Here is a 56,244-nt window from a genome sequence, read left to right on the forward strand (position 1 = left end):
CCACCGCGATTTCGTCGAACGGGTTCATCGACATCTTCACGTTCGCAAGATCGACACCGCTTCCGTCCGCTTTGACGCGAACCTTCACGTTGTAATCGATCACGCGCTTGACAGGTACCAGCACCTTCATATGCGTGTGTCTCCTTGGTTGGTTTGCCCCGTTGGCCGGGGCGGCTCAGTGTTGCCGCCATGTGTTAGCCTCTGTGTCACGCGGAAAACAGAGGAAAACCGACGCGTTTTCATTCAGGGACGCCGCGTTTGAATGCGGAATTGCGGAAAATTGCCACGGTTTCCCTGCCGCGGCCCACAGCGCGGGGCCGCCTTCGGGGGCCGGGTCAGCGGTTCGCGCCCGGCACCCAGAGTACATCGCCGGCACCGCCGTCGTTGGCGGCGCGGGAGGCGACGAAGAACCAGTCGCTCAGCCGGTTGAGATAGCGCACCGCCTCGGGGTTGACCGGCTCCAGCGTGGCGAGCTCGACCGCGCCGCGTTCCGCCCTCCGCGCCACGGTGCGGCAGACATGCAGCTGGGCCGCCAGCGGCGCGCCGCCGGGCAGCACGAAGCTGCGCAGCGGTTGCAGGCTGGCGTTCATCGCATCGATTTCGGCTTCCAGCCGGTCGACCTGCGCCGCGATCATCCGCAGTGGCGGGTATTCGGCCTCGGCATCCTTGTCCATGTCGGGGCGGCACAGATCGGCGCCGAGATCGAACAGATCGTTCTGGATCCGGGCCAGCGCCGCGTTCATTTCGGGGTCCCCCGCCGACAACCGCGCCACGCCGAGACAGGCGTTCAGCTCGTCCACAGTGCCATAGGCATCGACGCGGGGGGCGTATTTCGGCACCCGGGTGCCGTTGCCGAGCGCGGTATCGCCCTTGTCGCCGGTGCGGGTGTAGATCTTGTTCAGCACCACCATGGGTTAGGCGCCCCCCTGACGTTTGAGGTAGATGTAGAGCAGGATCAGGATCACCGCGATCGCCTGCAGCAGGATCCGGAGCCGCATCAGCTTGTTGGAATATTTGGCGTTGAAGGCACCGCCCTTGGCGAAACCGCCGATGCCCAGCATCAATACGGCGACGACGGCCAGCACCGCCAGCACCACGATCACGAAAAGCGGATCTCCCATCGTCCCCTCGCTTGGCTCTCCCGTTGCGGTGATACTTAAGGCCCCGCGGCCGAAAAGCGAACCGTTTTTCAGACCCGCTTGACGATCCAGTCGGTCGCCCGGGTCGACAGCACCCTCCGGAGATAGCCCGACAGATAGGTCGGCACCGTCACGTAATAGCGCGGCCGCGGCCGTTTCGCCTCAAGAGCGCGAATCAGCTTCGCGGTCACCGCCGAGGCCGGCAGTTCGAAGGGATCGGGGCCGGTGTCCTCATACATGCGCGGGATCAGCCGGGTCTCGTAGTCCTTGCGGCGGGGCGAGGCCTTCCAGTCGACATAGCGTTCGAAATAGACGCGGCCGTTGTCGCGGAACCTGGTCTTGATCGGGCCGGGTTCGATCAGCACGACATCGATGCCGGTGCCGCTCAGCTCGATCCGCATGGTGTCGGAGAGGGCCTCGAGCGCGTGTTTGGTCGCCGCATAGGCGCCGCGCCAGTGCATATAGATCAGCCCGAGCGAGGAGGAGCATTGCACGATGCGGCCATGCCCCTGCGCCCGCATCACCGGAATCACCCGCCGGGTCAGCTCGTGCCAGCCGAAGAAATTCGCCTCGAAGATCTCGCGCAGCCCCTCGGTGGGCAGATCCTCGACCGCCGCGTTCAGCCCGTGGGCGCCGTTGTTGAACAGCGCATCCAGCCGCCCGCCGGTGGTCTCCAGCACATGGGCGAGACCGCTGGCGATGCTGTCGGGGTCGGTATAGTCGATCCGCGGGCTGTCGAAGCCCTGGGCGCGCAGCCGGTCGCAGTCACGCTGTTGCCGGCAGGCGGCGAAGACACGCCATCCCCTTTCGCGCAGCCCCATCGCCGCATCTTGGCCGATACCGGAGGAACATCCGGTGATCAGGATGGTTTTCTGCATGTCTGTCTCTGCTCGTGATCTGCCGGAGCCGGCATGTGTCTCAGCTATGGGCGGAAACCGGCGCACAGGCAATGCGCGATTTCGCCGGGGGCCGTGCTGCGCATGCGTGTAGGGCCGGGGCGCCTGCGCGACCGGCATCCGGGGGCAAGTGTCATGGCGCGGGCTTGCTGATCAGGGAGGCCGCGATCCAGCCGAGCTGGCCGCTGGCGGTGACCCGGAGCCGCAGCCAGCCGGTGCCGGATTCGCTCAGCACGGTGACCTCGTCGCCCAGCTGCAGCCGGGCTGTCACCGGATAGATGGTGCCGGGACCCTCGCGCATGTTGACGCGCAGCCCGGTCACCCGGCGCAGATCCGGCGGCGGGGTTTCGATCTGCGGCGTGGCGACCGCCGGGGCGGGGGCGGCCGCGTGCAGCCCGGCGGCACCCTGCGCCAGGGAGGTGAGCTCCAGCCCGCCGGTCAATCCGTCGCTCAGATCACTGCCCAGACTGGTGCCCAGCGTGCTGAGGCGCGCCTTTGCCGCATCGGGGCTGGTGGCGAAGGTCAGGGTCGGCGCCCGTTCGCTACGGATTCGGTCGGGACGGGGTGGCTGTTGCGCCGGGGTGCTCATCGTCGCGCCGGCCTCCGCCCGGCGCGGGGCGATGACGGGGGGCGGGGTGTCGGTGGTGGGGACTGTGCTGGCCTGTCTCGCCTCGGGGGCCGGCCGCAGGCCGCGCGGCACGAAATCCGACCCGCCGCTCAGTTCATAGAAAACCCAGGCGAGGATCAGGAAGGAGAACAGGACAAACCGCGGCATGGAGCTCAGGACATTCTTGGTAACGGGTATAACAGCAGGGTCCGCGCAGGGCGGGACCAGACCGGGCCGGGCCCGGACAGGGAAGAGCTTAGCCGATCGAATGATTCGTGCCAGCGGGAAGCCGGAAGCGGATTTCCCATGTGGCCCCGGTGCCGCGCCGCCTGCGGGCCGGGGGCCGGGTTTCCCCGCGGTCGCATTCCCGTGGGTCGCATTCCTGTGGATAGAGCGGCCGCAGCGGTTCGGGGCCGCTTTACGCCCGCCGCGTGCGCGCGTATCACCTGATCTATGAGCGACGTTATCGACGACCCCAACATGCAGCCCCCCGAGGGCGATCCCGCCTCCGGTCAGGAAAGCGCCGAGCCGCTGCGCCGTGCCATTGGCGAACGCTATCTGACCTATGCGCTGAGCACGATCATGCACCGGGCGCTGCCCGATGCGCGCGACGGGCTGAAGCCGGTGCACCGGCGCATTCTTTATGCGATGCGGCAGCTGCGGCTGTCCTCGAACGGCGGGTTCCGCAAATCGGCGAAGATCTCCGGCGACGTGATGGGCAACTATCACCCGCACGGCGATGCCGCGATCTATGACGCGATGGCGCGGCTGGCGCAGGATTTCAACGTCCGCTACCCGCTGGTCGACGGCCAGGGCAACTTCGGCAACATCGACGGCGATAACCCGGCGGCCTCGCGCTATACCGAGGCGCGGATGACCGTGGTGGCCGAGGCGCTGCTGGAGGGGCTGGACGAGGACGCGGTCGATTTCCGCGACAACTACGACGGCACCCTGACCGAACCGGTGGTGATGCCGGCGACCTTTCCCAACCTTCTGGCCAATGGCGCCAGCGGCATCGCGGTGGGGATGGCGACCAATATTCCGCCCCATAACATCGCCGAGCTCTGCGATGCCTGCCTGCATCTGATCAAGGCGCCGGGAGCGGATGACGATACGCTGCTGAAATACGTGCCGGGCCCGGATTTCCCCACCGGCGGCATTATCGTCGAACCGCGCGACAGCATCGCCAAGGCCTATCGCACCGGTCGCGGCTCGTTCCGGCTGCGCGCGAAATGGGAGACCGAGGACCTGGGCCGGGGCACCTGGCAGATCGTCGTCACCGAGATCCCCTATCAGGTGCAGAAATCCAAGCTGATCGAAAAGATCGCGGAGCTGATCCAGACCAAGAAGATCCCCATCCTCGCGGATGTCCGCGACGAGAGCGCCGATGATATCCGGCTGGTGCTGGAGCCGAAATCGAAGAACGTCGATCCGGACGTTCTGATGAACATGATGTTCCGCAACTCCGATCTGGAGGTGCGCTTCAGCCTCAACATGAACGTGCTGATCGACGGGGTGACGCCGAAGGTCTGTTCGATGAAGGAGGTGCTGCGCGCCTTCCTCGATCACCGGCAGGAGGTGCTGCTGCGCCGCTCCCGCCACCGGCTGGCCAAGATCGACCACCGGCTGGAGGTGCTGGAAGGCTTCATCATCGCCTTCCTCAACCTCGACCGGGTGATCGATATCATCCGCTACGACGACGACCCCAAGGCGGCGCTGATGCGCGAGGACTGGTCGCTGGATCATGTCCGCGCCATCTCCGAGGCCGATTACCGCTCGCCCCTGCCGGGCGAGGGGGAGCTGAGCGAGCTGCAGGTCGACGCCATTCTCAACATGCGGCTGCGCTCTCTGCGGCGGCTGGAGGAGATGGAGCTGGTCCGCGAGCGCGACGCGCTGATGGAAGAGCGCGCCGGGCTGGAGGATCTGCTGGCCGACGAGGGCCTGCAATGGGGCCGCATCGCCGAACAGCTGAGAGAAACCAGGAAGACCTTCGGCAAGGACTATGAAGGCGGGGCGCGGCGCAGCGTCTTTGCCGAGGCGGGCGAAGCCGAGGACGTGCCGATCGAGGCGATGATCGACCGTGAGCCGATTACCGTGGTCTGCTCCAAAATGGGCTGGATCCGCGCCATGACCGGCCATATCGACCTGACCCGCGAACTGAAGTTCCGCGACGGCGACGGCCCGCGCTTCATCTTCCATGCCGAGACCACCGACAAGCTGCTGGTCTTCGCCACGAACGGCCGCTTCTACACCCTGTCGGCGGCGAATCTGCCTGGCGGCCGGGGGCTGGGCGAACCGTTGCGGCTGATGGTCGATCTGCCGAACGAGGCGGAGATCGTCGATATCTTCGTCCACACCCCGGGGCAGAAGCGCATCGTCGCCTCCAATGCCGGCAACGGGTTTGTCCTGCTCGAGGACGAGATCATCGCCCAGACCCGCGGTGGCAAGCAGGTGCTGAACGTCAAGGACGACGAACGCGCGACCATCTGCGTGCCGGCGGCCGGCGATCACGTCGCCGTGGTCAGCGAGAACGGCAAGTTTCTGGTCTTCCCGCTGGAGGAGCTGCCGGAGATGACCCGCGGCAAGGGCGTGCGGCTGCAGAAATACAATCAGGCGCGTGGCAAGCAGGGGGCGCTGGAGCTCGACGGCGGGCTCAGCGATGTGGCCACCTTCGACTGGGCCGAGGGGTTGCGCTGGCAGATGGGCGGCGGCAAGACCCGGCACGAACCCGACCTGACCGAATGGCTGGGCAAACGCGCCGGCGTCGGCAAACGTCCGCCGCACGGCTTCCCGCGCAACAACCGTTTCACCTGATCGTGACGGCCGGCGCCGCTTGGGGTTTGCACCGGGCGGCGCCGTGGTCTATCCCGAAGCGCGACGATCCAGCCCCGGAGGGACCATGTTCCGCATCTTCGCCCTGCTCGCCGCTGCCGCCCTGCTGGCGGCCTGTACTGCCGCCTCTCCCGATGAACCGCTTGCCGAACTGGGCGAATTCCGCCTCGGTCACAATATCGTGGTGGCATCGAAGATGCAGAAGGGGCCGGTGTCCCGCGATGCGACGCCGGAGGAATGGGTGGATGCGCTGACCAGCGCGGTCGCCGATCGCTTCGGCCGCTATCAGGGCAGCCAGCTCTATCACCTGGGGATCTCGGTCGAGGGATATATGCTGGCGCCCAAGGGCGTGCCGGTGATCTACAACCCGAAATCGGCGCTGATCATCAATGTCACGGTTTGGGACGATGCCGCCGGCCGCAAGCTCAATGACAAGGTGAAGCAGTTCACCGTGTTCGAAACCACCACCGGCGGTACCATGCTGATGGGCTCGGGCCGCGAACGGACCCGGGAAGAGCAGATGCAGATGCTGGCCCGCAACGCGGTGCGCCAGATCGAGGGCTGGATGGTCGAGATGCACGGCGAGGAAGGCTGGTTCGATCTGCGCGAGGGGGCCGCCAGCGAGGCCACCGGCGTCGCCTCGGTCCGGGAGCTGAGCCCGGTTCCCGGGGATGAGACGCAGCCGGCCGCCGCCCCCGCATCCGGCGGGTGACGCAGCAGGGTCGCAGGCAGGGTCACAGACGGGTCGGCAGGCGCAGGAGGTGCTTGATTTTCCCTGTCGAACCCAATATGTGCCGCGCGCAGAGGAAACTGGGTCATTGGGACCCCACCAGTGCAAAAGGGCGCCTAAGACATGGCAAAGGAAAAGTTTGACCGTTCGAAACCGCACGTGAACATCGGTACGATCGGCCACGTTGACCACGGCAAGACGACGCTGACGGCTGCGATCACGAAGTATTTCGGCGACTTCAAAGCCTACGACCAGATCGACGGCGCCCCGGAAGAGAAAGCGCGCGGGATCACCATCTCGACGGCGCACGTTGAATACGAGACCGAGAGCCGTCACTACGCGCACGTCGACTGCCCCGGCCACGCGGACTACGTGAAGAACATGATCACCGGTGCGGCGCAGATGGACGGCGCGATCCTGGTGGTGAACGCGGCTGACGGCCCGATGCCGCAGACCCGTGAGCACATCCTGCTGGCCCGTCAGGTCGGCGTGCCGGCCCTGGTCGTGTTCATGAACAAGGTTGACCAGGTCGACGACGAAGAGCTGCTCGAGCTCGTCGAAATGGAAATCCGCGAACTGCTGTCGTCCTACGACTTCCCCGGCGACGATATCCCTATCGTTGCAGGCTCGGCGCTGGCCGCGATGGAAGGCCGTGATCCGGAGATCGGCGAAAACAAGATCCGCGAACTGATGGCGGCCGTGGATGAATACATCCCGACCCCGGAACGCGCCGTGGACATGCCGTTCCTGATGCCGATCGAAGACGTGTTCTCGATCTCGGGCCGCGGCACCGTTGTGACCGGTCGTGTGGAACGTGGCGTGATCAACGTCGGCGACACCATCGAGATCGTCGGCATCAAGGACACCCAGACCACCACCTGCACCGGTGTGGAAATGTTCCGCAAGCTGCTGGATCGCGGGGAAGCCGGCGACAACATCGGCGCGCTGCTGCGCGGCATCGACCGTGACGCGGTGGAACGTGGCCAGGTTCTGTGTAAGCCGGGCTCGGTGACTCCGCACACCAAGTTCGAAGCCGAAGCCTACATCCTGACCAAGGAAGAAGGCGGCCGCCACACCCCGTTCTTCGCGAACTACCGTCCGCAGTTCTACTTCCGGACCACCGACGTGACCGGGACCGTGACGCTGCCGGAAGGCACCGAGATGGTGATGCCGGGCGACAACCTGAAGTTCGAAGTCGAACTGATCGCGCCGATCGCGATGGAAGACGGCCTGCGCTTCGCCATCCGTGAAGGCGGCCGCACCGTCGGCGCCGGCGTTGTGTCGAAGATCATCGAATAATCAGCGAAGCTGATGTTCCTACGGAAAGGGCCTCCTTCGGGAGGCCCTTTTTGTTTGGATGCGGTGATCTCGGGACAGGCACATGAGGGTGGTGTCGAAGATCGTCGCATAATCGCGGCGGGTTTCCCCACCCACAGAGACGACCTCAGAAAGGGCCGCGCCACTGCCCCCGGTACCTTCGGCGAGAGTATTTGGGCAGAGAAGAAGCGCCGGGTGTACTCTGCTCGAACCGGGGCCCTCCCTCGGGCTCTTTTTCCGGCTGAAAATATCCTCGGGGGTGAATTGGCCCTTCAGGGCCAAGAGGCGGAAGACTGCCCCCTGCTGCTCCGGCGCCGGGGTTTCCCTTCCGGTGTCATCCCTCCTGTCCCGCGTCCGTCTCTGTGATGGAGGCTCAGATGGACCAAGACCTCTGGTCCCGTCGTTTCTTTTCCGCCCCGGGAAGCAGAGACTTGTCATGCCGCATGATTTCCCCGCCCCCGGCGCGGGCCATCCCGTTCGCATGGCCGATGGCACCTTGCACGACGGCTCCGTTTTCCTCCGATCCCTTCGCCATCTTCGGTGGTGCCGGGCTTTCGCCCGGGGCGCGGCTGGGTCACGGGGCGATCGTCAATGCCGGCGCCGTGGCCGGTGGCCGGGTGCCGCCCTAGCCCTGTGCGGAGGAGATCGTCGCCTGGTCCGGGCGGCCCGCCTCCCGGTCGGTCGCCTCGGTCACCGCGTCGAGCTGGGCCTGGAACGCCAGCCGCAGGGCCTCCAGCTCGGCGTCATCGGCCTTGCGCGGCACGCTGCCGGTCCATTCCTCGCAGCGCATCACCCCGCGTGAAAATGGCGCCGGCAGCCACATCCGGTCCCAGGTGGGAAATTCCACCACCCGGTTGGCGGAAAAGCTGACCGCGAAGACCCGTTTGCCGGAGCTGCGGGCCCAGACCAGCGGCACGGTGGAGCTGACCCGTGCCGGGCCGCGCGGCCCGTCGGCGGCAATGCCGACCGAGATGCCCTGTTTCATCCGCCGCAGCACTTCGCGCGACAGCGCCACATGGCGGCGGTTCGACGACATCGCCACATTCTCCCAGCCGAAGCGGCCCAGCAGCACCCCGACCATGCGCCCGGCGCGGGCCGCCGAGGTCAGCGAACAGATGGGGCCCAGCCTGTTGTCGAACATGAAAGGCGCCATCATCAGCCGCTGGTGCCAGACCACGAAGATCACCGGCTCACCGGCCCGCAGCGCCGCATCCATCGGCTCGAATCCCTCCCGCCGCCAGCGCGAGGTCGCATGGGCGAAGCGGATATAGCCGGAGAACAGCCCGGTCACGATCCGCGAGAAGGTCTCGCTGTCGGCGATCTTTTTCCGCAGGCTCACGGGCTGGGGGTCCTTTCGTCTTGCTGTGCGCCCACTCATAGTGGAATGGCCCGGCGGGGCAATGGCCGGGCCGGGGAAAAGACGGCAGATTCTGCTTGTGTCCGCGCCCGCGCTGTCATAGATGAGGGCCCGGCCTTAGGGGTATAGCTCAGCTGGTAGAGCGACGGTCTCCAAAACCGTAGGTCGCGGGTTCGAACCCTGCTGCCCCTGCCATTTTCTCCGCACCTTCATGCTGTTTTTCGCCCCAGCCGCCACATCGGTTGGACGGTCGGTCGGGGCCCCGGCGAGCCCGTCCCGTGTCAACGCGGCACACTGGTCCCGGTGGAGGAAGGTGCCACGGGGGAGGGGCCTGGCAACGCCGGGCCACGCTGGCCTCTGCCGGGCCCTCTGTCGCAATGCCGGGAGGAATGCCACGGGACGCTGCGTTGGGGTGCGGTGTCGGGCTTGGTCAAACCGGCTTGGATACGATAGGCTGGAGCCGGGCGGGCCGCTGAGACCGGGTGCCATCGCGATCGAAATGCACGCAAAGCGGGAATATGGGAAACAAATATCGCCTCTACGCTCTTTGATAATTGAATAATATCAACCCTCTGGGGCCGAGAGGTTCCCCCGCACACGCGGGGATAGACCCTCACGACCGCGTATCCGTCGCTTCCCCAGATCGGTTCCCCCGCACACGCGGGGATAGACCCTGCCGGCTCCCTGCGCGGCGGCAAGATGGTCTGGTTCCCCCGCACACGCGGGGATAGACCTTTCGGCGGCATGTCGAAACGGCGCGTGGTCGAGGTTCCCCCGCACACGCGGGGATAGACCCCGACGAGATCGCAGCCCTGCGCGCAGAAATTGGGTTCCCCCGCACACGCGGGGATAGACCCTTGGCGATGCTCATGCCCGCCAGACCGGCCAGGGTTCCCCCGCACACGCGGGGATAGACCTCAGGCGGCGCGGGTGGCAAAGCGTCTCGCCGAGGTTCCCCCGCACACGCGGGGATAACGTGGTGAGGCGTCATGTGTGGGGCGAGGCCGGGCAGGGGCCGGACCGGATCGGGGAGATGGGTCGCCGAAGCGGTCCGGGCGCTTCGCCGTTACATCATCTGCACGGTCGGGCGCATCAGGATCTCGCTGATATCGACATCTTCGGGCTGGCTCACCGCATAGATCACGCCGCGGGCGAAGCTGTCTGCCGGGATCGCCGACTGGTCGTAGAACTCCGCCATGCCCTTCTGGATGTCCTCCGAACGGATCGATTGGACCAGTTCGGTGGCGATGGCGCCGGGCGACAGGACGGTGACGCGGCCGCCCCAGTCCTTCACCTCCTGGCGCAGCGATTCCGCGATCGCGCGCACCCCGAATTTCGTCGCGCTGTAGACGGCGCCGATCGGCGTGCAGACATGCCCGGCGACCGAGGAGACGAAGATGTTCTGGCCCGAGCCCTGTGCCTTCATGATCGGCAGAACCGCCCCGAGGCCGTAAAGCACGCCTTTCAGGTTCACGTCGATGCACTGGTCCCATTCATCATGGCGGTTTTCCACCAGCGGGGCAAAAGGGCATCACGCCGGCATTGTGCAGCATCACGTCGATCCGGCCATAGGTGTCGCGGGTGGCGGTCACGAAGGCTGCCAGCGCCTCCCGGTCGGTGACGTCGACCTGCGCGGCAAAGGCGTTGTCGGCGCCGAGCTCTTCCACCAGCGCGTCCAGCTTGTCCTTGCGGCGGGCGCCCAGGGCGACCTTGGCGCCGGCCCGAACCAGATAGCGGGCGGTCTCCGCCCCCAGACCGGAACTGGCACCGGTGACTACGACGATCTTGCCCTCTACGTTTTCCATCTGCAAATCCTTCTGTTTCTGGCGTCGATCCGCGCGCGGTGGGCCTGTGGCGCGCGGGCCGCGATCGGATCGCTGGGACAAAGGTAAGGACGATACATCGTCGGACTATGGCGCGCGGGCTCATGACCGGCATGACCGCAGGGACATAAACGGGGCCGATGTGCTATGCTGTCAGAACGCACCGCGGGTGTGCGCGGTTGTCCGGCGCCCCCTGGGGAAACGCGCGGGCGAAACTGCTTCCGCCCGCCCCTTGACCTTCCGGCGGCTGGAAACCCTACATGTCTGGTCCAACCTCCCAGGGGAAGAAAAGGACAGATCATGGCCGACACAGACGCCCATCCTCACCAGCATCCGGCAGGGACGATCACCCGCGACCCTGTCTGCGGCATGATCGTCGACCCGGCGGAGGGGACACCTGCGGCAGAGCACGAGGGTCAGGCCTATCACTTCTGTTCGGACCGCTGCCGGGAGAAATTCGTATCGGATCCCGAGGCGTATCGCAGCGCAACGGATCCGGTCTGCGGCATGTCGGTGGAACGGGCCACTGCAGAGCATGTGACCGATCACGAGGGGCAGCGGCTCTATTTCTGTTCCGCCGGCTGCCAGGCGCGGTTCGAGGCGGAACCGGAGGCCTATGTGGGCGCGCGGCCGGCGCTGAAGCCGGGCGGGACCAGATATACCTGCCCGATGCATCCGGAGATCATCCGCGATCGTCCCGGCGCCTGCCCGAAATGCGGCATGGCACTGGAGCCGATGACACCCTCGGCCGACAGTGGACCCAATCCGGAGTTCGTCGATTTCAAGCGCCGGCTGTGGATCACCGCGCCGCTGGCGCTGGCTGTTTTCGTCCTCGAGATGGGCGCGCATCTGGGCATACCCTTCGCGGATTGGATCGGTCATCCGGCCTTTGGCTGGCTGCAGTTCGCGCTGGCGACGCCGGTGGTCTGGATCTGCCGGCCGTTCTTTCGGCGGGGCTGGACCTCGATCGTGACCCGGTCGCCCAACATGTGGACGCTGATCGCGCTCGGCACCGGGGCGGCCTATCTGTTTTCCCTCGTCTCGCTGATGGCACCGGGACTGCTGCCGGCGCAGATGGCCGACGGGATGGGGATGACGCCGGTCTATTTCGAAGCGACCGCGGTGATCCTGGTGCTGGTCCTGATCGGCCAGGTCATGGAACTGGCGGCGCGGGAACGCACCGGGGACGCGATCCGCGCACTGATGGACCTCGCCCCCAAGACGGCGCGCCGGGTCCGCGACGGTGTGGAGGAGGACGTGGAACTGGACCGGCTGCAATCCGGTGACATCCTGCGGGTCCGCCCGGGCGAGGCCGTTCCGGTGGAGGGGCGGTGACCGATGGGCGGTCTGCGGCCGACGAGAGCATGATCACCGGCGAGCCGGTGCCGGTCGAGAAGGTCGCCGGCGACGAGGTGACCGGCGGTACGCTGAACAAGTCGGGCAGCTTCCTGATGGAGGCGCAGAACGTGGGGGAGGACACCACGCTGAGCCGGATCGTGCGGATGGTGGCCTCGGCCCAGCGGTCGCGCGCGCCGGTCCAGGCGATGGCCGACCGGGTGGCCGAATATTTCGTGCCGGCGGTGGTGGCCTGCGCCCTGCTGGCATTCATCGGCTGGTGGGCGTTCGGGCCCTCCCCGGCGCTGAGCTATGCTTTCGTCGCGGCGGTTTCGGTGCTGATCATCGCCTGCCCCTGCGCGCTGGGGCTTGCCACGCCGATGTCGATCATGGTGGCCACCGGGCGGGGTGCCAATGCCGGGGTTCTGATCCGCGATGCGGAGGCGCTGGAACGCTTTGCCGGGGTGCAGGCGCTGATCGTCGACAAGACCGGCACGCTGACGGAGGGGCGGCCGACGCTGACCGATGCCGACCCGTCGGAGGGGGGCGACGCGGTGACGCTGCTGTCCCTTGCCGCGTCGCTGGAACGGGGATCGGAACACCCGCTGGCCGAGGCGATCGTCGCCGGGGCGCAGGAACGGGGGGCCCCGGCGGTCCCGGCCACTGATTTCGAGGCGGTGACCGGCAAGGGCGTGACCGGTGTGGTCGACGGGCGCAGGGTGGCGTTGGGCAACCTCGCGCTGATGGCGGACCTCGGGGTCGACGCGGAGCATATGGCGGCGCGGGCACATCTGCTTCAGACGGAGGGCAAGACCGTGATGTTCGTCGCCGTGGACGGCCGGCCGGCGGGGCTCGTCGCCGTGGCCGACCGGATCAAGGACACGACGCCGGCGGCGATCCGGGCGCTGCACCGCTCGGGTCTGCGGATCATCATGGCCACGGGCGATGCCCGGCCGACGGCGCAGGCCGTCGCGAAGGCGCTGGAGATCGACGAGATTCATGCCGAGGTGAGTCCCGAGGACAAGAACGCGCTGGTCCGGACGCTGAAGCAACAGGGGCTGTCGGTGGCGATGGCGGGGGACGGGGTGAATGACGCCCCGGCACTGGCAGCGGCGGATGTCGGGATCGCCATGGGCACCGGCGCCGACGTCGCGGTGGAAAGTGCAGGCATCACGCTGGTCAAGGGCGATCTGGGCGGCATTGTCCGGGCGCGCCGGCTGGCAGAGGCGACGATGCGCAACATTCGCCAGAACCTGTTCTTCGCCTTCGTCTACAACACGGCGGGTGTGCCGATCGCGGCAGGCGTTCTCTATCCGGTTCTGGGCGTGCTCCTGTCGCCGGTGGTGGCGGCGGCGGCGATGAGCCTTTCCTCGGTCTCCGTCATCGGCAACGCGCTGCGGCTGCGCGCCCAGAGACTGTGACCCCGGAGGTTGTGAGCTCAGCCGTGCGCCGGCTCAGAAACGCGTTGCCCATTTCGGGTGGGCGTCGTCGATGATCAGCGGATGCCGATGGCGCCGCTGACCCTTCAGGTGTGGGTGGTCCGGTGGCAGGTTGTCATGCGTGTGCTCGACCTCCCGCGTGTCACCGGCGGGCCAGAGCCGTAGCGTGGCGACAAGGCCCGCTGCCGCGACGGCGGCCAGCAGGACGAGCGCCCAGGTGGGGCCGAACCGCGTCATCAGCCAGCCGGACAGCGGGTAACAGATCAGCCAACAGGCATGGGAGAGCGCGAACTGGGCGGCGAAGACGGCGGGCCGGTCCTGGGGATGAGCCGACCGGCGCAGCAGCCGGCCGGAAGGGGTGAGCACGGCGGAATAGCCCAGGCCGATCACCGCCCAGCCTGCCAGCAGCCCGGCCCAGGACAGACCAGGGCCCGCGGACACCCCGGCGAGGGCGAGCAGCGCCACGATCATCAGCCCGGCACCGCTGAGCATCACCGGGCGGTCCGGCAGCTTGTCCAGCAGGCGCGGGAGCAGCAGCGCCGCAGCCATGGACCCGGCCCCGAAGGCGAACATCGTCCAGGCCAGGGCGCTGTCCGACAGGCCGAGCTGGCTGCGCACCAGAACCACGGAGTTCACCAGCACCATCGCGCCGGCGGCTGCGGCCGCGAGGTTCAGGGCGAGCAGCCCGCGCAGCCGCGGCGTGGCTAGGTAGATGCGGCTTCCCCGCGTGGTGCGATCATAGACGCCGCGCGCCGGGGCCGGTGCCGGTCCCGGCAGCAGGACCGAGACCACCAGTAGCGCGGAGCCGAGGAAGCCGGCGACCGTCCCGAAAAAGAGCGCATTGTAGCTCATCACCGCGAGGAGCAGCGCCGCGAGTGTCGGGCTGGCGATGTTTTCGAGGTCATAGGCCAGCCGCGAGAGCGACAGGGCGCGGGTGTATCGCGCCTCTTCCGGCAGGACATCGGGGATGGTCGCCTGAAATGTCGGGGTGAAGGCGGCGGAGGCCGATTGTAGAAGGAAGATCAGAAGATAGATCTGCCAGACCTCCGTCACGAAAGGCAGCGCCAGGGCGCAGGCCGCGCGCAGCAGGTCGAGCGATACCAGAAAGGCGCGCCGGTTGACCCGGCCGGCAAAGGCGCCGGCCACCGGGGCGATCCCCACATAGGCCAGCATCTTGATGGTGAAGACGGTGCCCAGCACCATCGCCGCGCCTTCGCCGGCGAGGTCGTAGGCCAGCAGCCCCAGCGCGACGGTGGCCAGCCCGGTTCCCAGAAGCGCGACGATCTGCGCGAGGAAGAGGTGTCGGTATGTTCGATCGGCGAGAATGCTCAGCATCTGGGGCGGGATCCGGGGGCAGGGCGTTGTTGTGCGTTCCGATAACCTTGGCAGTCGCGTGGCCGGATTGCGAGAGGCCAATCCGCCTGTACCTTTTGTCGGTCGGGCCGGCGGCGCCCCCCGCGGGGTCACGATGTTGCGAGGGGGGCGGGTGAACGCTCCGGGTCCGTGGGGCGGCCCCGGGGTATCTGCCTGTGTGGCAAGGAGAATGGGCGCCATTCAGGGAGCTGGCCAGGAGGTGCGGGGACTGCGGGATCGTGTGACTGGGCGGATTGACCCCGGGGGCCGAGCGGCGGCATAGTTGTGGCCAGAACTGGAGGTTTCGTGCAGCGCATTCTTGCCGTCCTGATGCTGGTCCTTGCGGCCTGGGTGTCGCTTCCCGGGAGCGTTCGGGCGCATGAGCCGTCGCATGGGACGATGCCCCATGCCTCTGCCTGCCCGGAGTGCCCGGAGATGGCGGCGGCCCCGCAGCAGGACATGCACCGGGGCGGTGGCCATGATTGCCAGCATGGTGCTGCCTGCATCGGGTTTCTGCTGCCTGCCCCGGACATGACCGTTGCGCCCGCCCGTCGGGTGGCGCGCCTTGTTCAGGCCGATCAGCCGCGGTCGCTGTCATCGGCTTCGGTCCGGCAGGACCTGCCGCCTCCCCGCACCTGACGTCATCGCAGACTGGCCGCGCGGAGCGTTTCGCGCCGATGACACCTGCCCGACCGAGATGTCGCGCATCAGGACAAGACCCATGAACAAATTGATCCCGGCTGCCGTGGCAGCCCTCGCCCTTGCGGGTGGCGCCTACTATCTGACCCGCCCGTCCCACGCCACTTCCGGCCCTGTCGACCGGGCCGCGCCCGCGGAGGGCGACGCCATCGTCTCGATCATCCTGCCGGGGGCGCTCAGTTCCGGGGCCAGCCTCGGCCAGCGCGCCTTCGATGCGAAATGCGCCGCCTGTCACGGTCAGAACGCGACCGGAAAGATGGGTTTCGGCCCGCCGCTGGTGCATCGGATCTACGAGCCGTCGCATCATGCGGACATGTCGTTCCAGATGGCGGTGCAGAACGGTGTGCGGTCGCATCACTGGAAATTCGGCGACATGCCGCCGCAGAGCGGGCTGACCCGGGCGGATGTCATCGGCATCGTCGCCTATGTGCGCGAACTGCAACGCGCCAACGGGATCGAGTGACATGACGGTCAGGGTGACAAGACGCGCCTTCGGCACCGGGGCGATGGCCGCGGCGGCCCTGGGGGCGACGCAGCTGCGCGCGGCGGCGCCCACCGCGCTCACCGCCCGGGTGTCGACCGCGCAGATCGCGCCCCGGGGATATCCCGCGACCGAAGTCTGGAGCTATGACGGCGGGCTGCCCGGTCCGGTTCTGCGTGTGCCGCAGGGCGGGCGTCTCCGCCGGCGGCTGGTGAACGATCTGCCGGTGCCGACATCTGTCCATTGGCATGGTATCCGCATCGACAACGCGATGGACGGGGTCGCCGGACTGACGCAACAGCCGGTGCCCCCAGGGGCGACCTTCGACTATGACTTCGCGGTGCCCGATGCGGGGACCTTCTGGTATCACGCGCACACCAATTCGATGGAGCAGGTCGCGCGCGGCCTTGCCGGGGCGCTGATCGTGGAGGAGGCGGAACCGCCGGAGGTCGACCGCGACGAGGTGGTCCTGCTCGACGACTGGCTGCTCGATCCCGCGGATGCGCAACTGATGACCCCGTTCGGACATCCGATGAGCCTGAGCCATGCCGGGCGCACCGGCAATCTGCTCGGGGCGAACGGCAGCTATGACTGCGTCCTGCCGGTGCGTCGGCACGAACGGCTGCGCCTGCGGCTGATCAACGGGGCCAATGCGCGGATATTCGTTCTGCGGCTGCGCGGGATGAACGGCTGGACCGCGGCGCTGGACGGGATGCCGCTGCCAGGGCCTGAGCCGGTCACGGGGGAGATGATCCTCGCGCCGGCGCAGCGCCTCGATCTGATCGTCGATGTCACGGCTGAGACGGGGGAGGCGGCGGCGCTGCTGCATCTGGAGAGGGATGGCAGCACCCAGCCGCTGATGCGATTGCCGGTCGCCGGCACTGCCGCCGTCCGCGCGCGTGAGGCGCCTGCCGCGTTGCCGCCGAACCCGCGGATGGCGGTGAGCGGGCTCGACACGGCGCGCCGGCTGGAGATGGCGATGGAAGGCGGCGCGATGGCGGGGCTGGTCTCGGCCCGTTTCGAGGGGCGGGACATGGGCTTTCGCGACCTGGCCCGGCGGGGGCAGTTCTGGGCCCTGGCCGGGCAGGTGGGGATGACCGACGCGCCCTTTGCCCGCCTGGATCGCGGCGAGACGGTGCGCCTGAAGCTGACCAATTCGACCGTCTTTGCCCATGCGATGCACCTGCACGGGATGCATTTCCGCGAGGTGCGGGGCGATGGCAGCCTCGGGCCCCTGCGTGACACGATCGTCAGCGTGCCGGATGAGCCGCTGGAAATCGCCTTCGTCGCCGACAATCCCGGCCGGTGGCTGTTTCACTGCCATATGCTGGCCCACGCCGCCGCGGGCATGACCACATGGATCGAGGTCGCGTGACGCGCGGCCTTTCCCTGCACCCTCAACAGAAAGGACCCCGAGAATGACGAAACGCATCGCCATGGCCCTGATCCTTGCCGGCACGGCCGCTTTTGCCCACGGCGGCGTGCAGAACCCCGATGTGAAGACCCGGATGATGGGCATGGGGGACCTCGCCCGGCAGATGAAACTGATCGGGGGCATGGCCAAGGGAGAGGCCGCCTTCGATGCGGAGGCAGTCAATACCGCGCTCGCCCGGATGTCAGAGGCGGCCTCGGAGATCCCGTCATTGTTCGAGACGCCGGCCGAGGATCCGCAATCTGAGGCGCTGCCGGTCATCTGGGAGGAATTCGCGGGCTTCACCACCCGCGCATCGGAGCTTGAGGCGCTGACGGCGGAGCTTGCGGGATCGGTCACCTCGGAGGCGGAGCTTCGCCCGGTGATGCAGCAGCTGGGGAAGGCATGCAGAGCCTGTCATGCCACCTTCCGGGAATGAGGGCCGCTCTGATCACGGTGCTCTGCGCCGCGACGGCGGCACAGGCAGAGCATATGTTCCAGGGCCGCGATCCGGCGTCCGGTGCCGCGCTTTACGCAGAGCATTGTGCCAGCTGTCATGGCGCGGAACTGGAGGGGCAGCCGGGCTGGAGGTCGCCTGGGCCCGACGGGGTGCCGCCGGCACCGCCGCATGACGAAAGCGGGCACACCTGGCACCACGCGACGCCGCTGCTGCTGGACTACACCCTCAAAGGCGGGCAGGCGGCGCTGGAGGCGCGTGGGGTGACCGGCTTTGTCAGCGGGATGCCGGGGTTCGAAGGCGTTCTCACCGAAGCTCAGGCGCTCGATATCCTGGCGTTTATCCGGTCAACATGGTCCCGGCGCGCCCGGGAAGTTCAGCGCCTGCGCACACATGGGGAGCCGTGAGCCCGGCGAGGCCTTGATCCCCGGCGGCGCCGGCGCCGCGGTTCAGGAGGTCAGCAGCTTTTTCCGGGCGGCGTAATCCTCGGCATCGATCTCGCCGCGGGCCAGGCGCATATCGAGCTCGGCGAGCGCGCTGTTGTCCGAACTGGCGGCGGGCGATTGCGTCTCCAGCCGCCGTACCAGCCAGATCACACCGGCGACGATCAGGCCAAGGACGATCAGCCAGAGCACCGGGCCGAATATCATGCCGAGCCCGCCGCCATAGCCCCAGCCCATCATGTGATCGTATCCGTGATATCCGTCCGCATCGGCCAGGGCGGGCTGGGCCAGGGCGGCCAGGAGCAGCGTAAGGCGTTTCATGGGGGTGTTCCTTTCAGGTTGCGTACCGCCAGTCTCGCCTGCAATGACGTAGGGTCATTGATCTGTCTCAAGTACACCGAACCGTGATCGGAGCGGTCAGGAGCTGGCCCAGGCGCGGTCTTCGACCTGGTCCAGCGCATGGCGCCAGGCGTCGGTCCGGGTGACCGGACGCGCCGCCATCTCCAGCGCTGCGCCGGCCATCGCGTCCAGATAGCCCTGTCGGGTCTCCTCATCCACCCGGGAGACCGCATAGGCGACGCTGAGCGGTGCCACTTCGAACCCCATGTATTCCAGCGCCAGCCGTCGCACCGGCATGAGCAGCGGTTCGATCGGCCCGTAGACGCCGCTGTCCGAGAACCGCTCCGGCGTGCCGCCGGTGGTCACGCTGATCATCGCGCGGCGGCCCTTGAACACGCCGGTGTCGAACCGGCGGCCATCGACATAGGCGAAACCATAGCTCAGCACCCGGTCGATCCATCCCTTCAGCAGGGCCGGCGGCCCGCCCCACCACACCGGGAATTGCAGGATCACATTGTCGGCCGCCGCCACCCGGGCCTGTTCCCGCGCGATATCGGCGGCATAGCAGCCGGCGCGGGCGGCCTGCGCCTGCTCGGCCTGTACGTGGAACAGCCCCGGATCGGCACGCTGGCCGGTGTCATGAGGGCCGACATCTGCACGAAACCCCTCGGCCGCGAGATCGGAGATCGTCACGCTGTGGCCGGCTGCGCGCAGCCGGTCGGCTGCATGACGGGCCAGGGCATGATTGAAGGACTGCGGCTCCGGATGGGCGACCACGATCAGGATGTTGCGGGCTTCGGACATTTTCGACGGCTCTCAGAACAGGGCGCGGGGGATGAACAGGGTAAGTTGCGGGATCAGCGCGATCGAGGCCAGCACCAGCAGGCAGATACCGATCAGCGGCATCGCTTCGCGGATCACCCGGGTCACCGGCTCGCCCGAGATCGCCGAGGCGATGAACAGCAGGATCCCAACCGGCGGCGTTGCCATCCCGACCACCACGTTCAGAACCACGACGGTGCCGAACTGGACCGGGTCCATGCCGATCAGCGCCTGGAACTTCAGCAGGATCGGCATCGTCAGGATCAGGATCGAGATCGGTTCGAGGAACATGCCCAGGATCAGCAGGAAGATGTTCAGCAGCAGCAGGATCAGCCAGGGATTATCGGTCAGCGACAGCATCAGGTCGGCGATCAGCTGCGGCACGTGTTCCAGCGTGAAGACGAAGGACACGATGCTGGCCATCGAGGTGATGAAGAGGATCGAGGCCGAGACCAGTGCGGTGGCGACCAGGGCCTCCCAGACCCGCTGGAGCGTCAGGTCGCGGTAGACGAAACCGATGACCAGCGCATAGGCAACCGCCACTGCCGCGGCCTCGGTCGGGGTGAAGATGCCGGCCTTGATCCCGACCAGGATGATCAGCGGCAGGATCAGCGCCGGCAGGGTCCGTTTGGTCGCGGCGAACCGCTCCCGGCCGTTCACCCGCGGCGTCACCGGAAAGCCGTCGCGCTTGGCGCGGTAGCTGGCATAGATCAGGAGCCCGGCAGCGATGCCGATACCGGGGATGACGCCGGCCAGGAACAGCTGTCCGATCGAGGCGCCGGAGAGCACGCCGTAGATGATCATGGTGATCGACGGCGGGATGATCGGCCCCATCACCGAGCTGACGGCAATCAGCGCGGCGGCATAGGCTGGCGGCATTCCCTGTTTCGACATCGAGGGGATCAGGATGGCGCCGAGGGCGGAGGCCTCGGCGGTGGCGCTGCCGGAGATCCCGGCGAAGAACCCCGAGGACAGGATCGAGACCGAGGACATGCCGCCGCGCCGGTGCCCGACCATGGCACGGGCGAAGGTCACGATCCGCTCAGTGACGCCGCCGACATTCATCAGTGCGCCGGCCAGCAGGAACAGCGGGATGGTCAGCAGGACGAACTGGTCGACGCCGGCGATCATCCGTTGCGGCAGCATCAGCATCATCATGCCGTTGCCGGAGAAATAGAGATAGGCGGTGCCGGCGATGCCAAGGGCCAGCGCGATCGGGATGCCCGAGACCAGAAACCCGGCGAAAAGGATGAAGAAGCTTCCCATCAGGCTTGCACCTCATTGTCATCAGGGAGCGACCGGTCGTCGTTGTCGATCAGCTCGCGGCGGAAGGTGACGGCCAGATCGGCCAGCACGTGCAGCGACATCAGCGCCAGCCCGACGGTGACCGAGAAATAGACCCATTTGATCGACACGCCGAGCGCGTCGCCGGTGAGCGCGGTCCAGATGAAATCGAGCGCCGGAATGGTCTGGCGGTCGAAGCGCGAGGCGAAATCGTATCCGTACCAGGCCATCGCCACCAAGAAGGTCACGATCGGCACCGCCATGATGGCGCGCAGGATCCATTTGCCCCGAGGCGGCAGCATGGCGGGAAGGAACTCCAGCGCGACGAAGCCGTTTCGGGAATAGACCAGCCCCAGCACCAGGAAGGTCTGCCAGATCAGCAGATAGCGGCACAGCTCCTCCGCCCAGATCAGGCTGGAGCCGAGCACGTATCGGTAAAAGACCTGCGCGATCATGATGCCGACGATCAGCGCCATGCTGACGCCGGCCAGGAATTGGATCAGACGCACGTAATGCGCGACCGCTTTTGACAGTGTTGTGGTAAATCTGGTCATCGGTTCAGGCCGTTTGGCGACCGGACCCTGGGCGGGGTTGCCCGGGTCCGGTGCCGGGATCAGGAAGCTTGCGACGCGGCGGCGACAAGGCCGGCGATCAGCGGGTCCTTGGCGGCCCATTCCTGGGTCATGCCGGCGACGCGGGCGCGCATCTCGGGCAGATCGGTCAGTTCGCGGATCTCGACGCCCTTGGCCTTCAGCTCGTCGCGGCCGGCAAGATCTTGTTCCTTGGCGTAGGTCAGCGTCTTGCTGATCGAGCGGCGTCCGGCTTCGGTCACGGCGGCCTTTTCCTCGTCGTTCAGGCCGTCCCAATAGTATTGCGACATCAGCGTGGCCATGTGCCAGGGGTAGTGGCCGGTCAGGGTGAAGTGCTTGCCGACTTCCCAGAGGTTTTCGCCCAGCATCGACGACACATTGATTTCCACCGCGTCGATGACGCCGGTTTCCAGCGCGCCGTAGACCTCGCCATAGGGCAGGCCGACGGGTTCGGTGCCGACGGTTTCCCAGATCTCCTTGTGCAGAGGGACCGGCACGATGCGGGTTTTCAGCCCGGCGAAGTCGGGCAGGCTGGACACCGGTTTCTTGACCGACAGGAAATGCCGCTGCCCGGTGTCCGCCGTGGCCAGGCCGATCAGCCCGGCCTCGGCCAGATCGGCCTGAATCTTCTGGCCGGCCTCGCCCAGGGCGAGTTCGCCGAAGTGATCGTAATCGCGGACCAGGAAGGGAAGTTGCCAGGCATTCATGCCCTGACGCCCGGTCACCAGCGGGATCAGGACGCCGGAGACGCTGACCACATCCATGGTGCCGGCGACGGCGCCTTCGAGAAGCTGCTTGTCACCGCCGAGCTGCCGGTTCGGGAAGATCTGGGTCCGGAAGGCACCCGGCATCAGCTCCTCGAGCCCCTCGGCAAAGCTGGTGGCGAGGATATGGCCCGGGTGGACCTCGTTCGCGGCATGCGCGATGCGCAGGGTCTTGCCCGCGGCGCGGGCGACATGCGGCATGGCCAGGGTCGCGCTCAGGGCGACGCCGGACTGCAAAAGGGTTCTTCTGGTGATCATTGGGGTCCTCCTCCCATAAAAAGGTGATGTAGGGGCCTGGGGGATGCGCCCCTTTCGGGGCGCAGGCGCCGGTCAGCCCGGCATCGGGTAGTCTTCGGCATTCAGCACCCAGCCCGGCTTGTTCGAGAAATCGTGGCGCGGCGGGCTGAAGATATCGATCAGCTGGTTGCTGCCTTCGCCGGTGGCGCGGGTGGTGTGAATCACGGGCGGCGGGATCACCAGCATCGAGGGCGAGCCCATTTCCAGGGCCTTGTCCTCCTGCCAGTCCGCCATGTCGCTGGTCCAGGGCCAGCGCAGATAGTGGGTGAACTCGCCGGCGATGGCGAGCGACCCCTGCTCGAAATCGTCGTGATGGTGGGGCGACATCTTGGACGGGTCGCGCGGGCCCTCGAAGGGATCGAGGACGTTCACCATCAGGGTGGTGCAGCGGAAGATGCGCCCGAACCGGCCCTCTTCGGGTGCGACGTCGAGCGAGTAGAACCGCACCTTCCAGCCGCCGGCGGGTTCAGGCCAGGGTTCGAAGGCCGGAATATGGCTGCGCGGGGTATCATAGCCGCGGGCGTTGCCGCAGAGCTCGGCCAGATCGGTATTCTGGGTCGAGAACAGGCGGATGACCTCGCCGCCCTCGGGCACGCGCAGGCTGCTGTCGCCCGGCGGCACGAAGGCGATGGAATAGCCGGGCACCGACACGGTGGTGCCGTTCCAGGTGATTTCCGCCCCGGTCTTCGGCAGCAGCACGCAGTATTCGTCGGCCTGGGCTGTCCGGGAGAAGGTCGCGCCCGGGGTGGCCTCGCTATAGGCGACCAGGAAGTTGTGGCCGCGGTGCAGCCAGCTCTTGCCGGTCTCGTCGTCGATCTGCGGCGGCTGGTCGTAGAAGGTCGCGGCCTGGTCAGGCGCCACCAGCCCGGTCTGCGACAGCATGCTGCCCGTCTTGGCCGGCGCCAGAGAGGCGCGGGGGTCCGACTTGTCGTACATGTTCATCCTTTCCGGGGTGTGTAGGCTGCACCCCAATTCAGTGAAAAGAGGAACGGAGGCGGGCCGGGGCGAAGTGCCGGGGCAGCCGGCGCGCACCGGTCAGCGGTGTGGCCGGTGGGGCTCACATCTTGCGTTTGCACCGCCAAAGTCTCCTCCGAAGTTTTTTGGCTATTTGTAACGCTGTGCGATACATCGTTCTTTTTTACGGAACATAAGTGCGCTAGGATCGGACTGTCAAGCATTGTGTGTTTCGCCCCGTTCGCACAGCTTGTAGGGCAGAAACATCAGGAGGGATCAGGCGATGGCAGTAGAGAAGACGGACAAATCCGACACCATACAGAGTGTCGCGATGGCGCTTCAGGTTCTCGAAACGCTTGCCAACGGCAACGGCGACATGGGGGTGACGGCGCTGGCCTCGGCGCTGAACACGACCAAGAGCCGCATCCACCGTCATCTGCGCACGCTCGTCTCTCTGGGCTATATTTCCCAATCGGATCAAACCGAACGCTACCGGATCGGCGCCCGGCTGGTGGCACTGGGGCAGGCGGCCTCCGGCTCGGCCGAGTTCACCTCGATCGCGTTGCCGCATATGAAGACCCTGCGCGACCGAACGGGTCAGGCCGTCAGCCTCGGCCAGGTCGAGGCGAACGGGATCCGTATCCTGAACACCCAGCATGGCAACATGCAGATCGAGGTCGGCGTCAAGCCGGGGTCGCTGCTGGATTTCTGCAGTTCGGCGCAGGGCAAGGTGGCGCTGGCGGCGATGTCGGCCGAGCGGCGCGACAAGCTGATTCCCCCGACCATCGACACTTTCACCGAATACACCATCACCGACCGGGCCGAACTGCTGGCCCATATCGATGAAGTGGCGCGACAGGGTTGGGCCACCGCGCCGAACGAAACCATGCTGGGGCTGAACGCGCTGGCCTGCCCGATTCTGAACATCGACGGGGAGCCAGTGGCGACCATCGCCATCGTCAGCCTGACCCAATATATCAAATCCCCGCCCGACGACGATCAGGTTGCCGCGGTCAAGGAAGCCGCGAATCAGATCTCGGTCGAGCTGGGCTATACCCCCTGATCTGACCCCGCCTCATCCTCCGGGACCTCAGCGACGGCCGCGCATCCCGCGCGGCCGTTTGCGTTCGCTTGACTTCCGCGTGGCGAAAAAATATCAACAGGCATGTTCTGCTTAACAGAACAGTGATCTGCCAAACGGAACAAATGATGCAGCGAGCCTGCGGGAGGACCGGCAATGACGACTGTTGAAGAGATTGCGCGCGAAGAGGCGCCACGTATCGGCGAGATTCTGCGCGGGGCGGTCGATCCGCATGTGCACAGCGGCCCGTCCATGGCGCCGCGGGCGATCGATCATATCGAGCTGGCCCGGCTGTATTCCGACGCCGGCTTTGCCGCGGCGGTGACGAAGGACCACGATTATTCCGGCGTGATGTGCGCCAAGCTGATCGAAACCCATTTCCCGGAGCTGACGACGAAGATCTATTCCGGGCTGGTGCTGAACAACGTGGTGGGCGGGATCAATCCCTATGCGGTGGAGCATACCGCGGCCTGCGGCGGCAAGATCGTCTGGCTGCCGACGCTGGCGGCGGAAAACCATCTGGAGTGGGAAAAGAGCTCTGGCTGGGTGCATCCGGCCTCGACCCAGAGCATGCGGCCGGCCAGCGGGGTGCCGCTGTTCGACGGCGATAAGCTGCGGCCCGAGGTTCTCGACGTGCTCGACGTGATGGCGGCGACCGGCATGGCGCTGGCCAGCGGCCATATCCATGTGTCCGAGACCAAGATCATCTTCGCCGAGGCCCGCAAGCGTGGGGTCGAGCGGCTGATCTTCACCCACCCGGAGGACATCGTCGGCGCAACGCTGGACGACACCCGCGAGATCGCCGACATGGGCGCCTATGTCGAACATTCGCTGGCCTTCTTCCTCGAAGGGTCGAAATTCCGCACCCGGACCAACGAAGATCTCAAGGCCTTCGTGGATTGTGTCGGCGCGGAGCGGACCATCCTATGTTCCGATCTGGGGCAGGTGGGCACGCTGAACCCGCTGGAAGGCTTCCAGCTGGGTGTCGCGACATGCCTGGCGCTGGGCTTCTCCGACGATGAGATTCACCAGATGGTGGCGACCAATGCCGCCCAGGTCATCGGGCTGGACAGCTGATCATGGCCGGGGATCTGAGAACGCGCATCCGCGCCGGCGAGTTGCTGATCGGCACCTTCGTCAAGACACCGTCGCCGCATGTGGTCGAAATCCTCGGTCATGCCGGACTGGATTTCGCGGTGATCGATCAGGAGCACGGGCCGATCGACCTGTCGCAGATGGACATGATGGCACTGGCGTCGCGGGCCGTGGGCCTGCCGCTGTTGTCGCGTCGCTGGGGCGCCGAAAAGGACTGGATCGCACCTCTGCTGGATCTGGGGCTGACCGGGGTGATGGTGCCGCACGTCATGGACAAGGACGATGCCGAGGCGATCTGCGACGCGGTGCGGTTCTCCCGCCGCAAACGCGGGCTGTCCCCGTCGCCCCGCGCCGGCAATTACGGCGGCATGTCGATCCCCGATTACCGCGATCACAGCGACGCCCAGAGCGTGGTCGTGGTGCAGATCGAGGATGAAAGCGCGCTCGATCATCTCGACGCGATCGCCGCGGTGCGCGACGTCGACATGTTCTTCATCGGGCCGGCGGATCTGTCGCAGTCGATGAACGTGAGATTTCCCTCGCCCGAGCTGGACCAGGCCATCGCGAAGATCATCGAGGCCGGAAAGCGCAACGGGGTCAGCGTCGGGTTGTTCGTCGGCGACGCCAGCCAGATCGCGGCATGGCACGAGAAGGGCGTCAGCCTCTTCGTCTGTGGCTCCGATCAGGCGTTGCTGCGGAAATCGGCGACCCAGATGATGGCGGCGAAGGACGCCTGAACGTAAAGACACCTCGTGAGGGGCGGGCCGGTGTCGCCCCTCCATCGCCCTCCGGCCTCCCCGCGCGGGCGGCTGGCGGGCGATCATGGATCTGCACCCCTGGGCCTCGTGTGCCCGGGTCAGCTCCGGCGCTTCAGCGCTACCCGCAGGACGCGTTGGAAGCGCGGGCATTCCAGGTGGCTGGGCGCGGAGCAGGTCATGATATGGCGGATGCCGTCGCGTAGTGCGGTGAGCTCCCGGATCTGACGGTCGATCGCATCCGCCCGTACGCCAAGCGCCTGGCGGTCCAGCTCTGGCCGGTCCCCGGTTCCGATCAGCGCGCCGATCTCTGTCAGAGAGAACCCGGCGGTCTGCCCCAGTGCGATCAGCGTCAGACGGGGGATCACCGATTCCTCGAACAGCCGTTTCAGCCCCTTGCGTCCGGCGGAGCGGATCAGCCCGATATCCTCGTAATACCGCAGTTTCGAAGCCGGACATCCGGTGCGGCGGGAGAGTTCGGAGATATCCAGCATGGGCTTGACCTCAAGTTGGCTTGAAGTTGTATCTGCGGCCCCTCCTGCAAAACGTCAATGGAGTTTGGGCCATGAGCGAACAGATCGTAACGGCTTTTGCCATCGGAATCGGGGCGACCCTTGTCATGGACCTGGTGGCGCTGGGGTTGAAATACGGCGTGGGTCTGCAGTCGCTGAATTATGCGCTGGTCGGGCGCTGGTGCCTGTCTCTGGCCGGCGGGGCGGCGGATCGCCGGCCGGTGCCGCAGCGCCCGGCGATCCGTGGTGAGGTCGCAATCGGCTGGGGGCTGCATTACCTGATCGGGGTGATCTTTGCCGGCGTGTTTCTGGCCTGGGCGGGGGACGGCTGGCTCAGCGCGCCGGCTCCCGTTCCGGCGTTGGGCTTCGGCGTCCTGACGGTGCTGGCTCCCTTCCTGGTGCTGCAACCGGGCTTGGGGGCGGGGCTGGCAGCGCGGCGCACCTCGCACCCCTGGGCGGCGCGGGCCAAGAGCCTGCTGGCGCATTTGAGCTTCGGTGCCGGGCTCTGGCTGGCGGGGGTGGGCTGGTCGGCACTGGTCTGAGCGCCGTGGCGCCGCCGGACGCGGGGGGAAAATGCCCGCACCACGACAGGATGCTTGACAGACGCCGCCCGGTATCCGCAAATGTCACCCATAGGTGACATGAGTCGCTGGACCGAGGCGGAGAGGCGGATGACCGGAGCACAGGGCAGGAAACGCGATCGCAAGGCAACCGAGGCGCTGATCATGAAAGCGGTCGGCACGGTGCTGACCCGGGAGGGATTCCCCGGTCTCACCCTCAAGGCCGTGGCGGCCGAGGCCGGCGTCGATAAGGTGCTGATCTATCGCTACTACGGGCCGATCGACGCGCTGCTGACGGCCTATGGCCAGAGCGTGGAGTTCTGGCCGACCGTGGCCGATGTGGTGCCGCCTGAGCCCGAGGCGATCAGCCCCGCCGCGCGGCTGGCCTATTTTCTTGACAGGACCACGGAAGAACTGTCGCGCCGGCCGCTGACGCTGGAGCTGCTGGCGATGGAAGTCGGCGCCCCCAACCCGCTGACCGAAGCGCTCGATACCGTGCGCGAGGCCTGGGGCCGCGATGTGGCGCAGCATCTGCTGGGGGGGAGCGATCCCGATCCGCAGCTGAATGTCGCCATCTCACTGGTGCTGGCGGGTATTCAGAACCTTCTGGTGCGGGGCCGCACCACCGGAATTTACAGCGGTATGGACATCGGCAGCGCAGAGGGCTGGCGGGAGATCAGGGCCAGTCTGCCCTGGCTCTGCGAGCGGCTGTTGCCATCCAGGCCGGACCCCAACCCCTCAACAGAGGATTAGATCATCCATGAAATCGCATGTCATTGCAGCCGCAGCATCGTTGATGCTGGGGGCCTGCGCCACTTTGCCGGACGCGACCTTGTCGCCGTCCTCGACGCTCACCGAAATCTATCGTGACCGGCGGGTGCAGCTGTTTGCCGCGCCTGGGGTCGACAGTGCCGGTCTGACCGGGCTGACGCTGGGCTCTGTCACGCTGGGTGCGGCCAATCCCGCGGCCTCCCGGGCAGAGATCGAAGGTTCGATCCGGGCCGCGATGCAAGCCGCGCTGGAGCGGAGCACGGCGGGGCAACCTGGGGCGGCGGCCGGGGCGGGGCGCGGGGTTCGGCTGGATGTCACCCTGTCGGACATCCGTCTGGTGGATCCGTTCCTGAATGTCCTGTCCACCGCCACCATGTTCGTGCCGGTCGACCGCGGCGCGATGACGATCACCGCGCGCTATGTCGCGCCGGACGGCGAAACCATCGTGCTGCGGCGGGAACGGCTGACTGGCCGGGGCTTCGGGCTCGGCACCGCCTTCTTCCACCGACACGCGGCTTCGGGCGGCGGCGGCGCGCTGGGGCGAGGACTGCGGCAGTTGGCCGGGCTGCGCGCTGCCGCCGGTCACTGCGCCGGAGGGGTGAGCGATGTTGCGACGGGAGTTTCTTGTGGCCGCCGGGGCCGCGCTGACGGTGTCCGCCTGCGCCGGTGCCGCCGGTCGGAGAGAGGATTACGCCGGGTATACTGCGGCATTGCGGGCGCCGCTGCGGCCTGAGGGGGGGACGCCGGAGCTGATCCGCTTCGCCACGCTGGCGCCGAACGGGCACAACACCCAGCCCTGGCGGTTCACTGAGAGCGGGCGCATGATCGCCCTGCATCCGGACATGACGCGGCGCACACCGGTTGTCGATCCCGACGATCATCATCTGTTCATCTCGCTGGGGGCCGCGGCCGCGCATCTGGAACTGGCCGGAGCGGCGATGGGCCGGTCTGGCCGGGCCGAAGTCCGGGCGGATGGTGCGGTGCGGTATCGCTGGACGCCGGCCACGCCGCGCGAATCGCGGCTGGTGGCGGCGATCCCGGCGCGCCAGAGCACACGCAGCCCGTTCGACGGGCGGGATGTGGCGCCGCAGGCGTTGCGCCGGCTGGACACCGCGGCGCGGGCCCCGGGGGTGCGGATGGTTCTGCTGACCGGGCGACCAAAGCTCGATCCGCTGGCCGATCTGATCGTCGCCGCCAATGGGGTTCAGATGGACACGCCGGAGTTCGTCGCCGAGCTGAAACACTGGATGCGGTTCAATGCGGCGCGGGCGATGGCGACGGGGGACGGGCTCTATACCGCGGCGAGCGGCAACCCGGTCTTTCCCGATGTCATCGGCTCGGTGATGTTCGACGCCTTCTTTCGCAAGGCGGCGGAAAACAGGCGATATGCGCGACAGATGGCCAGCACACCCGCCGCCGCGCTGTTCTTTGCCGAGCGGGCCGATCCGGCGCATTGGACCGGGCTCGGCATGGCGGTCGAGAGGTTCCTGCTGACGGCGACGGCCGAGGGGCTCGCCACGGCCTTCGTCAACCAGCCTGCAGAGGTGGCTGCCTATCGTCAGGCATTGGCGGCTCTGGCCGGAGAGCCGGGGCTGCGTCCGGATCTGGTGATCCGTGTCGGCCATGCACCGAGACTGCCCTACGCACCCCGCCGGCCGGTGTCCGAGGTGCTGCTGCCGGGGTAGGGCGGATCAATCGTCCGCCGGTTCTCCGCTGCCGCTGACCGCGTCCAGAAAGGCGCGGTCTTCGGCGTCCATCATCAGGCGGGTGAAGTCGAGATAGGCTTGCAGGGTGGCGCGGTCGCTCTGCCGCATCACCTCGTCCAGCCGTTCGAACTGCGCCTGAAAGCCATGCTCCTCCAGCTCCCGGCCCTGTTCGGTCAGATAGAGCCGGCGGAATCGCAGGTCCTTCGGGTCGTGGCGCTGCTCGACATAGCCCTGTTTGACCAGCGGGCTGAGCACGCGATTGAGGTTCTGATTGGCGATCCGCAGGGTCTTGGCCAGTTCCTGCACAGTGCAGCCGGGCTGTACTCCGATGAAGGTCAGCGTCCGGTGATGGGCCCGGCCAAAGCCCAGCTCGGACAGCCGGTCATCCGCCGGCCGGGTGATGCCGCGCTGGGAAAAGTAAACCGACATAAGGACTTGTATCTTTTCCTGCCGCGTCAGCGCGGGGCCGTCCGTCCGGTTGTCTTGCATGTCTTTCCCTTTCCCGGGCGCCGCCCTGGCCTGCGGTTCGGCGCGGCGCGAACCCGGGGTAGCGAAAGAATGTGAAAAAAGCAATTGACGAATAAATATCATATCATAATGATATAGCACGTAACGTGATATACTATGAGATGCCGGAGCTGCCCCGCAGGATGCGGACCGGAACGGCGGAGAGGAAAGTCAGGGAATGGCACGCGGAATGCAGGCAGAGATCGCGACAGGCGACGGGCAGTATTGGGATGCCGGGCTGGAAACCGCGCCGTGGCAGGAGGTCGAGCGTCAACAGGCCGCCGGGGTCGCCCGGATGCTGGAGGGGCTGCGTGACCGCTCCGCGCTCTATCGGCGGCTGCATGCGGATCTGCCCGCCGGGGCGCCGCTGCGGACGTTCAGCGATCTGCAGGCGCTGCCCTTTACCTACAAGGCAGATATCGGCGCGGCCCTGGACGCTACCGACGACAACCGGCCTTTCGGGGAAAACCAATGCGCAGGCACCGAGGATATCGTGCAGATCCTCGCCTCCTCCGGCACCACGGGCCGGCCGTTTCACTATCCGCTGACGCGGCGCGATTCCGAGGTCTGGGCCGATGCGGTGGCTCAGAATTTCTTCACTGCCGGTCTGCGCCCCAGCGATATCGTCGCGCATCTGGTGGGGTTGCCGATGGTCGCGGGCGGGTTGCCCTATGCCGATGGTATCCGCCGGATTGGCGCGACGCTGTGCTGGCTCGGCGGCTTCCCGACCGAGCGCATCCTGCGCGAGATGTGCCGGCTGCGCGCCACGGCGTTCCTGTCGACCACCTCTTTCGCGGTCTACCTGGCGGAGCAGATGCCGGCGATCGCCGTGGAAACCGGCGTGGCGCCGCGCCTGCGCACCGCGCTTTGCGGCGGGGAGCCGGGGTTGAACCAGCCCGAGATCCGCGAGCGGATCAGCACCGGCCTGGGGCTGACGCGGCTGAGCGAGATGATGGGGCTGGGCGATGTGCTCTCCGGGCTCTGGGCCGAATGCGCATGCGGCGACGGCATGCATTTCACTGCGCAGCGCTATGTTGCGGTCGAGCTGATCGATCCGGAGACCGGCGCGGCGGTGCCGTGGCAGGAGGGCGCGACGGGGGAGCTGGTCTATACCACCTTCGCGCGGGAGGCGGCGCCGGTGGTGCGCTATCGCTCGCGCGATCACGCCGTGGTCACCGGCACCGGCTGTGCCTGCGGCCGCACCGCCCCGCGCATCCGTTGCATCGGACGCACCGACGACATGCTGATCTACAAGGGGATGAATGTCTTTCCTTCCGCGATCCGCGATCTGGTGGCCGAACAGTTCGCCGGTCGCGCGGCACCCTTGGTCCAGGTGTGGAAGGACAGCCGCGACCAGGTGCGCTTCGACGTTCCCATCGCGGTGGATGTCGAGGCGGTGGAGGAGCTGCCCGGGGCGGCGCAGGCGGCGCTGGCCGGAGAGATCGAGGCCGCGATCCGCAGCCGGTTGCAAGTGCGCGTCGCGGTGACGGTGCTGTCGGCGGGCGGCCTGCCGCGGGGCGTTTACAAGAATTCGCTGATCGCGGTGCGCGACAGCGCCCACTGAGGCGCCCCCAGGGCAGAAGGAGAGACCGATGAGCTGGATCGCCGAGATCCCCTATGGTGCCTATTGGAGCACGCCATTCGCCAAGTGGCAGGGCAGTTTTGCCGGCCTGCACAGTATCGAGTTCGCCGCCCATGTCGCCCGCCGCGAACTGGCGGCCCGCGATATCGCGCCGGAGCGGATCGACTATGGCGTGCTGGGCACATCGGTGCCGCAGAAAGGCAGCTTCTACGGCCTGCCCTGGCTGACCGGGATGATCGGGGCCGGCCATGTCGGCGGGCCGACGATCTCTCAGGCCTGCGCCACCGGGGCGCGGATCATTCAGGCCGGGGCGCAGGAAATCCAGGCCGGCGGGGCCGATGTGGTGCTGGCGGTGGCGGCGGACCGGACGTCGAACGGGCCGCATCTCTATTATCCGGCGCCTGCCGGGCCGGGCGGAACCGGGGTGGCCGAAAACTGGGTTCTCGACAATTTCAACCACGACCCGCTCGGCGGGCATCCGATGCTGGAGACGGCGGAGAATGTGGCGCGGAAATACGGCATCGGCACCGAAGAGCAGCACGCGCTGGTGTTGCAGCGGAGCGCCCAGTACCAGGCCGCCTGCGCCGATGACCATGCGTTTCACCGCCGCTACATGAGCCTGCCGTTCGAGGTGCCGAAACCGGGATTTGCCGCCGTCTCGCACCGGCTGACCGGGGACGAGGGGGTGATCCCGGGCGATGCGGCGAAGCTGCGGGCGCTGAAGCCGGTGCAGCGGGGCGGCACCGTCACCTATGGCGGCCAGACCCATCCCGCCGACGGATCGGCGGGGATGATCCTGACCACACCGGCGCGCGCGGCGGAGCTCAGCCGCGATCCGGCGATCCGCATCCGGTTGCTGGGCTTCGGTCTGGCGCGCACCGAACTGGCCCATATGCCGGAGGCGCCGGTCCGGGCGGCAGCGCGGGCGTTGCAGGCGGCGGGGCTGGAGATCGGGGCGATCGACGCGGTGACCTCGCACAATCCCTTCGCCGTCAACGACATCGTTTTCGCCCGAGAGACCGGCTTCGATCCTGGGCGGATGAACGCCTTCGGCTGTTCGCTGATCTGGGGGCATCCGCAGGCCCCCACCGGTCTGCGCGCCACCATCGAACTGATCGAGGAACTGGCGTTGCGGGGGGGCGGGCATGGTCTGTTTCAGGGCTGCGCGGCGGGGGACACCGCCATGGCGCTGGTGCTGAAGGTCGGCGCCTAGGCGGACTGCAGGACAGGGACAACACGCGGAAAACCCGCGGACCTACGGGGAGAGACGGAATGGATGTGTTTCTGATCGGGGCGTTCACCTCGCCCTTCGGCAAGCGGCCCGAGGCCGACTTCAAGGCGCTGACGCGGGAGGCGGTGACAGGGGTTCTGGCGGATGCGGGCCTGGATGACGGGCGGGCGATCGACACCGTTCACTTCGCCAACAGCTTCATGCACCACTGGGGGCAGCACCTGATCCGAGGCAACGTCTGCCTCGCCCCGCTGGTGGAGGCCGGGCTGTTGCTGCGGCACACGCCGGTGTTCAACGTCGAAGGCGCCTGTGCCGGCGGCTCCATCGCCTTTCGCGGCGCGGTGAACGAGGTGCGGGCCGGCAGCGCGCGGCTGGCACTGGCCGTCGGGGTGGAAAAGCTGTTCGATCCGGACAACCCGACGGTGATGCAGCAGCTGTTCGACGGCGGTTTCGACAGTTTCGACCGGGATCGCTGGATGCGTGAATACCGGGATACGGCGGCGGCTGCCGGGTTCCCCTATGCACCGGGGCCGGGTCGGCCGGTGACCATGGATACCTATGCGATCCAGGCCGCCTGGCACATGGCGACCTATGGGACCACCGTCGAGCAGATCGCTGCCGTCGCGGCGAAGAACCATGCGCATGCGGTGCATAACCCCAAGGCGCAATACCGCACGGCAATGACCGTCGAGCAGGTCCTGGCGGACAAGCCCATCGCCGCGCCGCTCACCCGCGCCATGTGCGCCCCGATGAGTGACGGCGCGGCGGCGGTGCTGGTCTGCGACGGTGCCACGCTGGCGACCCTGCCGGCGGTCACCCGGCAGCGGGCGGTGCGGCTGCGCGCCAATGTGTTCACCGGCGGCTCGTTCCGGCAGGCCGAGGAGCCCAGCCTGACGCGGCCGGCGGTCGACCGGGCCTATGCGATGGCGGGTCTGGGACCGGAGGATATCGACGTGGTCGAGGTCCATGACGCGACCTCCTTTTGCGAGATCTACCAGACCGAGATGCTGCGCCTGTGTCCGGAGGGGGGCGGCGGCGCCTTCGCCGCGGCGGGGGAAACCGCACTGGGCGGCCGGGTGCCGGTCAACCCGTCGGGCGGGCTGGTGTCCAAGGGGCATCCGCTGGCGGCCACCGGTCTCAGCATGCTGACCGAACTGGTGACGCAGCTGCGCGGCGAGGCTGGCGCGCGCCAGGTCGCGGGCGCGCGGATCGCCCTGCAACAGAACGGCGGCGGGACCCTCGGGCTGGAGGAGGCGGTCTGCTCGATCACCATTCTGGAGCGCCGCGGCTGAACCCGCGATGCGCCGGCTGATACCGGGCCAAACAGATACAGACCCAATGAAATGCCAAATCAAAATCACATAAACCTTCGGGAGGTATTCATGAACATTCGCAAGACATTGGCCGCCTTTGCCCTGATCGCCGGTGGCTGGGGGGCGGTTGCCGCGCCGGCGCAGGCCGAAGATCAGGTCACCTTTTCCTTCGCCACCTGGGTGCCGCCGGGCTATCCGCCGCTGTTTGCCGGGCTGACCCCCTGGATGGACTCGATCGCGGCGGAGTCCGAGGGCTCCATCGCCTTCGAGCTTTACGAAGGCGGGGCGCTCGGCAAGGCCAAGGACCACTATGACATGGCCGCCAGCGGCATCGCCGATATCACCTGGATCGTCCCCGGCTACACCCCCGGCCGGTTCCCGATCCTGGAGCGGGTGGAGTTGCCGTTCACCTTCGCCGCCTCCGCCGCGGCGGCAGGGGCGGCGGCGCAGGCGTGGTATGCCCCCTTCGCCGCCGAGGAGATGGCCGAGGTCAAGCTGCTCTTGCTGCATACCAATGCCTTCGGCACGTTCCACACCAAGGATCTCGAAATCCGCCGGCCCGGCGATATCAGCGGCCGCACGGTGCGCCCGGCCAATGCCGGCATCGCCAAATGGGTCAGTGCGCTCGGCGGATCGTCGGTGCCGATCCCGGCGCCGGAGGCCACCGATGCGCTGTCGCGCGGCACGGTCGACGCGATTTCGCTGCAATGGGACACGCTGCGCGATTTCGGTATCGACCGCGCCGCGCGCACCCACACCGACGGCAAGTTCTATACCTCCTTCTTCGCCATCGTGATGAACAAGGCGGCCTGGGGCCGGTTGTCCGAAGCGCAGCGCGCGGTGATGGAGCATCACATGACCCCGGAATGGGCCGGGCGGGTGACCGCCGGCTGGGAAGAGGTGGACGCCAGGGGGATCGCCGCGCTCAAGGCCGAGGCGGCCGCGGGCAAGCGCAGGATCGTCGAGTTGAGCGATGCCGACCGCCAGGCCTGGCGCGACACGGTCGCGCCGCTGCGGGCGGCCTGGGCCTCGGAGGTCGCCGAACGGACCGGCCGCGATGCCGCCGCCATCGAGGCCGCGCTTCAGGCCAGTATCCTGTCGCATGGCGCGGGCGGGAACTGAGCGCGTGCTGTTGCGGCTGATCGACCGCATCATGGAGGTCGTGCTGTCGGTCAGCGCGGCCATCCTGTTGCTGATCGCGGTGCTCACCTTCGTTTCCGTCCTGATGCGCTATCTCTTCGTGATGCCGATCCCGGACCACTACGACATCTCCCGCCTGACCATGGCGGTGCTGATCGGCTGGGGCACCGCCTATTGCTTCGCCCGCGACAGCCATATCGATGTCGATCTGCTGACCGCCCTGTTGCCGGTGCGGGGGCAGCGCGGGCTCTGGGGGGTGACGTCGCTCCTCAGCCTGGGGTTCCTGGCGGCGGTTGCGGTGCTGCTCTGGCGCCACGGGCTGGCGCTCAGGGCATCGGGCGAGGGCACCTTCGATCTGGGGCTGCCGGTCTGGCCGTGGATTCTGGCTACCTCCGCCGGGTTCGGGGCGGGGGCGCTGACTCTGCTCCTGCGGCTGGTGGCGGCCTGCTGCAGCCCCGGGGCGGGGCGACATCGGGAGGCAGCGCATGGATCGTGAAACCATCGGGCTTGTCGGCTTTGCCGGGCTCTTCGTGCTGATCGCGCTGCGGGTGCCGATCGGTGTTGCCATGAGCGTGGTGAGCCTGGCAGGCTTCGCCGCCATCGTCGGCCTCGACCCGGCGTTGCAGACCCTGCCGCTGGCGACGCTGAACGCGCTGGCGAACTGGGAATTCGGGCTGATTCCGCTGTTCATCCTGATGGGAGCGGTCGCCTCCGAAGCCGGGATGAGCCGGGCGCTCTATCGCGCGGCCAATTTCTGGATCGGCCATCTGCGCGGCGGGCTGGCCATGGCGACCATCGTCTCGGCGACCGGCTTTGCCGCCATCTGCGGCTCCTCGGTCGCCACCGCCGCGACGATGACGCGGATCGCCCTGCCGGAGCTGGAGCGCAACCGCTATCCGCAGGTGCTGTCGCTGGGTTCGATCGCCGCCGGCGGGACGCTGGGCATCCTGATCCCGCCCTCGGTGCCGTTGGCGATCTACGGGATCATCACCCAGACCGACATCGGGCTGCTGTTCATGGCGGGACTTCTGCCGGGGCTGCTGGCGGCGGCGCTCTATCTGCTGACCATCTATCTGTGGCGCCGGGTCGGCGGGCTCGAGCTGAAGGCGCGCCGGCCGGCGGGCGCGCGGGCGCGGTGCAAATCTCTGCTGCTGGTGCTGCCGACGCTGGGGCTGTTCGCGGTGGTGATGGGCGGCATCTATGCCGGTGTCTTCACTGCGACTGAGGCGGCGGGTGTCGGCGCTGCCGCCGCCATCGTCATCGGGGTGGTGCAGCGCAAGCTGCCGCGCGCGGCTCTGCTGCGGGCCCTGCGCGAAACGGTGGCGACCTCGTCCTCGCTGTTTCTGGTGCTGATCGGGGCGCTGCTGTACGGGCGGTTCCTGGCGGTGACCCGGCTGCCGCAGATGCTGAACGGCACCGTCGAGGGGTTCGGCCTGTCCCCGCTGGCCACGATCCTGGTGCTGCTGGGGGTCTTCGTGCTGCTGGGCTGCGTGCTGGATGCGATGGCGATCCTGCTGCTGATGGTGCCGCTGGTGATGCCGCTGGTCGGGGCCTATGGCTTCGATCCGGTCTGGTTCGGGATCGTGACGGTGATGGTGATCGAGCTGGGGCTGATCACGCCGCCCATCGGCATGAACATCTTCGTCATCCGCTCGGTCCGGCCGGAGGCGCCGCTGGGGGCGATCTATCGCGGTGTCATGCCCTTTGTCGCGATGGATGTGCTGCGGGTGCTGCTGGTGGTCTTCATTCCCGCGATTGCCCTGATCCTGCCGCGGGCGATGGGCTACTAGCAGCGTGCGGGGGCCTCATGTCCGGGGCCCCCGCACCATGATCTCGGCCTGCCGCACCGCGCAGCTGAGACCGTCGAGCACGGGGACCGGCAGGGCGGGGGCAAGCTGCCGGGTCATGCCGGCGGTAATGGCGCCGCCGAGAACGAGGACATCGGGCGCCTCGCGGTCGAGGACATCGCGCGCCAGCTGCAGCATGTCCCGGGCGGTGCCGGCCGGATCGCGGTGGCTTTCCAGCACACCGCGGTCGAGCGCATGGATGCCGCTCAGCCGTTGCCCGATGCCATATGCCGACGCCAGCTTGCGGATGCCGCCGACGGCAGAGGGGGCGACCGTCAGGATGGAAAACCGCGCACCGAGCATGCAGGCATGGAACATCGCCGCCTCGGCGATGCCGATCACCGGAAAGGCGACCTCACGGCGAATCGCCATCAGGCCGGGGTCGCTGAAGCAGGCGATGACCGCGGCATCATACTGGGCGGCGGCGCCGGTGATCGCAGCATGGGTGGCCTGCGCGGCGATCTCCACATCCGCCGGCGTCTCGATCGCGGCGGGCCCGAAGGGGGCGGTGACCGCGGTGATCCGGGTTTCGCGGCGCACCACAGCCGCCGCCTCGGCCTGCAGCAGCGCGGTGATCCCGACGGATGTATTGGAATTGACGATCAGCAGATCCATCGCCGCGCCCTCGGGCCTGTCACCGGGCCTGTCACCGTGCCTGTCACCGGGCGCTGGCCGACCAGCGGGGCAGGCCGGCGGCGGCTCTCCACGCATGGGCGATCTCGGCGCGGGTGGCGAACCAGACACTGCCTTGGGTGGTCATGTGCTCCAGCAGCTTTTGCAGGCCGGCGATCCGGCCGGGACGGCCGATGATGCGCTGATGCAGGCCGACGGACATCATCCTGGGCTGCTGCTCGGCCTCCTGCCGCAGCCAGTCGAAGGCATCGGCGCAATAGCGGGTGAAATCGCTGCCGAAGACGAAACCGCCACCGGGGCTGAACCGCATGTCGTTGGTGTCGAAACTGTAGGGCAGGATCACATGCGGTCTGCCGGCGGGCGCGACGACATAGGGCAGATCGTCGTTGTAGGCATCGGAATCATAGAGAAACCCACCGTGTTCGCAGAGCAGCCGGCGGGTATTGACCGAGGCCGCAGAGCGGGTGTGCCAGCCCACCGGGGCGGTGCCGGCGATCCGGGTCAGGCTGTCGACGCTGCGCGCGATCACCGCGGCCTCCTGCGTCGGGTCCATGCCGGCGTGGCGCTCCCACCTGTATCCATGGCAGGAGATCTCGTGACCACGGGCGGCGGCCTCGGCGATCAGCTCGGGCGCGCGCTCTGCGGCGCGGGCGCAGGTGCTGATCGTGGCCCGGATGCCGTGGGCCTCCAGCAGGCCCAGGATGCGGTCGAACCCGACGCGGGGGCCGTATTCGAAATGCGAGGTCATGCAGGGGTCGGGTGCGCCCGTCACTTCCTCCCGCACCTCGTAGACGGGTTCGTTGCGTTCGTCGCCATCGGCGATCGACAGCTCTGCGCCTTCCTCGAAATTCAGCACGAAAGAGACGGCCAGACGGGCGCCGTTGGGCCAGGCCACATCGGGGCGGTGGCCGCGGTAGCCGAGGAAATCGCGCCGGGCGAGGGGCGGCGCGGCGGTCAATCCGGGCGCTCCAGGTGGGCGAAGGCCGTCGCCAGCGCCTGGGATTTGCGGCGGTCGCCGCCGAGGTCGAGGCTGTCCATCACATCCTGCAGGTGATGCCGCATGGCATGGGCGGCGGCGTTCTCGTCACCTGCGGCGATCTTGTCGATCAGATCGGCGTGACCTCCGAGCGAGCAGCCCGAGGACGCCGGCCGCTGATAGAGCGCCACCACGAGGCTGTCGCGCGAAACCAGTTCGCGCACCATCTCTGACACCACGTCGTTGCCGGTGATGCGCGCCAGCTCGCAGTGGAATTCCCCGGTCAGCCGATGGGCACGGGCGCCGTTCCGGCGGTCCCGCGCGCTTTGTTCCTCGGCGACGATATCGCGCAGCATCCGGATGTGTCGCGGCTGGGCCAGACGGGTCGCGGCGCGGATGACGCCTTCTTCGATGATCTGCCGGGCCGCGTTCACGGTGCGCGCCTCTTCGACCGAGGGGCGGGCGACAAAGGCGCCGCGCATCGGTTCGATCACCACGATCTTCTGATCGGCGAGCCGGTGCAGGATCGGCCGGATCCGTGTCTTGCTGACGCCGAACACCTTGCCCAAATCGTCCTGGCCGAGCTTCTCCCCGGGAGAGAGCCGGCCTTCGACAATGGCATCGAAGATCTCGTGGTGGATTTCATCGTCGGTCATCGGTTCCGTCTTGGACGTCATGATTTAGCTCAGATCGTATACGATAATTAAGTGCTTTCGCGTACTACCTTTGCCGCGAAAAGTGCCGTTATGCAAGGCCTCGTGCCTGACGCGGACCGGGATTCGGATGGAAGCCTGCCATATTCACCTATTTTTCCGTCAAATTTCGAAGGTCGAGCCGGAAATTGCCGGTTTCCTGCGCAAATGCTCGCGTCAGGGCGAAAAGGGCGCAATCTTTATCATATCGTATACGATTATTCTTGCAAATGTGATCCGATTGGGCTGCGCTGGCGCCATTCTCCCGCAAGACGGGACATAAAAACGATCAGACAGGGAAGATAAGCAATGAAAGTCATTCGGAAGACCAAGACACTTCTCGCGGCGGCGGCTCTCATCGCCTCTGCCGGCGCGGCAACGGCGGAAACCAGCTGGACCATGGCCAGCGGCTATGCCGACAGCAACTTCATGACCCAGAACATCCGCAAGTTCATCGAGGATGTTCAGAGCTCCTCGGGCGGGGCGCTGACGATCTCGCTGCATTCCAACGGTACGCTGATGAAGCTCGATGCGATCCGGCGTGCGGTGCAGACGGATCAGGTGCAGATCGGGGAAATCCGTCTCGGCTCCTATTCCAACGAGGACCCGATGTACAACCTGGCCGGGCTGCCCTTCGTGGCCGGGGATTACGATAGCGCCTGGAAGCTGATGCAGGCGCAGAAGCCCTATTTCGATACGCTCTTCGACAAGATCGGTCTGAAGGTTCTGGCCTATCAGCCCTGGCCGGGGCAGGGCTTCTATACGAAGTTCCCGGTGACCGGTCTGGCCGATTTCAAAGGGCAGAAGCTGCGGATCTATTCCAAGGCGACGCAGGACATGGGCAACTCCCTGGGGTTCGAGGCGACGATCCTGCCCTTTGCGGAAATCCCGCAGGCCTTCGCGACCGGCCTGATCGACGCGTTGTTCACCAGCCCGCAGACCGGTATCGACATCCAGGCCTGGGATAACACCGACTACTTCACCGCCGCCGGCGCGATGTACACCAAGAACGCCATCGTGGTGAACAAGGATGCCTTCGAGGCGCTGCCCGAAGAGGTGAAGGCGGCTCTGGTCGCGGCCGGCGAGACGGCCACCAAGCGCGGCTGGGACATGAGCAAGGAGACCTATGCCAAGCAGCTCGGCATTCTGCGGGAAAATGGCATGACGGTTGCGGATGCGCCCGAGGAAGTGATCGCGAAACTGAAAGAGATCGGCCTGACCATGATGGCGGACTGGCAGGCCTCCGCCTCGCCCGAAGCGATCGCGGTTCTGGACGCCTACAAGGCCGGCCTCTGAGCGATTTCATGACGTGTGGCCCGCTTCCGGCTTCGGCCGGGAGCGGGAAATTCTCGAATGAAATCTGTTTGGAGGTGTGTGAATGCGTAGCGGTCTTGATCTTCTCTATCGGCTGAGCGGCGGCCTGGCGGCCTTCTTCCTGATGATGATCGCGGTCACCATCGTCGCGCAGATCGTCGGGCGCGCCGTCGGCGTCACCATCGATTCGACGGAAAGCGGCGGCTTCTTCCTGGCCGGGACCACCTTCATGGGCATGGCCTATACGCTGAAGACCGGCGGTCATATCCGGGTGTCGCTGCTGGTGTCGCGGCTGAGCGGTGCCGCCGCCCGGGGGGCCGATATCCTGGCCTGTGGCTTCGCCGCATTCGGCAGCGCCTACCTGTGCTGGGAAACCTACGGGATGACCCATGATTCCTGGCGCTTCGGGGACCTGAGCCCGGGGCTGCTGGCGGTGCCGATCTGGATTCCGCAATCGGTGATGCTGGCCGGGCTGGTTCTGCTGACCATCGCCCTGATCGACGACCTGATCCTGCTGCTGCGGGGCGCCATCCCGGGGTTCGCCGCGCCGCATGAAACGGCGCTGGACGGGATCGAGCAGGGCGAATGAGGCGACGGGGAAAGGAAATGCAATGGATGTTCTGACGACGACCGGCATTCTCGGCCTCGTGCTGCTGGTGCTGCTGGCCGGTGGGCTGTGGATCGGGGTCACGCTGATGGCGGTGGGGTATGTCGCGCTCGCCGCCTTCTCGCCGGCGCCGGCGGGATCGCTGATGGCGACCACGCTGTGGGATCACAGTTGGAACTGGGCGTTGACGGCACTGCCGCTTTTCGTCTGGATGGGAGAGATCCTGTTTCGCGCCCGGTTGTCCGAGGACATGTTCGCCGGGCTCGCCCCCTGGCTGGACCGGCTGCCGGGTCGGCTTCTGCACGTCAATATCGTCGGCTGCGGCGTGATGGCGGCGGTGGCGGGGTCCTCGGCGGTGACGGCGGCGACGGTCGGACGGATGAGTCTGCCGGAGCTGAAGCAGCGCGGCTACAGCGAAACCATGTCGATCGGCACGCTGGCGGGCTCCGGCACGCTGGGCCTGCTGATCCCGCCGTCGATCATGATGATCGTCTACGGCATTTCGGCACAGCAATCGATCTCGCGGCTGTTTATCGCCGGCATCGTGCCGGGGTTGCTGATCATGGCGCTCTTCATGGGCTATGTGATGATCTGGTCCGCCTTCAACCGTGGCGCGGTGCCGCCGGCGGGCCCGCGCCTGCCGCTGGCCGAGAAGCTGCGCCGGTCGCGCCGGCTGCTGCCGGTGCTGCTGCTGATCGTGGCGGTGATCGGGTCGATCTACGGCGGTTATGCCACCCCGACCGAAGCGGCGACGCTGGGCGTGTTCGGGGCGCTGGGGCTGGCGGCGGTGGCGCGGGCGCTGAGCTGGCAGAGCTTCGTCGACAGCCTGATGGCGGCGACCCGTACCAGCTGCATGATCATCGCCATCATTCTGGGTGCCGCCTTTCTCTCTGTCGGCATGGCGTTTCTGGGCATTCCGGCGACGCTGGCCAACTGGGTGTCGGCGCAGGGGCTGTCGCCGGCGATGCTGTTGGTGCTGCTCACGCTGATCTACGTCGTGCTGGGCTGCTTTCTCGAAGGCGCCTCGATGATCGTGCTGACCACCTCGGTGGCGCTGCCGATGGTGGTTGAGGCCGGTTTCGATCCGGTCTGGTTCGGGATCTACCTGATCGTCGTGGTCGAGATGGCGCAGCTGACGCCGCCGGTGGGGTTCAACCTGTTCGTGCTGCACGGGATGAGCGGTCGCGACATGTGGACGGTGACCAAGGCGTCGGCCCCCTTCTTCGGGCTGCTCACGCTCGGGGTTGCCCTGCTGGCCCTGGTGCCGGAGCTGGCGACCTTCCTGCCGCAGCTGATGCTGGCGCGTTGAGGGCGGATTGACAGGGGGCGGGGCGGTCGCCTAACTGGCGCTTGCCGAAAAGATTTCAGGCCGGTTCGGTTATTCCGGCCCCCGCTGTTCGCGGGATTGCTCATGCACAGCCATGATCCCACGGCGCCGTCTTTTTTCAGGACGGTGCCGGGGACGCTCCAGCGGGTGTTTCGGTGCCGTCCGACAACGTAAACTAGAGAGATACTTCGGATGGACAAGAAATCCCTGCTTCTGGCTCAGGTGCTGATCACTTTCATGATGGCCCTGTCGATGTCCGGCATCATGTCGATGATTCACATGGGGCCGACGCGTGAGTGGCTGGCGACCTGGCCGCGCGAATTCATCATCGCCTGGCCGATCGCCTTCGTCCTGACCCAGGGCGTCGGGCGGATCGCGTTTTTCGTGGTGCACCGGCTGCGCCCGCTGACCTAAGCCCCTGTAAGCCAGGGTGAAAAGGCGCCGCGGGCGAGCGCGTTGCGGGGCCGCCGGGCGGCGGACCCCGCACTCTGCCTTGAAATTGCCGTCATCCCCGGCTATGTGCGCTGCCAAGCAGACAGGATTCCCAGCTCATGGCCACCACCAACCCCGTTCAGTTCATCCAGCAGGTCCGTGCCGAGATCGCCAAGGTCGTCTGGCCGACGCGGCGTGAGGTGTTCTTGACCACGGTCATGGTCTTCATCATGGCGGCGCTGGCTGCGATTTTCTTTGCCCTGGTCGATCTGGGCATCCGCAGCGGTCTGCACGGCATTCTCACGATCTTCGGCTGATCCGGGCCGGGGCGCGGCGGCCTGACTGGTGTGGTCGCCGAAATCGTCCTGCCCCCTTGATCATTCGTCCCTATACTTGTAGGTGACCCCCTACCTTTGGGGTATGGCGTGCGGCGATTCGAGGCGCACGCCGATTTTTATTCCGGGGGGCGCGGCGGCGCCGTGCGAGAGATTTCAAGACGACCCGGCGCATGTCGGGATCCGGACCAGGACAAGGACATCAAGGCTTATGGCGAAGCGGTGGTATTCGGTCAGCGTTCTTTCGAATTTCGAAAAGAAGATCGCGGAACAGATCAGGACCGCGGCGGCCGAAAGCGGCCTCGACGATCAGATCGATGAAGTGCTGGTGCCGACCGAAGAGGTCATCGAGGTGCGCCGGGGCAAGAAGATCAAGACCGAGCGCCGGTTCATGCCGGGCTACGTCCTGGTGCATATGGAAATGTCCGATCAGGGCTATCACCTGATCAGCTCGATCAACCGGGTGACCGGGTTCCTCGGGCCGCAGGGCCGGCCGATGCCGATGCGCGATGCCGAGGTCAACCAGATCCTCAACCGCGTTCAGGAAGGCGAGGAAGCCCCGCGCACCCTGATCAGCTTCGAGATCGGTGAACGGGTCAAGGTCAACGACGGTCCGTTCGAGGACTTCGACGGCATGATCGAGGAAGTCGACGAGGACAACCAGCGCCTGAAGGTGTCGGTGTCGATCTTCGGCCGGGAAACCCCGGTCGAGCTGGAATTCACTCAGGTCACCAAACAGGCCTGAGCGGACGCTCTCCGCGCCTGACGGCCGCTCCTCCTGCGCGAGGGTGGCCCGGCAGGGGTGGCGGGGCGAAATCGTGGGAGGCGGAGGCCGCGCGCGGGCTCACCACACCACGGGCAACCTGGCCTGTCGACGCGTCGGCAGGTGCTGAAAAAGGAGATGGCCAATGGCCAAGAAACTCATCGGGCAGCTCAAGCTGCAAGTCAAAGCCGGCCAGGCGAACCCGTCGCCGCCCGTCGGCCCGGCGCTGGGTCAGCGCGGCATCAACATCATGGAATTCTGCAAGGCGTTCAACGCCAAGACTGCGGATATGGAGCCCGGTGCGCCGTGCCCGACCGTGATCAGCTACTATCAGGACAAGTCCTTCACCATGGACATCAAGACGCCGCCGGCGTCCTACTTCCTGAAAAAAGCTGCCAAGCTGCAATCGGGTTCGAAAACCCCGGGTCGCGCCGTTGCCGGTTCGGTGACCGTGGCACAGGTGAAAGAGATCGCCGAAGCCAAGATGAAAGATCTGAACGCCAACGACATCGATGGCGCCATGCAGATCATCCTGGGCTCCGCCCGCTCCATGGGCATCGAGGTGAAGTAAGATGGCAAAGCTCGGTAAACGTACCCGCGCCGCGCGCGAAGCCTTCGCAGGCAAGGAAGACATCACCGTCGAGGAAGCCGTTGCCCTGATCAAGGCGAACGCCTCGGCCAAGTTCGACGAAACCGTCGAGATCGCGATGAACCTGGGCGTCGATCCGCGTCACGCAGACCAGATGGTCCGCGGTGTGGTCGGCCTGCCGAACGGCACCGGCAAGGACGTCCGCGTTGCGGTCTTCGCCCGTGGCCCGAAAGCGGATGAAGCCACCGCAGCCGGTGCGGACATCGTTGGCGCCGAAGACCTGATGGAAACCATCCAGGGCGGCACCATCGAATTCGATCGCTGCATCGCCACCCCGGACATGATGCCGATCGTCGGCCGCCTGGGTAAGATCCTCGGCCCGCGCAACCTGATGCCGAACCCCAAGGTCGGCACGGTGACCATGGATGTCGCTCAGGCCGTGCAGAACGCCAAGGGCGGTGAAGTCCAGTTCAAGGCGGAGAAAGCCGGTGTGGTCCATGCCGGTGTCGGCAAGGTCTCCTTCGACGACGCCAAGCTGGTGGAAAACATCCGCGCCTTCATCGGCGCCGTGGCCCGCGCCAAACCGACCGGCGCCAAAGGCACCTACATGAAGAAGATCGCTCTGAGCTCGACCATGGGCCCGGGCGTCTCGATCGACGTCGCGAACGCTTCCGGCGAGTGATCGCAGGCTGATGCAGGGCGAGTGGCGCGCCGCCGCGATCCTGAATGAGGGCCTCGCCGATACCCTGCGCTTCGCCGCGTGGTATCTTTCCGAGGGGGCCCATTCGCTCCTGCTGATGTTCGACAATCCCCAGGACCCCGCCATCGGGGTCCTGGACCCCGATCCCCGGATCACCTGCATTCCCTGCACGGCTGAGTTCTGGCGCGATCTGGGCATGGCGCCTGACGCCAATTTCCCAAAACGACAGAATGCCGCCCTGACCTGGGCTTATCGGCAGACGCGGGAGCCCTGGTTCCTGAACGTCGATGCCGATGAGTTCCTCTATGTCGAAGGGAGGTCGATCGCCGATCTGCTGGCGGCTGAGCCGGCGGATGTCGAGGCGGTGCGCATCATTACCGCCGAGGTGGTGACGCCGGTGCCGGCGCGAGCGGCGCTGCAGTTCCGCTTGCCGATGGAGCGGCCTGCGGCCAAGCGGGTCTATCGCCGGGATGCGCCGCTGTTCGGGCCCCGGCGGCGCGGGCTGATCGGTCACCCGCAGGGCAAATCCGCCACCCGCACTGGGCTCGCCGATGTGCGGGTGCGTCAGCATTGGGTGGAGCGAGCGGGCGGTGGCATCGTCGCGGAGCGCGAGATCGGCGCGGCGGAGCGCTGTTTCCTGCTGCACATGATCGGCCAGGACTTCGCCGCCTGGCGCCGCAAGCTCGACTGGCGCTCGGGTTCGCGCGGCTTCACCACGCCGCTGACCGAACGGATCGCGGCGGCGCGGGCCGAACCGGACGCGGAGGCGCGGCTGCAGGCGCTGCACGATGCGATGCACAAGATGGACGATGCCGCCCTGGCGCGGCTGGAGGCGGAGGGCGCCCGGCTGGAACTGGCGCTCGATCTCGATGCCCCGGCGCGCGGGATGTTCGGCGCAGCCTTCGCCCCGGCACTGACCTGATCCGCGCCGGTCCGATTGGCGGTATGCCGGATCGGGAAAAGACGCGGGCGGGCGTTTTACCCCTTGGAAACCCCCTGATTTCGTCCTAAGTACACCCCCGAGGTAAAGCGTGCGATTCGTCGTGCGCTTTATTTCGTTTCGTCCAAGACGGTGGGTGGGGTCCTCGTGGCGCCTTAATATCCTGCCTGAGACGGGAAAGACCAGATTGGCCGGGGGCTATGCCTTCGGGTGATTTTTGGCCAACCCGTATTTCGGACCTGAACGCCGGATCTGATCCGGCAAACTTGAGCCGGGACGCGGGTTATGCGTCCCAAACTTGGAGAGAACTGTGGATAGAGCCCAGAAAGAGAAAGTGGTCGAGGAACTCGGCCAAATCTTCGAAAGCTCTGGCGTTGTGGTGGTTGCCCACTACACCGGTCTGACAGTTGCTGAGATGCAGGACCTGCGTTCGCGTGCACGCGAAGTCGGTGGGGCCGTGCGTGTTGCCAAGAACAAGCTCGCCAAAATCGCCCTTGAGGGTAAGCCCTGTGAAAGCATGGCAGACCTGCTGACCGGGATGACCGTTCTGACCTATTCCGAGGATCCTGTGGCTGCGGCCAAGGTTGCCGAGGACTTCGCCAAGGAGAACAAAAAGTTCGAAATCCTTGGCGGTGCAATGGGTGAGACCGCTCTGGACCGGGCTGGTGTCGAGGCCGTGTCGAAAATGCCGTCGCGCGAGGAGCTCATTGCCTCCATCGTCGGCTGCATCGGCGCACCTGCCTCCAACATCGCCGGCGCGATTGGCGCACCTGCAAGCAACATCGCAAGCATCCTTTCGACCATCGAAGAGAAGGCGGAAGCCGCGTAAGCGGATTGTGACATGTCCTGACCGGCGTAGGGATGATCCCCTCACGTTGGAACACACATCTAAACGGAAAGAGCTGATAAAATGGCTGATCTGAAGAAACTGGCAGAAGAGATCGTTGGTCTGACCCTGCTGGAAGCCCAGGAACTGAAAACCATCCTGAAAGACGAGTACGGCATCGAGCCCGCCGCTGGCGGCGCTGTGATGATGGCCGGCCCGGCAGGCGACGCCGGTGGCGCTGCCGAAGAAGAAAAAACCGAATTCGACGTCGTTCTGAAGAACGCCGGCGCTTCGAAAATCAACGTGATCAAAGAAGTTCGCGGCATCACCGGCCTGGGCCTGAAAGAAGCCAAGGAACTGGTCGAAGCCGGCGGCAAGATCAAAGAAGGCATCGAGAAAGCCGAAGCCGAAGAGATCAAAGCGAAGCTGGAAGCAGCTGGCGCCGAGGTCGAGTTGGCCTAAGCCAGACGCGGTGCGCACAGACGTACCGTTCGAATGTGAGGCTGGATCCGGGGAATCCGGGTCCAGCCGAACCTGTCTCAGAAAGGACCCCGCCGCAGATCGGGATCTTTTCTAAGGCGTGGTTCAGCCGATCGGGAAGGTCGCCAGTCGGGACGGCGGCCGTGAATTGATCACAGAACACGTAGTCTCTGATGGGCAAGCGGCCGGTGCCCGGCGGCCGTCTTGTCCGGTGAGAAACTGAAAGGTGACCACTGACATGGCGCAAACCTTCCTTGGACAGAAACGTCTTCGTAAGTATTACGGCAAAATCCGCGAAGTGCTGGAGATGCCGAACCTCATCGAGGTGCAGAAGTCGTCCTATGACCTGTTCCTGAATTCCGGCGACCAGCCCGATCCGAGCGATGGCGAAGGCATCATGGGCGTGTTCCAGTCGGTCTTTCCGATCAAGGATTTCAACGAAACCGCGGTTCTGGAATTCGTCAAATACGAGCTGGAAAAACCGAAATACGACGTCGAGGAATGTCAGCAGCGCGACATGACTTACAGCGCCCCGCTGAAGGTCACGCTGCGCCTGATCGTCTTCGATGTGGATGAGGACACCGGCGCCAAATCCGTCAAGGACATCAAGGAACAGGACGTCTTCATGGGCGACATGCCCCTGATGACTCCGAACGGCACCTTCGTCGTCAACGGGACCGAACGGGTCATCGTGTCCCAGATGCACCGGTCGCCGGGCGTGTTCTTCGATCACGACAAGGGCAAAACGCACAGCTCGGGCAAATTGCTGTTCGCCTGCCGCATCATCCCCTATCGCGGGTCCTGGCTGGATTTCGAATTCGACGCCAAGGACATCGTCTATGCGCGCATCGACCGTCGCCGCAAACTGCCGGTGACGACGCTGCTCTATGCGCTGGGGCTGGATCAGGAAGGCATCATGGATGCCTATTACGAAACCGTCACCTACTCCCTGCGCCGCGGCCAGGGCTGGGTCACCCCGTTCTTCCCCGAGCGGGTGCGCGGCACCCGTCCGACCTATGACCTGGTCGATGCCGCCACCGGCGAGATCATCGCCGAGGCCACCAAGAAGGTGACCCCGCGCGCGGTCAAGAAGCTGATCGACGAAGGCGCGGTCACCGAACTGCTGGTGCCGTTCGAGCATATCGTCGGCAAATTCGTCGCCAAGGACATCATCAACGAGGACACCGGCGCGATCTATGTCGAGGCCGGGGACGAGCTGACGCTGGAATACGACAAGGGCGGCGAGCTGATCGGCGGTACTGTCAAAGAGCTGATCGACGCGGGCATCGACGAGATTCCGGTGCTGGACATCGATAACATCAACGTCGGCCCCTACATCCGCAACACCATGGCGATGGACAAGAACATGAGCCGGGACACCGCGCTGATGGACATCTATCGGGTGATGCGCCCGGGCGAGCCGCCCACCGTCGAGGCCGCCTCGGCCCTGTTCGACACCCTGTTCTTCGACAGCGAGCGCTATGACCTCTCGGCCGTCGGCCGGGTGAAGATGAACATGCGCCTGAACCTGGATGCGCCGGACACTCTGCGCACCCTGCGCCGCGAAGACATCGTCGCCTGTATCAAGGCGCTGGTGGAACTGCGCGACGGCAAGGGCGACGTCGACGACATCGACCACCTTGGCAACCGCCGGGTGCGCTCGGTCGGCGAGCTGATGGAAAACCAGTATCGCGTCGGTCTGCTGCGGATGGAACGTGCGATCAAGGAACGCATGTCCTCGGTCGAGATCGACACGGTGATGCCGCAGGATCTGATCAACGCCAAACCGGCGGCCGCCGCGGTGCGCGAATTCTTCGGCTCCTCGCAGCTCAGCCAGTTCATGGACCAGACCAACCCGCTGTCGGAAGTCACCCACAAACGCCGCTTGTCGGCGCTTGGGCCGGGCGGTCTGACCCGTGAGCGTGCCGGCTTCGAGGTGCGCGACGTGCACCCGACCCACTATGGCCGGATGTGCCCGATTGAAACGCCGGAAGGCCCGAACATCGGTCTGATCAACTCGCTGGCCACCTTCGCGCGGGTGAACAAATACGGCTTCATCGAAACCCCCTACCGGGTGGTGAAGGACGCCAAGGTCACCGACGAAGTGCACTACATGTCCGCGACCGAGGAAATGCGTCACACCGTGGCGCAGGCCAACGCGACGCTGGATGCCGAGGGGCAGTTCATCAACGATCTGGTCTCCACCCGTCAGTCGGGCGACTATACCCTGGCACCGCGCGAAAGCGTCGATCTGATCGACGTGTCGCCGAAGCAGCTGGTGTCGGTCGGGGCCTCGCTGATCCCGTTCCTGGAAAACGATGACGCCAACCGCGCACTGATGGGCGCCAACATGCAACGTCAGGCGGTGCCGCTGCTGCGCGCCGAGGCGCCGCTGGTCGGCACCGGGATCGAGGGCAAGGTCGCCATCGACTCTGGCGCGGCCATCCAGGCGAAACGTGCCGGCATCATCGACCAGGTCGATGCGCAGCGGATCGTGATCCGTGCCACCGAGGACCTGAGCCTGGGCGACGCCGGCGTTGACATCTACCGGATGCGCAAGTTCCAGCGGTCGAACCAGAACACCTGTATCAACCAGCGTCCGCTGGTGAAGGTCGGCGATCTGGTGACCAAGGGCGAGGTGATCGCCGATGGTCCGTCGACCGATATGGGCGAGCTGGCTCTGGGCAAGAACGTCTGCGTGGCCTTCATGCCGTGGAACGGCTACAACTACGAGGACTCGATCCTGATCTCCGAGCGGATCTCGCGCGATGACGTCTTCACCTCGGTTCATATCGAGGAATTCGAAGTCGCCGCCCGCGATACCAAGCTCGGGCCGGAAGAGATCACCCGCGACATCCCCAACGTCGGCGAGGAAGCGCTGCGCAACCTCGACGAGGCGGGCATCGTCTACATCGGTGCCGATGTGGAACCGGGCGATATCCTGGTCGGCAAGATCACCCCGAAGGGCGAAAGCCCGATGACGCCGGAAGAAAAGCTGCTGCGCGCCATCTTTGGTGAAAAGGCATCCGACGTGCGCGACACCTCGCTGCGGGTGAAGCCGGGCGATTTCGGCACCGTTGTCGAGGTCCGCGTGTTCAACCGCCACGGGGTGGAAAAGGACGAACGTGCCCTGCAGATCGAGCGTGAGGAAGTGGAGCGTCTGGCCCGCGACCGCGACGACGAGCTGGCGATCCTCGACCGCAACATCTACGCCCGTCTGAAGGACATGATCCTGGGCAAGACCGTTGCCAAGGGGCCGAAGGGCATCAAGTCCGGTTCCGAGATCACCGAGGACCTGCTGGGCAGCCTGTCCCGCGGTCAGTGGTGGCAGCTGGCGCTGGAAGAAGAGGCCGACGCGCAGATCGTCGAGGCCCTGAACGAGCAGTATGAGGTGCAGAAACGTGCCCTCGATGCCCGCTTCGAGGATAAGGTCGAGAAGGTGCGCCGGGGCGACGACCTGCCGCCGGGCGTGATGAAGATGGTCAAGGTCTTCGTCGCGGTGAAGCGCAAGCTGCAGCCGGGCGACAAGATGGCCGGCCGTCACGGCAACAAGGGTGTGGTCTCCCGCGTGGTTCCGATGGAGGACATGCCGTTCCTCGCCGACGGTACCCCGGTCGATCTCTGCCTCAACCCGCTGGGTGTGCCGTCGCGGATGAACGTCGGTCAGATCCTCGAAACCCACATGGGCTGGGCAAGCCGTGGTCTGGGCCTGAAGATCGACGATGCGCTGCAGGACTATCGCCGCTCGGGCGATCTGACGCCGGTGCGAGACGCGATGCGCTTCGCCTATGGCGACGATGTCTATGAAGAGGGCATCGCCGGCATGGACGAGGATCATCTGGTCGAGGCGGCGAAGAACGTCACCCGCGGTGTGCCGATCGCGACGCCGGTCTTCGACGGCGCGAAAGAGGCCGATATCAACGACGCGCTGCAACGCGCGGGCTTCGATACCTCGGCACAGTCGGTCCTGTTCGACGGCCGCACCGGTGAGCAATTCGCGCGCAAGGTGACGGTGGGGATGAAGTACCTGCTGAAACTGCACCACCTGGTCGACGACAAGATCCACGCACGTTCCACCGGCCCGTACAGCCTGGTCACCCAGCAGCCGCTGGGCGGGAAGGCGCAGTTCGGCGGTCAGCGTTTCGGGGAGATGGAAGTCTGGGCGCTGGAAGCCTATGGCGCCGCCTACACCCTGCAGGAAATGCTGACGGTGAAGTCGGACGACGTGGCTGGCCGGACCAAGGTCTACGAGAGCATCGTCAAGGGCGAGGACAATTTCGAGGCGGGCGTTCCCGAGAGCTTCAACGTGCTCGTGAAGGAAGTCCGCGGCCTCGGCCTGAACATGGAACTCCTGGACGCGGAGGGCGAGGAATAAGGGGAGCAAGATTTTTCGAAAAATCTCGGCAAGTTTCTTCACAGAAACTTGCCGCCCCTTCCTGCCCGACGCGCGAATTTGAGGTATCAAAATGAACCAGGAACTGACGAACAACCCGTTCAACCCGCTGACCCCGCCCAAGGTCTTTGACGAAATCAAGGTCTCTCTGGCCAGCCCGGAACGGATCCTCTCGTGGTCCTATGGCGAGATCAAGAAGCCCGAAACCATCAACTACCGCACCTTCAAGCCGGAGCGGGACGGGCTGTTCTGCGCCCGTATCTTCGGCCCGATCAAGGACTACGAGTGCCTGTGCGGCAAATACAAACGGATGAAGTATCGCGGCGTCGTCTGCGAGAAATGCGGCGTTGAAGTCACGCTGCAGAAGGTCCGTCGCGAGCGTATGGGCCACATCGAGCTGGCCGCGCCCGTCGCCCATATCTGGTTCCTGAAATCGCTGCCCTCCCGCATCGGCCTGATGCTGGACATGACCCTGCGCGATCTGGAACGGGTGCTCTATTTCGAGAACTACGTGGTGATCGAACCCGGCCTGACCGACCTGCAATACGGCCAGATGCTCACCGAAGAAGAGTATATGGACGCGCAGGACGCTTACGGCATGGACGCCTTCACGGCGAACATCGGCGCCGAAGCCATCCGCGAAATGCTGCAGAACATCGACCTCGAAGCCGAGGCCGAGCAGCTGCGCGCCGACCTGGCCGAAGCCACCGGTGAGCTGAAGCCGAAGAAGATCATCAAGCGTCTGAAAGTGGTCGAATCCTTCCTGGAATCGGGCAACCGTCCGGAATGGATGGTGATGACCGTGATCCCGGTGATCCCGCCGGAACTGCGTCCGCTGGTGCCTCTGGACGGTGGCCGCTTCGCGACCTCAGACCTGAACGACCTCTATCGCCGCGTGATCAACCGGAACAACCGTCTGAAACGGCTGATCGAGCTGCGCGCGCCCGACATCATCGTCCGCAACGAAAAGCGGATGCTGCAGGAATCGGTCGACGCCCTGTTCGACAACGGTCGTCGCGGCCGTGTCATCACCGGCGCCAACAAGCGCCCGCTGAAGTCGCTCTCCGACATGCTGAAGGGGAAACAGGGTCGTTTCCGTCAGAACCTTCTGGGTAAACGCGTCGACTTCTCCGGCCGCTCGGTCATCGTGACCGGTCCCGAGCTGAAGCTGCACCAGTGCGGCCTGCCGAAGAAGATGGCGCTGGAGCTGTTCAAGCCGTTCATCTACTCGCGGCTGGAAGCCAAGGGCCTGTCCTCGACCGTGAAGCAGGCCAAGAAACTGGTGGAGAAAGAGCGTCCCGAAGTCTGGGATATCCTTGACGAAGTGATCCGCGAACACCCGGTGATGCTGAACCGGGCGCCGACGCTGCACCGTCTGGGCATCCAGGCCTTCGAACCCACGCTGATCGAAGGCAAGGCGATCCAGCTGCACCCGCTGGTCTGCTCGGCCTTCAACGCCGACTTCGACGGTGACCAGATGGCCGTGCACGTGCCGCTGAGCCTTGAGGCCCAGCTGGAAGCGCGCGTCCTGATGATGTCCACGAACAACGTGCTGTCGCCCGCAAACGGCGCGCCGATCATCGTGCCGTCGCAGGATATGATCCTCGGTCTCTACTACGTGACCATGCAGCGCGACGGCATGCCGGGCGAAGGCATGGTGTTCGGCTCGATCGACGAGGTTCAGCACGCGCTGGACGCCGGTGTCGTGCATCTGCACACCAAGATCACCGCGCGGATCCTGCAGATTGACGAAGAGGGCAACGAGGTTCTCAAACGGTATGAAACCACCCCGGGCCGTGTGCGCCTGGGCGCGCTTCTGCCGCTGAACGCCAAGGCGCCCTTCGAGTTGGTCAACCGCCTGCTGCGGAAGAAAGAGGTGCAGCAGGTCATCGATACCGTCTACCGCTACTGCGGTCAGAAAGAGTCGGTGATCTTCTGTGACCAGATCATGAGCCTGGGCTTCAAGGAAGCGTTCAAGGCCGGCATCTCCTTCGGCAAGGACGACATGGTGATCCCGGACAACAAGTGGGACATCGTCGAGGACACCCGCGAACAGGTGAAGGACTTTGAACAACAGTACATGGACGGCCTGATCACCCAGGGCGAAAAGTACAACAAAGTCGTCGATGCCTGGTCGAAGTGTAACGACCGCGTCACCGATGCGATGATGGGCTCGATCTCGGCTGTCAAACACGACGAGAACGGTGCCGACATGGAACCGAACTCGGTCTACATGATGGCGCACTCCGGGGCCCGGGGCTCGGTCACGCAGATGAAACAGCTGGGCGGGATGCGCGGCCTGATGGCGAAGCCGAACGGCGACATCATCGAGACGCCGATCATTTCGAACTTCAAGGAAGGCCTGACCGTGCTGGAGTACTTCAACTCCACCCACGGCGCGCGGAAAGGTCTGTCCGACACCGCTCTGAAAACCGCGAACTCGGGCTATCTGACCCGGCGTCTGGTGGACGTGGCGCAGGACTGCATCGTGCGGGCGCACGATTGCGGCACCGACAATGCGATCACCGTCGAAGCGGCCGTCAACGACGGCGAAGTGGTGGCCAGCCTGGGCGAACGCATCCTGGGTCGTGTCGCGGCCGAGGATATCGTGCGGCCCGGCTCGGACGAGGTGATCGTCGCCATCGGTCAGCTGATCGACGAGCGCATGGCCGACAATATCGAAGAGGCCGGCATCCAGACCGCCCGCATCCGCAGCCCGCTGACCTGCGAGGCCGAGGAAGGCGTCTGTGCCATGTGCTACGGGCGTGACCTTGCCCGCGGCACCATGGTCAACACCGGTGAGGCCGTCGGCATCATCGCGGCCCAGTCGATCGGTGAACCCGGCACCCAGCTGACGATGCGGACCTTCCACATCGGCGGCGTTGCCCAGGGTGGTCAGCAGTCCTTCCAGGAAGCCGGCCAAGACGGTGTCGTCAGCTTCGAGAACCCGACGCTGCTGGAAAACGCCAACGGCGAGATGCTGGTGGTCGGCCGCAACATGAAGCTGCTGATCAAGGACGACGCCGGCGAGGAGCGGGCCAGCTACAAGCTGGGTTACGGCACCAAGCTGTTCGTCTCCGAAGGCGCCCAGGTGTCGCGTGGCGACAAACTGTTCGAATGGGATCCCTACACCCTGCCGATCATCGCCGAGAAATCGGGGACCGCGAAATATGTCGACCTGGTTTCGGGTGTCGCCGTCCGCGACGAGACCGACGAAGCCACCGGCATGACCCAGAAGATCGTGATCGACTGGCGCGCCGCACCGAAAGGCAACGAGCTGAAACCGGAAATCATCCTGGTCGACGCCGATGGCGAGCCGGTGCGCAACGATGCGGGCAACCCGGTGACCTATCCGATGTCGGTGGACGCGATTCTGTCGATCGAGGAAGGCCAGTCGGTGCAGGCCGGTGACGTTGTCGCGCGTATCCCGCGCGAAGGGGCCAAGACCAAGGACATCACCGGTGGTCTGCCGCGTGTGGCCGAACTGTTCGAAGCCCGTCGTCCCAAGGACCACGCCATCATCGCCGAGATCGACGGCTATGTCCGCTTCGGGCGCGACTACAAGAACAAGCGTCGCATCTCGATCGAGCCGGCGGACGAAAGCCTGGAGCCCGTGGAATACATGGTGCCGAAGGGCAAGCACATCCCGGTGCAGGAAGGCGACTTCGTGCAGAAGGGCGACTACATCATGGACGGCAACCCGGCGCCGCACGACATCCTCTCCATCATGGGGGTCGAGGCGCTGGCGAACTACATGATCGACGAGGT

Annotated in this window: 54 protein-coding genes, 1 tRNA gene, 2 pseudogenes and 1 CRISPR repeat array (1 of these 58 only partly in view); of the genes and pseudogenes, 37 read left to right on the top strand and 20 right to left on the bottom strand. The window is 66.1% G+C overall.

The features are described from left to right. The 5 genes and pseudogenes from QO033_RS13040 to QO033_RS13060 all read right to left on the bottom strand — a co-directional run. Positions 1-130 (bottom strand): annotated as a pseudogene (locus tag QO033_RS13040) (electron transfer flavoprotein subunit beta/FixA family protein); the annotation flags it as partial. A gap of 205 nt (positions 131-335) precedes the next feature. Next, positions 336-911, bottom strand: a complete 576-nt coding sequence (locus QO033_RS13045) for a cob(I)yrinic acid a,c-diamide adenosyltransferase (protein ID WP_284481420.1) — start codon at positions 909-911, stop codon at positions 336-338. Between the two features lie 3 nt (positions 912-914). Continuing rightward, the gene (locus tag QO033_RS13050) at positions 915-1,121 is read right to left on the bottom strand and encodes a twin transmembrane helix small protein (protein WP_284481421.1); all 207 of its coding nucleotides are present in this window, start codon (positions 1,119-1,121) and stop codon (positions 915-917) included. 68 nt (positions 1,122-1,189) lie between these two features. Beyond that, on the bottom strand, positions 1,190-2,017 hold the full coding sequence (locus QO033_RS13055) for an SDR family NAD(P)-dependent oxidoreductase (RefSeq protein ID WP_284481422.1): 828 nt from the start codon (positions 2,015-2,017) through the stop codon (positions 1,190-1,192). Between the two features lie 151 nt (positions 2,018-2,168). Continuing rightward, positions 2,169-2,810: an SH3 domain-containing protein gene (locus tag QO033_RS13060; protein ID WP_284481423.1), complete on the bottom strand. Its 642-nt coding sequence runs from the start codon at positions 2,808-2,810 to the stop codon at positions 2,169-2,171. A 285-nt stretch (positions 2,811-3,095) separates the two neighbouring features. Between QO033_RS13060 and parC the strand changes: the two genes are divergently transcribed. The 4 genes from parC (at position 3,096) to QO033_RS13080 (ending at position 8,150) form a co-directional block, all read left to right on the top strand. Next, on the top strand, positions 3,096-5,456 hold the full coding sequence (parC, locus tag QO033_RS13065; protein ID WP_284481424.1) for a DNA topoisomerase IV subunit A: 2,361 nt from the start codon (positions 3,096-3,098) through the stop codon (positions 5,454-5,456). An 85-nt stretch (positions 5,457-5,541) separates the two neighbouring features. Further along, positions 5,542-6,186 carry a hypothetical protein gene (locus QO033_RS13070; protein ID WP_284481425.1) on the top strand — a complete coding sequence of 215 codons (645 nt, stop codon included), beginning with the start codon at positions 5,542-5,544 and terminating at the stop codon, positions 6,184-6,186. 141 nt (positions 6,187-6,327) lie between these two features. Further along, positions 6,328-7,503: an elongation factor Tu gene (tuf, locus tag QO033_RS13075; RefSeq protein ID WP_284481426.1), complete on the top strand. Its 1,176-nt coding sequence runs from the start codon at positions 6,328-6,330 to the stop codon at positions 7,501-7,503. Between the two features lie 506 nt (positions 7,504-8,009). Next, complete coding sequence (locus QO033_RS13080; protein ID WP_284481427.1) at positions 8,010-8,150, top strand: hypothetical protein; 141 nt, start codon at positions 8,010-8,012, stop codon at positions 8,148-8,150. Here QO033_RS13080 and QO033_RS13085 read toward each other — a convergent pair. Further along, positions 8,147-8,860, bottom strand: a complete 714-nt coding sequence (locus tag QO033_RS13085; protein ID WP_284481428.1) for a lysophospholipid acyltransferase family protein — start codon at positions 8,858-8,860, stop codon at positions 8,147-8,149. The genes QO033_RS13080 and QO033_RS13085 overlap by 4 nt on opposite strands. A gap of 137 nt (positions 8,861-8,997) precedes the next feature. On the opposite strand from QO033_RS13085, the gene QO033_RS13090 reads away from it, so the two are divergent. Then, a tRNA-Trp gene (locus QO033_RS13090) sits at positions 8,998-9,073 on the top strand. A 389-nt stretch (positions 9,074-9,462) separates the two neighbouring features. After that, positions 9,463-9,856: direct repeats of the CRISPR family, unit length 28 nt; unit sequence GGTTCCCCCGCACACGCGGGGATAGACC. 88 nt (positions 9,857-9,944) lie between these two features. Here QO033_RS13090 and QO033_RS13095 read toward each other — a convergent pair. Together QO033_RS13095 and QO033_RS13100 are read right to left on the bottom strand one after the other, a co-directional pair. Further along, complete coding sequence (locus QO033_RS13095) at positions 9,945-10,391, bottom strand: SDR family oxidoreductase (RefSeq protein WP_284481429.1); 447 nt, start codon at positions 10,389-10,391, stop codon at positions 9,945-9,947. Further along, on the bottom strand, positions 10,375-10,683 hold the full coding sequence (locus QO033_RS13100; protein WP_284481430.1) for an SDR family oxidoreductase: 309 nt from the start codon (positions 10,681-10,683) through the stop codon (positions 10,375-10,377). Before QO033_RS13100 ends, QO033_RS13095 begins: the two co-directional genes overlap by 17 nt. Positions 10,684-11,001: 318 nt before the next feature. On the opposite strand from QO033_RS13100, the pseudogene QO033_RS13105 reads away from it, so the two are divergent. Beyond that, a pseudogene (locus tag QO033_RS13105) lies at positions 11,002-13,457 on the top strand (heavy metal translocating P-type ATPase). A 33-nt stretch (positions 13,458-13,490) separates the two neighbouring features. On the opposite strand, the gene QO033_RS13110 reads toward QO033_RS13105, so the two are convergent. After that, positions 13,491-14,810: an MFS transporter gene (locus tag QO033_RS13110; protein WP_284481431.1), complete on the bottom strand. Its 1,320-nt coding sequence runs from the start codon at positions 14,808-14,810 to the stop codon at positions 13,491-13,493. Positions 14,811-15,134: 324 nt separating this feature from the next. On the opposite strand from QO033_RS13110, the gene QO033_RS13115 reads away from it, so the two are divergent. The 5 genes from QO033_RS13115 (at position 15,135) to QO033_RS13135 (ending at position 18,283) form a co-directional block, all read left to right on the top strand. After that, positions 15,135-15,467, top strand: a complete 333-nt coding sequence (locus QO033_RS13115; RefSeq protein ID WP_284481432.1) for a hypothetical protein — start codon at positions 15,135-15,137, stop codon at positions 15,465-15,467. Between the two features lie 82 nt (positions 15,468-15,549). Next, complete coding sequence (locus tag QO033_RS13120; protein ID WP_284481433.1) at positions 15,550-15,990, top strand: c-type cytochrome; 441 nt, start codon at positions 15,550-15,552, stop codon at positions 15,988-15,990. A 1-nt stretch (position 15,991) separates the two neighbouring features. After that, on the top strand, positions 15,992-17,383 hold the full coding sequence (locus tag QO033_RS13125; protein ID WP_284481434.1) for a multicopper oxidase family protein: 1,392 nt from the start codon (positions 15,992-15,994) through the stop codon (positions 17,381-17,383). Positions 17,384-17,426: 43 nt separating this feature from the next. After that, on the top strand, positions 17,427-17,858 hold the full coding sequence (locus QO033_RS13130; RefSeq protein WP_284481435.1) for a c-type cytochrome: 432 nt from the start codon (positions 17,427-17,429) through the stop codon (positions 17,856-17,858). Continuing rightward, positions 17,855-18,283, top strand: a complete 429-nt coding sequence (locus QO033_RS13135; RefSeq protein WP_284481436.1) for a c-type cytochrome — start codon at positions 17,855-17,857, stop codon at positions 18,281-18,283. Before QO033_RS13130 ends, QO033_RS13135 begins: the two co-directional genes overlap by 4 nt. Positions 18,284-18,325: 42 nt before the next feature. On the opposite strand, the gene QO033_RS13140 is transcribed toward QO033_RS13135, so the two are convergent. The 6 genes from QO033_RS13140 to QO033_RS13165 all read right to left on the bottom strand — a co-directional run bounded on the left by QO033_RS13140 (position 18,326) and on the right by QO033_RS13165 (position 23,351). Continuing rightward, positions 18,326-18,640, bottom strand: coding sequence for an SHOCT domain-containing protein (locus QO033_RS13140; RefSeq protein WP_284481437.1), 315 nt, complete (start codon positions 18,638-18,640; stop codon positions 18,326-18,328). A 96-nt stretch (positions 18,641-18,736) separates the two neighbouring features. Then, positions 18,737-19,462 carry an NAD(P)H-dependent oxidoreductase gene (locus QO033_RS13145; RefSeq protein ID WP_284481438.1) on the bottom strand — a complete coding sequence of 242 codons (726 nt, stop codon included), beginning with the start codon at positions 19,460-19,462 and terminating at the stop codon, positions 18,737-18,739. A gap of 12 nt (positions 19,463-19,474) precedes the next feature. Further along, positions 19,475-20,746 (bottom strand): TRAP transporter large permease, encoded by a 1,272-nt coding sequence (locus QO033_RS13150; RefSeq protein ID WP_284481439.1) that lies wholly within the window; start codon positions 20,744-20,746, stop codon positions 19,475-19,477. Continuing rightward, entirely contained in the window at positions 20,746-21,318 is a 573-nt protein-coding gene (locus QO033_RS13155) for a TRAP transporter small permease (protein WP_284481440.1), read from the bottom strand. Before QO033_RS13155 ends, QO033_RS13150 begins: the two co-directional genes overlap by 1 nt. Positions 21,319-21,377: 59 nt before the next feature. After that, positions 21,378-22,376: a TRAP transporter substrate-binding protein gene (locus QO033_RS13160; protein ID WP_284481441.1), complete on the bottom strand. Its 999-nt coding sequence runs from the start codon at positions 22,374-22,376 to the stop codon at positions 21,378-21,380. A gap of 72 nt (positions 22,377-22,448) precedes the next feature. Then, positions 22,449-23,351 (bottom strand): cupin domain-containing protein, encoded by a 903-nt coding sequence (locus QO033_RS13165; RefSeq protein WP_284481442.1) that lies wholly within the window; start codon positions 23,349-23,351, stop codon positions 22,449-22,451. 301 nt (positions 23,352-23,652) lie between these two features. Between QO033_RS13165 and QO033_RS13170 the strand changes: the two genes are divergently transcribed. From QO033_RS13170 to QO033_RS13180, 3 genes are all read left to right on the top strand, one after another. Beyond that, positions 23,653-24,432, top strand: coding sequence for an IclR family transcriptional regulator (locus QO033_RS13170; protein WP_284481443.1), 780 nt, complete (start codon positions 23,653-23,655; stop codon positions 24,430-24,432). 174 nt (positions 24,433-24,606) lie between these two features. Then, complete coding sequence (locus QO033_RS13175; RefSeq protein ID WP_284481444.1) at positions 24,607-25,527, top strand: DUF6282 family protein; 921 nt, start codon at positions 24,607-24,609, stop codon at positions 25,525-25,527. 2 nt (positions 25,528-25,529) lie between these two features. Beyond that, positions 25,530-26,282 (top strand): HpcH/HpaI aldolase family protein, encoded by a 753-nt coding sequence (locus tag QO033_RS13180; protein WP_284481445.1) that lies wholly within the window; start codon positions 25,530-25,532, stop codon positions 26,280-26,282. Between the two features lie 119 nt (positions 26,283-26,401). Here QO033_RS13180 and QO033_RS13185 read toward each other — a convergent pair whose 3' ends face one another. After that, on the bottom strand, positions 26,402-26,794 hold the full coding sequence (locus tag QO033_RS13185) for a helix-turn-helix domain-containing protein (RefSeq protein WP_284481446.1): 393 nt from the start codon (positions 26,792-26,794) through the stop codon (positions 26,402-26,404). Positions 26,795-26,865: 71 nt separating this feature from the next. On the opposite strand from QO033_RS13185, the gene QO033_RS13190 reads away from it, so the two are divergent. The 4 genes from QO033_RS13190 (at position 26,866) to QO033_RS13200 (ending at position 29,828) form a co-directional block, all read left to right on the top strand. After that, positions 26,866-27,354 carry a DUF2938 family protein gene (locus QO033_RS13190; RefSeq protein ID WP_284481447.1) on the top strand — a complete coding sequence of 163 codons (489 nt, stop codon included), beginning with the start codon at positions 26,866-26,868 and terminating at the stop codon, positions 27,352-27,354. 129 nt (positions 27,355-27,483) lie between these two features. Continuing rightward, positions 27,484-28,125, top strand: coding sequence for a TetR/AcrR family transcriptional regulator (locus tag QO033_RS13195; protein WP_284481448.1), 642 nt, complete (start codon positions 27,484-27,486; stop codon positions 28,123-28,125). A 7-nt stretch (positions 28,126-28,132) separates the two neighbouring features. Then, positions 28,133-28,876: a hypothetical protein gene (locus QO033_RS25290; protein ID WP_407682113.1), complete on the top strand. Its 744-nt coding sequence runs from the start codon at positions 28,133-28,135 to the stop codon at positions 28,874-28,876. Further along, positions 28,794-29,828, top strand: a complete 1,035-nt coding sequence (locus QO033_RS13200; protein WP_407682116.1) for an Acg family FMN-binding oxidoreductase — start codon at positions 28,794-28,796, stop codon at positions 29,826-29,828. The genes QO033_RS25290 and QO033_RS13200 overlap by 83 nt, the downstream gene beginning before the upstream one ends. A gap of 6 nt (positions 29,829-29,834) precedes the next feature. On the opposite strand, the gene QO033_RS13205 is transcribed toward QO033_RS13200, so the two are convergent. Next, a complete protein-coding gene (locus QO033_RS13205) occupies positions 29,835-30,278 on the bottom strand; it encodes a MarR family winged helix-turn-helix transcriptional regulator (protein ID WP_284481450.1) in 444 nt (147 codons plus the stop codon). Positions 30,279-30,534: 256 nt separating this feature from the next. Here QO033_RS13205 and QO033_RS13210 point away from each other — a divergent pair, with 256 nt between their 5' ends. The 6 genes from QO033_RS13210 (at position 30,535) to QO033_RS13235 (ending at position 37,412) form a co-directional block, all read left to right on the top strand. Continuing rightward, complete coding sequence (locus QO033_RS13210; RefSeq protein ID WP_284481451.1) at positions 30,535-31,920, top strand: phenylacetate--CoA ligase family protein; 1,386 nt, start codon at positions 30,535-30,537, stop codon at positions 31,918-31,920. Positions 31,921-31,948: 28 nt separating this feature from the next. Further along, the gene (locus tag QO033_RS13215) at positions 31,949-33,151 is read left to right on the top strand and encodes a thiolase family protein (protein WP_284481452.1); all 1,203 of its coding nucleotides are present in this window, start codon (positions 31,949-31,951) and stop codon (positions 33,149-33,151) included. Between the two features lie 59 nt (positions 33,152-33,210). Further along, positions 33,211-34,461 carry a thiolase family protein gene (locus tag QO033_RS13220; protein WP_284481453.1) on the top strand — a complete coding sequence of 417 codons (1,251 nt, stop codon included), beginning with the start codon at positions 33,211-33,213 and terminating at the stop codon, positions 34,459-34,461. 90 nt (positions 34,462-34,551) lie between these two features. Beyond that, positions 34,552-35,604: a TRAP transporter substrate-binding protein gene (locus QO033_RS13225; RefSeq protein ID WP_284481454.1), complete on the top strand. Its 1,053-nt coding sequence runs from the start codon at positions 34,552-34,554 to the stop codon at positions 35,602-35,604. A gap of 4 nt (positions 35,605-35,608) precedes the next feature. Continuing rightward, a complete protein-coding gene (locus QO033_RS13230; RefSeq protein WP_284481455.1) occupies positions 35,609-36,118 on the top strand; it encodes a TRAP transporter small permease in 510 nt (169 codons plus the stop codon). Continuing rightward, positions 36,108-37,412: a TRAP transporter large permease gene (locus QO033_RS13235; protein WP_284481456.1), complete on the top strand. Its 1,305-nt coding sequence runs from the start codon at positions 36,108-36,110 to the stop codon at positions 37,410-37,412. The genes QO033_RS13230 and QO033_RS13235 overlap by 11 nt, the downstream gene beginning before the upstream one ends. 15 nt (positions 37,413-37,427) lie before the next feature. Here the strand turns inward: QO033_RS13235 and QO033_RS13240 are convergent, their stop codons facing one another. Genes QO033_RS13240 through QO033_RS13250 form a run of 3 tightly spaced genes read right to left on the bottom strand, consistent with a single transcriptional unit; the run spans position 37,428 to position 39,755 of the window. After that, positions 37,428-38,084 carry an aspartate/glutamate racemase family protein gene (locus tag QO033_RS13240; protein ID WP_284481457.1) on the bottom strand — a complete coding sequence of 219 codons (657 nt, stop codon included), beginning with the start codon at positions 38,082-38,084 and terminating at the stop codon, positions 37,428-37,430. A 43-nt stretch (positions 38,085-38,127) separates the two neighbouring features. Further along, positions 38,128-39,060 carry a polysaccharide deacetylase family protein gene (locus QO033_RS13245; RefSeq protein WP_284481458.1) on the bottom strand — a complete coding sequence of 311 codons (933 nt, stop codon included), beginning with the start codon at positions 39,058-39,060 and terminating at the stop codon, positions 38,128-38,130. Continuing rightward, the gene (locus QO033_RS13250) at positions 39,057-39,755 is read right to left on the bottom strand and encodes a GntR family transcriptional regulator (protein ID WP_284481459.1); all 699 of its coding nucleotides are present in this window, start codon (positions 39,753-39,755) and stop codon (positions 39,057-39,059) included. Before QO033_RS13250 ends, QO033_RS13245 begins: the two co-directional genes overlap by 4 nt. 324 nt (positions 39,756-40,079) lie before the next feature. On the opposite strand from QO033_RS13250, the gene QO033_RS13255 reads away from it, so the two are divergent. The 13 genes from QO033_RS13255 to rpoC form a co-directional block, all read left to right on the top strand. After that, a complete protein-coding gene (locus QO033_RS13255) occupies positions 40,080-41,066 on the top strand; it encodes a TRAP transporter substrate-binding protein (protein ID WP_284481460.1) in 987 nt (328 codons plus the stop codon). An 82-nt stretch (positions 41,067-41,148) separates the two neighbouring features. Beyond that, positions 41,149-41,673, top strand: a complete 525-nt coding sequence (locus QO033_RS13260) for a TRAP transporter small permease (protein ID WP_284481461.1) — start codon at positions 41,149-41,151, stop codon at positions 41,671-41,673. Positions 41,674-41,695: 22 nt separating this feature from the next. Beyond that, entirely contained in the window at positions 41,696-43,000 is a 1,305-nt protein-coding gene (locus QO033_RS13265; RefSeq protein WP_284481462.1) for a TRAP transporter large permease, read from the top strand. Positions 43,001-43,210: 210 nt separating this feature from the next. Next, positions 43,211-43,432 carry a DUF2798 domain-containing protein gene (locus tag QO033_RS13270; RefSeq protein WP_284481463.1) on the top strand — a complete coding sequence of 74 codons (222 nt, stop codon included), beginning with the start codon at positions 43,211-43,213 and terminating at the stop codon, positions 43,430-43,432. Between the two features lie 137 nt (positions 43,433-43,569). Then, a complete protein-coding gene (gene secE, locus QO033_RS13275) occupies positions 43,570-43,767 on the top strand; it encodes a preprotein translocase subunit SecE (RefSeq protein ID WP_284481464.1) in 198 nt (65 codons plus the stop codon). Positions 43,768-43,996: 229 nt separating this feature from the next. Continuing rightward, entirely contained in the window at positions 43,997-44,530 is a 534-nt protein-coding gene (nusG, locus tag QO033_RS13280; protein WP_284481465.1) for a transcription termination/antitermination protein NusG, read from the top strand. A 163-nt stretch (positions 44,531-44,693) separates the two neighbouring features. Next, complete coding sequence (rplK, locus tag QO033_RS13285; protein ID WP_284481466.1) at positions 44,694-45,119, top strand: 50S ribosomal protein L11; 426 nt, start codon at positions 44,694-44,696, stop codon at positions 45,117-45,119. Between the two features lies 1 nt (position 45,120). After that, positions 45,121-45,819 (top strand): 50S ribosomal protein L1, encoded by a 699-nt coding sequence (gene rplA / locus QO033_RS13290; protein ID WP_284481467.1) that lies wholly within the window; start codon positions 45,121-45,123, stop codon positions 45,817-45,819. Between the two features lie 10 nt (positions 45,820-45,829). Further along, entirely contained in the window at positions 45,830-46,759 is a 930-nt protein-coding gene (locus tag QO033_RS13295) for a glycosyltransferase family 2 protein (RefSeq protein WP_284481468.1), read from the top strand. 328 nt (positions 46,760-47,087) lie between these two features. Continuing rightward, positions 47,088-47,606, top strand: coding sequence for a 50S ribosomal protein L10 (gene rplJ / locus QO033_RS13300; protein ID WP_284481469.1), 519 nt, complete (start codon positions 47,088-47,090; stop codon positions 47,604-47,606). Positions 47,607-47,687: 81 nt separating this feature from the next. Next, positions 47,688-48,065 (top strand): 50S ribosomal protein L7/L12, encoded by a 378-nt coding sequence (gene rplL / locus QO033_RS13305; RefSeq protein WP_284481470.1) that lies wholly within the window; start codon positions 47,688-47,690, stop codon positions 48,063-48,065. 256 nt (positions 48,066-48,321) lie between these two features. Next, positions 48,322-52,458: a DNA-directed RNA polymerase subunit beta gene (gene rpoB / locus QO033_RS13310; protein WP_284481471.1), complete on the top strand. Its 4,137-nt coding sequence runs from the start codon at positions 48,322-48,324 to the stop codon at positions 52,456-52,458. A 91-nt stretch (positions 52,459-52,549) separates the two neighbouring features. Further along, on the top strand, positions 52,550-56,244 hold the 5' portion of the coding sequence (gene rpoC, locus QO033_RS13315) for a DNA-directed RNA polymerase subunit beta' (protein ID WP_284481472.1). The gene runs 547 nt beyond the window's last position; the window shows 3,695 of its 4,242 coding nt (coding positions 1-3,695); it begins with the start codon at positions 52,550-52,552; its stop codon lies off the right edge, out of view.

Source organism: Pseudodonghicola flavimaris, assembly GCF_030164425.1.
Classification (GTDB): domain Bacteria; phylum Pseudomonadota; class Alphaproteobacteria; order Rhodobacterales; family Rhodobacteraceae; genus Pseudodonghicola; species Pseudodonghicola flavimaris.

Excerpts from the sequence above, each read along its gene's own strand:
- QO033_RS13045 (WP_284481420.1), bottom strand. The coding sequence starts at position 911 with ATGGTGGTGCTGAACAAGATCTACACCCGCACCGGCGACAAGGGCGAT.
- QO033_RS13050 (WP_284481421.1), bottom strand. The coding sequence starts at position 1,121 with ATGGGAGATCCGCTTTTCGTGATCGTGGTGCTGGCGGTGCTGGCCGTC.
- QO033_RS13055 (WP_284481422.1), bottom strand. The coding sequence starts at position 2,017 with ATGCAGAAAACCATCCTGATCACCGGATGTTCCTCCGGTATCGGCCAA.
- QO033_RS13060 (WP_284481423.1), bottom strand. The coding sequence starts at position 2,810 with ATGCCGCGGTTTGTCCTGTTCTCCTTCCTGATCCTCGCCTGGGTTTTC.
- parC (WP_284481424.1), top strand. The coding sequence starts at position 3,096 with ATGAGCGACGTTATCGACGACCCCAACATGCAGCCCCCCGAGGGCGAT.
- QO033_RS13070 (WP_284481425.1), top strand. The coding sequence starts at position 5,542 with ATGTTCCGCATCTTCGCCCTGCTCGCCGCTGCCGCCCTGCTGGCGGCC.
- tuf (WP_284481426.1), top strand. The coding sequence starts at position 6,328 with ATGGCAAAGGAAAAGTTTGACCGTTCGAAACCGCACGTGAACATCGGT.
- QO033_RS13080 (WP_284481427.1), top strand. The coding sequence starts at position 8,010 with ATGGCACCTTGCACGACGGCTCCGTTTTCCTCCGATCCCTTCGCCATC.
- QO033_RS13100 (WP_284481430.1), bottom strand. The coding sequence starts at position 10,683 with ATGGAAAACGTAGAGGGCAAGATCGTCGTAGTCACCGGTGCCAGTTCC.
- QO033_RS13110 (WP_284481431.1), bottom strand. The coding sequence starts at position 14,810 with ATGCTGAGCATTCTCGCCGATCGAACATACCGACACCTCTTCCTCGCG.
- QO033_RS13120 (WP_284481433.1), top strand. The coding sequence starts at position 15,550 with ATGAACAAATTGATCCCGGCTGCCGTGGCAGCCCTCGCCCTTGCGGGT.
- QO033_RS13125 (WP_284481434.1), top strand. The coding sequence starts at position 15,992 with ATGACGGTCAGGGTGACAAGACGCGCCTTCGGCACCGGGGCGATGGCC.
- QO033_RS13130 (WP_284481435.1), top strand. The coding sequence starts at position 17,427 with ATGACGAAACGCATCGCCATGGCCCTGATCCTTGCCGGCACGGCCGCT.
- QO033_RS13135 (WP_284481436.1), top strand. The coding sequence starts at position 17,855 with ATGAGGGCCGCTCTGATCACGGTGCTCTGCGCCGCGACGGCGGCACAG.
- QO033_RS13140 (WP_284481437.1), bottom strand. The coding sequence starts at position 18,640 with ATGAAACGCCTTACGCTGCTCCTGGCCGCCCTGGCCCAGCCCGCCCTG.
- QO033_RS13145 (WP_284481438.1), bottom strand. The coding sequence starts at position 19,462 with ATGTCCGAAGCCCGCAACATCCTGATCGTGGTCGCCCATCCGGAGCCG.
- QO033_RS13150 (WP_284481439.1), bottom strand. The coding sequence starts at position 20,746 with ATGGGAAGCTTCTTCATCCTTTTCGCCGGGTTTCTGGTCTCGGGCATC.
- QO033_RS13155 (WP_284481440.1), bottom strand. The coding sequence starts at position 21,318 with ATGACCAGATTTACCACAACACTGTCAAAAGCGGTCGCGCATTACGTG.
- QO033_RS13160 (WP_284481441.1), bottom strand. The coding sequence starts at position 22,376 with ATGATCACCAGAAGAACCCTTTTGCAGTCCGGCGTCGCCCTGAGCGCG.
- QO033_RS13165 (WP_284481442.1), bottom strand. The coding sequence starts at position 23,351 with ATGTACGACAAGTCGGACCCCCGCGCCTCTCTGGCGCCGGCCAAGACG.
- QO033_RS13170 (WP_284481443.1), top strand. The coding sequence starts at position 23,653 with ATGGCAGTAGAGAAGACGGACAAATCCGACACCATACAGAGTGTCGCG.
- QO033_RS13175 (WP_284481444.1), top strand. The coding sequence starts at position 24,607 with ATGACGACTGTTGAAGAGATTGCGCGCGAAGAGGCGCCACGTATCGGC.
- QO033_RS13180 (WP_284481445.1), top strand. The coding sequence starts at position 25,530 with ATGGCCGGGGATCTGAGAACGCGCATCCGCGCCGGCGAGTTGCTGATC.
- QO033_RS13185 (WP_284481446.1), bottom strand. The coding sequence starts at position 26,794 with ATGCTGGATATCTCCGAACTCTCCCGCCGCACCGGATGTCCGGCTTCG.
- QO033_RS13190 (WP_284481447.1), top strand. The coding sequence starts at position 26,866 with ATGAGCGAACAGATCGTAACGGCTTTTGCCATCGGAATCGGGGCGACC.
- QO033_RS13195 (WP_284481448.1), top strand. The coding sequence starts at position 27,484 with ATGACCGGAGCACAGGGCAGGAAACGCGATCGCAAGGCAACCGAGGCG.
- QO033_RS25290 (WP_407682113.1), top strand. The coding sequence starts at position 28,133 with ATGAAATCGCATGTCATTGCAGCCGCAGCATCGTTGATGCTGGGGGCC.
- QO033_RS13205 (WP_284481450.1), bottom strand. The coding sequence starts at position 30,278 with ATGTCGGTTTACTTTTCCCAGCGCGGCATCACCCGGCCGGCGGATGAC.
- QO033_RS13210 (WP_284481451.1), top strand. The coding sequence starts at position 30,535 with ATGGCACGCGGAATGCAGGCAGAGATCGCGACAGGCGACGGGCAGTAT.
- QO033_RS13215 (WP_284481452.1), top strand. The coding sequence starts at position 31,949 with ATGAGCTGGATCGCCGAGATCCCCTATGGTGCCTATTGGAGCACGCCA.
- QO033_RS13220 (WP_284481453.1), top strand. The coding sequence starts at position 33,211 with ATGGATGTGTTTCTGATCGGGGCGTTCACCTCGCCCTTCGGCAAGCGG.
- QO033_RS13225 (WP_284481454.1), top strand. The coding sequence starts at position 34,552 with ATGAACATTCGCAAGACATTGGCCGCCTTTGCCCTGATCGCCGGTGGC.
- QO033_RS13235 (WP_284481456.1), top strand. The coding sequence starts at position 36,108 with ATGGATCGTGAAACCATCGGGCTTGTCGGCTTTGCCGGGCTCTTCGTG.
- QO033_RS13240 (WP_284481457.1), bottom strand. The coding sequence starts at position 38,084 with ATGGATCTGCTGATCGTCAATTCCAATACATCCGTCGGGATCACCGCG.
- QO033_RS13250 (WP_284481459.1), bottom strand. The coding sequence starts at position 39,755 with ATGACGTCCAAGACGGAACCGATGACCGACGATGAAATCCACCACGAG.
- QO033_RS13255 (WP_284481460.1), top strand. The coding sequence starts at position 40,080 with ATGAAAGTCATTCGGAAGACCAAGACACTTCTCGCGGCGGCGGCTCTC.
- QO033_RS13260 (WP_284481461.1), top strand. The coding sequence starts at position 41,149 with ATGCGTAGCGGTCTTGATCTTCTCTATCGGCTGAGCGGCGGCCTGGCG.
- QO033_RS13265 (WP_284481462.1), top strand. The coding sequence starts at position 41,696 with ATGGATGTTCTGACGACGACCGGCATTCTCGGCCTCGTGCTGCTGGTG.
- QO033_RS13270 (WP_284481463.1), top strand. The coding sequence starts at position 43,211 with ATGGACAAGAAATCCCTGCTTCTGGCTCAGGTGCTGATCACTTTCATG.
- secE (WP_284481464.1), top strand. The coding sequence starts at position 43,570 with ATGGCCACCACCAACCCCGTTCAGTTCATCCAGCAGGTCCGTGCCGAG.
- nusG (WP_284481465.1), top strand. The coding sequence starts at position 43,997 with ATGGCGAAGCGGTGGTATTCGGTCAGCGTTCTTTCGAATTTCGAAAAG.
- rplK (WP_284481466.1), top strand. The coding sequence starts at position 44,694 with ATGGCCAAGAAACTCATCGGGCAGCTCAAGCTGCAAGTCAAAGCCGGC.
- rplA (WP_284481467.1), top strand. The coding sequence starts at position 45,121 with ATGGCAAAGCTCGGTAAACGTACCCGCGCCGCGCGCGAAGCCTTCGCA.
- QO033_RS13295 (WP_284481468.1), top strand. The coding sequence starts at position 45,830 with ATGCAGGGCGAGTGGCGCGCCGCCGCGATCCTGAATGAGGGCCTCGCC.
- rplL (WP_284481470.1), top strand. The coding sequence starts at position 47,688 with ATGGCTGATCTGAAGAAACTGGCAGAAGAGATCGTTGGTCTGACCCTG.
- rpoB (WP_284481471.1), top strand. The coding sequence starts at position 48,322 with ATGGCGCAAACCTTCCTTGGACAGAAACGTCTTCGTAAGTATTACGGC.